Genomic DNA, 57135 nt, shown 5'->3' on the forward strand with positions numbered 1-57135 from the left:
GCCCGGATCTGGAAGAGCACGTTGCGAACCAGGTCATCGGCCATGTCGCCGCGCTTGGATTGTGCCACGATCCGCGTCTGCGTCTCCGTCATGTCGGACAGCTTCATATAGGCGATGCCGCTGGCCACGGCTGACAGCGCGATGACGACGCCAAAGGCGCCTGCCAGTTTAGCCTTGATCGTCATTCTCATGCGAAACTCCAATGCAACTCAACTCTCAAGCACAACTACCGAGCGACGCTCACGTCACTCGAGGATACGTTCCAGGTCCGGAATGATGACGAACTCATCGTTCCACTTGGAGATGAAGCGGATAAACTCCGGCCGCCAATGCAACCCGAGGCGCGGCGTCGGCTGGTTATTCTTTCCGGAGATCTCAGTGACTTCGTAGACCTTGTCGGCCATGAGGCCGAACGTGACCGCATCGCCGCCGATTTCGATTTCCACCACGACGATACGCGTGTCGGCGGTGGCGACTTGCCTCGGCATGCCGAAGCGCAGCCTGAGGTCCGCCAGAGGAATCACGTTGCCGCGCACATTGATCAGCGCCGGAAGGAAGGTCCGGGCGCCCGCAACTCTCGTCACCGGCACGGGGTCGATGATCTCGCGCACCATCTCGGTTTCGATCGCGAAGATCTCGCTGCCCAGTCCGATCATGAGGACCTGCAAGGACTCGCCCGACTGCAGGATATGCCTGCTGCCGTGGCCCTGCTGTTGAATCGGCTGCGTCATGCGGCCTCCGATGCCGGACTGTTTTCGGCGCGTACCTGGCCGAGCGAAACGAGCTGCGCGACGTCGAGAATAAGCGCCGCGGAGCCATCACCGAGGATGGTGGCGCCGGAGAACATCGTGACGTCGGCGTGGAGCTTGGAGAGGGACTTGATCACCGTCTGATGGCTGCCGATGATCTGGTCGACCACCAGGCCGATGCGCATATCCCCCATCGTGGTGATGATGACCTTCTGATGCGGGTCGGCCTCTCCTTCCGCCTCGAAGAGATCGCGCAGCCTCAGGAACGGGACGAGGTCGCCTCGTATGCTGAGGAAGCTGCGGCCCCGCGAACGGGCTTCGTCCGCAGCGGTCAGCTCGACGCATTCCTCGACCGCCGAGAGCGGAATGATGTAGCGCCCTTCGCCAACACGGATCAGCAGACCCTCGATGATCGCAAGCGTCAGCGGCAGCCGGAGCGTCACCGTGCTTCCGTAGCCGGGCACGGTCGCGAGATCGATCGTGCCCCGCATGGCCTCGATCGTGCGCTTGACCACATCCATACCGACACCGCGGCCCGACAGCGCAGAGATCGTCCGGGCGGTGGAGAAGCCGGGATGGAACAGGAACTGGTGGATCTCGTGTTCGCTCAAGGGCGCTCCGGCCGCGACCAGCCCCTGCTCCTCGGCCTTGGCGCGGATACGAGCCGCGTCGAGCCCGGCGCCATCATCCTGCACCGTGACGAGCACCTGCGCCCCGACATAGCGGGCGGCGAGCTCGATGCGCCCCGTCGTCGATTTGGTGGTGCCGGCGCGGGCCTCGGGCGCTTCGATGCCATGGTCGATCGCATTGCGGATGAGGTGGACCAGGGGATCGGCAAGTCGCTCGATCATGGTTTTGTCGAGCTCGGTATCCTCGCCGACCGTGACGAAATCGACCGGCTTGCCGAGATCGCGCGAGAGGTCATGCACGAGGCGGCGGAAGCGGCCGAAGAGCGAGCCCATCGGCACCATGCGCACCCCCATGGTGGAATCGCGCAGGCCGGACGCCAACCGTTCGATTTCCTCGGCGATCGATTTGATCGCGAGATCGGTCCCGGAATGCGCGAGCTGGCTGAGCCTCGCCTGCGCAATGACGAGTTCGCCCACGCGATCCATCAGTTCATCAAGGCGCTCAGCCTGAACGCGAACGGTCGAAGTCTTGTCCTCGCTGCGACGGATGCTCTCGCTCCGCTCGCCGGTTGCACGCTCTGTCAGGGCGGGCTGCAACTCATTCACCGGGGCCGCAGTGGCAGTAACCACCACAGCCACCGCCTCGCTCTCCACCGTCGTGGGACGCTTCGCATCCACGGGCCCAGCCAGGCTGAGCGGCGCGATGCCGAGCTTCATCTCATCGCGGACGAACATGAAAACATCCTCGATGTCCTCGCGCGAACAGCTGCCCTGAAGCTCGACCGTCCATGCGATCATGCATGTCTCCGGATCGAGCGCTCCGAGTTCCGGCACGGCGTCGAGATACGCAACGACCCTGCATGAGCCCAGCGCGCGGAGGTCGTCGAGCAGGACCAGCGGATTGGTACCGTTGCGCAGTATATCCGGCTCGAAGGCGATCTCGATCAGCCAGCCTGCGCCGTCTGCGGCGGTCACGGCAGAAGCCTCGTTGAGGGCGGCACAGGTGGGCGATGCTGTGCCTCCCGTCGCGCCGGTGGCGATCAGGGCCTGGAGCTCTTCGACGATCGCCTCGCCAATGATCGGATCGGTCGAGTCAGGATCGTCGATCAGCGCGCGGATATAATCCTTGGCAGCCAGAGAGACGGTGATGATGTCAGGTTCCGCCGAGATCTTGCCCTTGCGGATCAGGTCGAAGGCGGTTTCGAAATCATGGGTGAAGGCGGCGACCCGGTCGAAACCGAACATCGCCCCCGACCCCTTGATGGTATGCAGCGCCCGGAAAGCCGCGTCGATCAGATCGCTGTCCTGCGGCGTCTGACCGAGATCGAGCAGCGCCGCCTCCAGACTGTCGAGCAGGTCGCTGGCCTCCTGCCGGAATGTTTCGGTCGGATCGAGTTCCATCATGCCCGCACCAGCTTGGCGACGACCGCAAGCAATTGCTCCGGCTTGAATGGCTTGGTGATCCAGCCGGTCGCGCCCGCGGCCTTCGCCTGCTGCTTGACGCCGTCATCGGACTCGGTCGTGAGGAAGACGATCGGGACGCCAGTGAAGGTGGGGAGCGCGCGCAAGCCCCGGATCATCTCCAGGCCGTTCATCACCGGCATGTTCAGGTCGGTGATGACGAGGTCGAAGCGCTCCGCCTTTGCCTTGGCCAAGCCTTCGGAGCCATCGCCCGCCTCCACGACCTTATGGCCGGAGGGTGCGAGCACAAGCTTGATCATCTGCCGCACGCTCGGAGAATCGTCGACAGTCAGAATTGACGCCATGCCACTCAAGCCTTGTTGATGAGGACGCAGTCACCGAGCTGCGCGGGTGAGATGCCTGCGCGCGCCAGCGCGGCGTTCAAGATGTCAGAAGGGGCCCGCAGACTGATGCGCTTGCCTGCAGCTCGCGCCGTCCGGGCGGCTGAAACCAGAAGCTGAAGCCCGGCGAGATCGATCACCGCAAGGGCCGAACAATCGATCTCGACCTGCGCCTCCGCCTGGACAGCAGAGGTCATCTGATCGAACAGGTGACGCACCATTCGTAGCGAGCAATCCTCCGGAAGCATTAACGTCAGCACGAATTGAACCTTTTACATCCGAAATTACGTTTCTTGCGACCATCAAGATCTGAGTTCCGCTACCGCACGAAATCCTGCTCTTCATCAGCAGAGTTACATACAAACAAGCGAGATGGTTTAGGTCTGAAACGTTTGATGAGACCCAGCTTTACCTTCAATTCTGATCGATATATTAACCGCGAATCAGATGTTGCGCTGTTTGTCAGGCCGTTGCGCCCGGCGAATCCGGATTGCGCAATCTGTCTTCTCGCTTCGCCTACTGTAAAAATTCGGCAGCGGATTCAGGCAATCCGATTGGCCTAGGGACTTTCAGATGGGTCGACACCTGCGATCGCTGGCACTGCCATGCAGCCAAGGGCGCGGCAGCACGCTTGCTGCCGACGGCTGCCTGCGCGCCGGGCCGAGGTCGAGAGTGGCGCGATGACGCGACACCATCACCGCGCGCCAGCGCGGCGCCAGACGCTGCATCATTTCGTCACCCATGACCCTCATGAAGCCATGGAGCATTTTGCAGCTTGCGGAGTGGGCATCACGATCTCGCCGCTGAACAGATCTTCGGGACGAATTGAGATCAGCGTGCTCAACCAGGCGTCGGACGGGATTGTCTTCACCCGTACGAGTTTCGAGGATCCGGTCGAAATCCAGTCTCGGCAGAGCCCAGGGGGGTATCAGCTTCTGCTGGCGCTCAAAGGGTCGACGAGCATCGACCTCGGGGATCGCGTCATTCGCTGCGAAAGGCTGCAGGCCGCGATTTTCGACGTGGGCGAGACCAAGGCGCTGCATCGTTCAGCCCATTCGGAAAACTATTCCGTTCTCATCGACAGGAATCTGCTGACCAACCGCCTGTTCGAGCTGACCGGGGCACCGGTGATGCGCAAGCTCAGCTTCGAGCCCGAGCTCGATCTGGAGCAGCCCTCGGTCGACGCTCTTCGGCGCTTCCTGATGGGGCTCGACCTTTCGATGCTGGTACGATTGCTGCAGGATGCCCCGCATGGCGCAAGGCGCCTGAGCGCCTTGCTGGCAGACCTCATCCTGGAAGTACTGCCCCACAATCACGCCAAGGCGCTGGAACGAGGCTCGCATGTCATCGCGCCAAAGCACGTCAAGCGGACCGTAGAATTCATCCGGGACAATGCCCGCAGGCCGATCACGCCCGAGGAGCTTGCAGCGGTCGCCGGCGTCAGCTTGCGGGCTCTGCAATATGGCTTTCAAAAGTTCCTGCAGATGCCGATCTCCGAGTACGAACGCTCCGTGCGACTGGAGGGTGTCAGACGCGAGATCGAAGGCAATCCCGGCGAAGGCGTCGGCGAAATTGCCCGGCGTTGGCGCTTCTCCAATTTCACGCGCTTCAATATCCAGTTCGAAGCGGCCTTTGGCTTGAGCGCGGTCGCACTGCGCACCCAGCTCAACCAGTTGCCGCAACCAAGGGCGTCCGCGAGCTAGAATTGGAGGCAACAACCAAATCAGTACGCCTGATAGCGTCCTTCGGCCTTGGGGCGCCTGGCGAGGGAGCTGGCCCGGGGGCCACTGGACACGAACAGGGCAACTGCGACCCTATGACCAGCGCCACGGCGGCGATCACCCTGGCATGTCGTCCAAGCGAGGGGACATCCCATCGCCGTCGATCGCGCGGTGGCTTGGCTTAATTCAGGCCGCTCCGTCCGCCTCCCATAGCGCGGGAGGACCTTCCTCTCCTGAACGGGTTCCCCGCCGCGCGAAGCTCCCCGACCGCTGCCGTCCGGAACGTGGATCAGGCGCCGCGTTCCAGTTCCGCTGCCGCGAAGGCGACGTGGTAGAGGACGCGCGTGGGGACGATGTCCTCGCGCGAACTGCCGTCAAGACCGAGACGGTTCGCCCAGAGCAGTGCGCCATTGCCGAAGAACAGCTCCCGCATATCCATGAAGTGACGTTCCGCGCGCTTCGCCGCGTCGCTGTCGCCGAAATGGCGCGCCCACGCGATCTCGGCTTTCACATATTCGGTCTGCGGCCAAAGCAGACGATCGAGAGACAGAGGGTCACCGGTCGCGTTCATCGCCTCAATGACTCCCGTCCGGCTATCCGCGAAGACCCGAACGCCATGCTGCATCGCCGACGCGTAGAGACGCTCGACGGGGGCAAGTACCCGCGTATCGGCGGAGAGAGCTTGGTATTCGAGCAGGAGCCAGACCCATTCGAAATGGTGACCCGGCTCGCGCCAGTCGCCCCTTTCCCCCGGGCAGGGCGCCAAGTCCTCCGTCATGAACTCGATCAGCGAACCGGTGCGCGCGTCGAAGAAATGCGCCAGGAAGAGGTCGACGACCCCGCGCGCCCGCATAAGCCACTCGGCTTCGCCGGTGACCCGATGGGCTGCGAGCAGCGCCTCGAGCAGGTGCATATGCGGGTTCTGGCGACGCGGCGCAGTTGAGGGCTCGAGGCTCTCGCGATATCCGCCGGCCGGATGAACCATCCGATCGTCCAGAAAGGCGATGGTCTCGCGCAGGACGGAACGATAGCCGGCATCGCCGGTCACGTGCTCCATCCAGGCGGATGCGAAGGCCACGAAGGCATGATCGTAGAAATCGCGGGTCCCACCTTCGGGCCCGGTGCTCTGCCGGAAGCCGCCATCGGCCGAGCGCAACTCGTCGACGATCACGGCGAAGGCAGCTTTCGCGGCGGTCAGTGCCCAGTTGCCCCGCGCACCGAGCCGGTGCGCGACCGCAAAGCTGTAGGCCAGGCGAGCCTGGACCAGCAGCGTCCGCGGCTGCCCGGCCAAGGGCTCGCCGGATGCCGACAGCCCGCTCACGAAACCGCCACCGGGATGACGGGCAACCCGCGCCCAGCCAGGCAGCAGTTCCTCGATCAGCCAACGCCCGGCGTGGCCTCTGGGAGAAGCGAAATCAGGCATTCCGGCTGCCGCAGGATTCATCGTCACGCCTTCAGGCCACGCCATGTGTCGCGAGCAGGTGCCGCATCCGTGTGGCCGCCTTCTCGGGATCGATCAGGACCCCGGCCTGATCAGCCAGTCTGAAGACCCGCGAGAGATGCAGGATCGAGCGCGTGCTCTCCTGCCCGCCCAGCATGGTGAAATGGTCCTGATGGCCATTGAGCCAGGCGATGAAGACAACACCCGTCTTGTAGAAGCGTGTCGGGGCCGTGAAGATTTCGCGGCTGAGCGGAACGGTCTCTGCCAGCGTCTGGCGGAAGCGCTCCTGCTCGCCGCATGCAAGATTCCCCAGCGCCGCGTTCACAGCCGGCGCAATCGGGTTGAAGATGCCAAGCAGCGCATCGGAGTGCCCCTGCTCGTCTCCCTCGATCAGCTCGGCGTAGTTGAAGTCATCCCCGGTGAACATGCGCACACCGGCCGGCAGACGGCGGCGCATCAGGATCTCCTTGTCCTTGTCGAGCAGCGAGATCTTGATGCCGGCGACCTTGTCGGAATGCGCTGCGATGATGTCGAGCACCGTGACCATGGTGGTCTCGAACTCCGCCCCGCCCCAATACCCTGCCAGAGCGGGATCGAACATGTCGCCCAACCAGTGCAGGACGACCGGCTCGCGCACCTGCGACAGGATGCGGCCATAGACGCGGGCGTAATCGGCCGGCCCGCGTGCGGCAGCAGCCAGCGCGCGCGACGCCATCAGGATGATGCGCCCACCGAGCGCTTCGACCGCCTCGCACTGGGTCTCATAGGCCCGCAGCACGTCATCGACCGTGACGCCCGGGCCCGGCTCCAGATGGTCGGTTCCGACGCCCGAAGCGATCAGCGCCCCCGTGAAATCCCGGCTCGCCTCGACGCTGCGGCGGATGAGCTCCAATGCCGAGGGCCAGCCGAGCCCCATGCCGCGCTGCGCCGTATCCATCGCTTCGGCGACACCAAGACCAAGCGACCAGAGATGCCGGCGGAAGCCGATGGTGCGCTCCCAGTCGATCGCTGCGTCGAGCCAGGGATCGTGCTCGGCCAGAGCATCCACCACGACATGGGGTGCAGCATAGGCGATGCGCGTGAAGGGGCCCTCATGCCGCTCGAAGGCGCGCGCCGGCGACAGGGCGAAGGCTTCGCTGCGCCCAGGCGCGACGGGAAGGACAAGGTTTGGCATTGAGGACCTCGGCGCTGTCACAGGCGGTGGAGATGGAGCCCGCCATCGACATGGAAGGCGTCGCCCGTGCTGAAGGGGAGTGCGCCGGCCGCAAGGGAAGCGACGGTGCGAGCGACGTCCTCCCCCTCGCCCCAGCGGGCAACCGGTGTCAGGCCGTCCGCGATCATCGCGTCATAGCGGGCGGAGACGGGCGCGGTCATTGGCGTACGGATCACGCCGGGCCGGATCTCGTGGCACATGATGCCATGTTCGGCGAGCCGCAAGGCAAAGAGCTTGACCATCATCGAGGCGCCAGCCTTGGAGATGCAGTATGCGCCGCGCTCCGGTGAAGCCAGAACCGCGCTCGCGGAGGTGATGGTGATGATGCTGCGCGGACTCTCCGGTGATCCAGCCTCGCCCGCCATGCGCCGGGCGATCGCCTGCGTCAGCAGGAATGTGCCGCGCAGATTGATCCCCAGCACATGATCGAACTCGTCGGCGCCGCCTTCGAGAAGGTCGCCGCGCTGGCGCATCGGCACGCCGGCATTGTTGACATGGCAATGCAGCGGGCCAAGCGCCCCGGCCATGCTTTCGCCGATCCGCGCAGCGTCTGAGCCGATATCACCGGCGACCAGCGCATGGCGACGACCGCACGCGACCACAGCCGCCGCGGTCTCGACCAATGCCTCTTCGCTGAGATCGTTCAGGACGAGATCGAAGCCGGCCCTGGCCAGCGCGATGGCGATGGCCTGCCCGATGCCGCGGCCTGCTCCCGTGACGCTGGCGATGGCCATGTCTCAGAGCCCCTGCCAGATCGGAGCCCGCTTCTCGCGAAATGAAGCCAGCCCCTCGTGCGCATCCTGCGTCGCCGACGCGATCGCTCCTCCCAGCGCCTCGAGCGCACGCGACGGCGCATCGTTCTCGTGCACCGAGAGCGCGAGTTTTGCAGCCGCGACCGCGACCGGTGCGCGCGCCGCGATCAGTTCCGCCAGTCGCGAAGCCTCGGCGCGCGCCCCCTCGCCTTCGAAGACGCCGGTGACGAGGCCCCAGTTTTCCGCCCTCGCCGCATCGATCCGCTCTCCGGAGAAGATCATCTGCTTGGCGCGGGACAGTCCGACCGCGCGCGGCAGGCGCCCGGTTCCACCCCAGCCGGGCAGCGTCCCGATCGAAACCTCGGGCATCGCGAACATCGCCTGATGCGACGCAATCCTGATGTCGCAGCAGAGGGCGAGTTCGAGGCCACCGCCAAAGCAGGCTCCCTCAACGACCGCAAGCGTCGGCACGCGCAGCGCAGCAAGACGGCCAAAGGCGGAGTGACCGGGGACGATCCAGCGCTGCCACATCTCGACAGGCGTCAGGCCCGACCAGGCGTTGATATCGGCCCCTGCGCAGAAGGCCTTGCCCTCCGCCAGCAGCACCGCACAGCGAATGGCGGGATCGGCCTCGATGGCGTCGCAGGCGCGGATCAGCCCGTCGAGCATCGCCGGCGTCAAGGCATTGAGCTTGGCCGCGCGCCGCAAGGTGATGCTGGCGATAGGGGCGCTGACGTCGAATGAAAGCTCTTCGCTCATGACCTGGCTCCAAGGACGAGGCCCATCGGGGCCGGATCGAACAGGCGGGGATCCATCGGCCTGAGATCGGCGGCGACCTTCAGCGGAATATCCGCCTGCTCCAGAACATCGCGCTTCAGGTCGATGCCATTGGCGATCTCGATCACCTCCGGCCCCTCGTCGGTGAGGCGCAACACGCAGCGTTCGGTGACGTAGAGCACGTCCGTACCGACACTCCGGCTGCGACGACCGCTGAAGGTGACATGCTCGGCCTCCGGCACGAACTTCCTGAGCTTGCCCTCGCGCTTGATGGTCAAACCGCCATCGGCAATCGCAACATCCAGCCCACCGGTGGTGAAGGTTCCGCTGAAGACAACGCGCTTGGCGTGAGCCGTGATGTCGACGAACCCGCCGGCACCAGCCGTGAGATAGGGCCTCGAGCCCAGCCGCGAGACATTGACGTCGCCCGCTGCGGAAACCTGGAGGAAGGAGAGCAGCGCGCAGTCGAAGCCGCCGCCCTGGAAATAGGTGAACTGTTGGGGCGAAGGCAGGATCGCATCGGCATTGGCCGCACATCCGAAGGCAAAGCCCGTCAGCGGCATGCCGCCGACCGCGCCCTGCTCGATAGCCCAGGTTACGCTGTCGGCCTGTCCTTCGGCGAGCAGCACGCGCGGGACGACGGCCGAGACGCCGAAGCCGAGGTTCACTGCCCAGCCCGAGCGCAGCACCATTGCCGCGCGTCGGGCGATCACGGTCTCGATGCCGAACTCGGGCAGCTCGAAGGCCGAAGCCGGCACGCGGATCTCGCCGCTGATCGCGGGATCATAGTCGATCCCGGTGGTCTGGCGCTGGTCGGGATCGACGACCACGTGGTCGACAAGATGCCCCGGCACCACGACCTGGCGCGTGGGCAGCGAACCGGTTGCCACGACACGCTTCACCTGGGCGATGACGAGGCCGCCATGGTTGCGGACAGCCATTGCCTGGTCAAGCGCGCCGAGCGGTGCGCCCTCATGCTCCATGCTGATATTGCCGCGTTCATCCGCCGTCGTACCGCGGATGATTGCGACCTTCGGCACGATATTCGGGAAGTGCAGCCATTCCTCGCCGCCGAACTCGACGACACTCACCACCGGCGGGCGGGCGCGCGCCGCGTCGTTCATCGCGCAGCCATGGCGGCGCGGGTCGACGAATGTGTCGAGACCGACCTTGGTGAGAACACCGGCTCGGCGTGCCGCGACATCGCGATGCATGTCGAAGAGAATCCCGGATGGAACGTTCCAGGCGGCAATCTCGTTGCTGCCGATCATCGACCAGATCCGCGGGGACGGTAGCGAGGACGGGCCGGACGGGTACGAACCTGCCAGGATCGCGCTGAGCAGGCCTGGCTGCGCGAGGTGGTCGATGCCGTCGATGCCGTACATGTCGCCGGCGGCGATCGGGTGCAGCGTCGTCAGATTGCGCGGATGACCTTCCGCCTTGAAGCGCTCACCGATGGCCTTGAGCACGGCGTCGGGGCAGTTCAACCCGGACGAGGACGAGACGGTGACAACAGCGTCGTCGGGGATCAGGCGGGCCGCGGCCTGCGCGGTGATGACAGAATTAGACATGGCGATGTCCAGGGAGGGAGGGGGCGCCCGTCGTGTTCCGGACGATGAGGCGGGCGGGTTGAAGACAGGCCTTCGGCGGCGCGTTCGGATCGTCGAGACGCTCGAGCACGAGCTCGGCCGCCTTGCGTCCGAGATTGCGCGGCTCGATCGCGACCGTGGTCAGGGCGGGCGTCCGCAGGGCCGCCTCCATGATGTCGTCGAACCCGGTGATCGACAGCTCACGACCAGGTGTCATGCCGCGCTGCGCCAGCGCCAGCGTCGCGCCGATCGCCACCAGGTCATTGAAGCAGACGAGGGCCGTCGGCTGCGGACCTAGCGCCAGAGCGGTCTCCGCAGCGGCTACGCCGCCTGCCAGAGTCGGCGGACAGGCGATGGAGATCGGTGGCGGCAGGCCCGCCTCATCGGTCGCCTGCTTCAGGCCGGCGAAACGTTCGCGCTGGACCGAGGTTTCGTCATTATGTCCGGCAAAGGCGATGCGCCTGTGACCGAGGCCGAGCAAATGACGACCAATGGCCTGTGTGCCTGCAGCATTCTCGGCGCCGGAATAGTCAGAGATCAATCCGTCGACATGGCGCAACGCCTGGACCAGCGGCAGATCAGACGGAATCTGGGCTCTCAGCTCCGACGCATCGCTGCCCGTGGACGGACAGAGGATCAGCCCGTCGAGCCGATGTTCGCGCATCCGGGTGAGGATTCGCGATTGCCGTCCGCAATCCTCGCGCGTGTCGGCGATCAGGACGAGCGCGCCCTCCGCCTCCAGACTCTCGGACACGCCAGCGGCCAGTTCCGAATAGAAGGGGTTGGCGAGATCGAAGACGATCAGCCCGATCGTGCCCGAACGAGCACCCCGCATCGCGGCGGCGGCACGATCATAAATGTAACCCAGCTGGGACGCGGCACGCTGGACCCGCTCGCGCGCCTCGGCCGAAACCGGGGCGCCGCGCAACGCGAGCGAAGCGGTCGACTTCGACACGCCCGCCTGTTCCGCGACTTCGATCAGCGTCGGCCGGGACATCGCTAGAGGACGGCTCCGAGGAATTGCTGCAGCTCCGGAGTTTTCGGCGCACCGAAAAACTCCTCCGGCGGCCCCTGCTCGTGAATGCGTCCCTGATGGAAATAGACCACCCGGCTCGCCGCTTTCCTCGCGAAGGCCATTTCGTGCGTCACAAGCAACATGGTCATGCCGGACCGCGACAGGCCCTCCATGACCTTGAGCACCTCGCCCGTCAGCTCCGGGTCGAGCGCCGATGTGACTTCGTCAAAGAGCATAACCTTCGGACGCATGGCCAGACTGCGGGCGATTGCGACACGCTGCTGCTGCCCGCCCGAGAGTTGCTCCGGGAAGGCATCGTACTTCTCGGCAAGGCCGACCTCGGCGAGCACAGAACGCGCGATATCCGAAGCCTCGGCCTTGCCGATCTTCTTCACCAGCCTGGGCGCAAGCTCGATGTTCTTGCCGACCGTCAGATGCGGAAAGAGATTGTAGGACTGGAACACCATGCCGACATCCTGGCGCAGCGCGCGCAGGGCTTCCTCACCGGGAGCAAGCGCGTGACCGGCAACGGTGATCTGCCCTGCATCCGGTGCCTCCAACCCGTTCAGGCAACGCAGGAAGGTACTCTTGCCCGAACCACTGCGGCCGATCACCGCGATCAGCTCCCCTTCGGAAACGCTCAGCGAGACACCGTCGAGGACGGTGAGCGACCCGAACGACTTGCGAACGTCCTCAGCTACGACGACCGGCATGGAGCCTCCTCTCGAGCCGCTGGCTCATCACGCTCAGCGGCCAGCACATGGCGAAGTAAAGAAGTGCGACAGAGCCGAAGACCCAGAAGGGCTGGAATGTCACGTTGTTCATGAGGGTACCGGCCCGCGTCAGCTCGACAAAGCCGATGATCGACGCCACCGAGGTGTTCTTCATGATCTGCACCATGAAGCCGACCGTCGGCGGCACTGCCAACCTGACGGCTTGCGGCAGCACGACATAGATCATGCGCTGTGCCGGTTTCAGCGCGAGCGAGGACGCCGCCTCCCATTGCTGGCGCGGCACGGCCTCGATGCAGCCTCGCCAGATGTCGCCCAGGAAGGCGCTGGCATAGACCGTCATCCCGAGCGCCGCCGCCACGAGAGGCGGAAAGCGCAAACCGAGGAACGGCAGGCCGTAGAAGACGAGGAAGAGCACGATCAGCACCGGCGTGCCCTGCACCACGCTGATCCAGCCCGCAGCGATGTTCCTGAGCATGGCGTTGCGCGACACCCGCATCAGTGCGACGACCATGCCGATCGCGCCGCCGCCCATGAAGGCCAGCAGCGAGAGCAGCACGGTCCAGCGCGCCGCCTCGACGAGAAAGGTGAATTCGGCAGGACCGAATAAGCGGATCATCGGCGCACCGCCACCGCGCGCCGGCGCGGAAACAGGAAACGGCCGGCAAGGTCGAAGCTCAGGCGGAACAGCATCGTGAGGCCGAGATAGAAGCCGGCGAGGATGATGTAGACCTCCATCGAGCGGTAGGTGCGGCTGTCGATCAGCGCCCCTGCGGAGGACAGTTCCTCCACGGAAATCTGGGAGAGAATCGAGGAGGCAAGCATGGTGAGGACGAACTGGCTCGACAGCGCCGGCCAGACCCGCTCCAGGGCCGGCAGAAGCACGACGTGGAGCAAGATATCGCGGCGTCTCAGTCCAAGCGCCGCGCCGGCCTCGATCTGCGAGCGATGCGTCGCCTCGATTCCGGCGCGGATGATCTCTGCCGAATAGGCGCCGAGATTGAGGGTCAGCGCGATCAACCCGGCCTGAATCGCCGTGATCTGGATCCCCAGGCCGGGAAGCCCGAAGAAGACGAGGAAGAGCTGGACGATGAAGGGCGTGTTGCGCATGCCCTCGACATATCCGGCCGCAAGAGCGCGCAGGATCCGGCTGCGAGCGCTGCGCGCGACCGCGCACAGGACGCCGATGACCACGCCGAGCACGATTGCGACAGCAGATATCCAGACGGTCTGCAGAAGGCCGCTCAGGAGCGTGTCGAATTGCGCCCAAACGTCGGAGAAGACGAGGCTTGGCATAATGCTGACATTTCGATCGCAGGAGAAGACGAGGCCGGTGCGCCGCCAGGGCGCACCGGTGCGCTAGCTCAGAAGACCGGAAGCTCCGGCAGAGGCGCGTTCAGCCACTTCTTGGAGATTTCGTCGAGCTCTCCAGAGTTCTTCATGAACCAGATCGTGTTGTTGAGCCACTGATGCAGCTCCATCTGGTCCTTGCGTACCGCCATCGAGTTGGGCTGCAGCGCGAAGGCAAACTTGAGCTCGGCGTTGGCACCCTTGTTCTGACCCAGAATCTGATTGACCGTGGTGTCCGGAAGAGCTGCGGCATCGACCTGGCGGCTGAACACCGCCTGGGCGCAGATCGCATCGTCATCGAAACGCACGATGTTCGTACCCGGCATCGCCATACGCGTCAGGGTGGTGTCCTGCGGGCTGCCGCGCGGAACCGCGACGCGCTTGCCGGCGAGATCAGCGAGGGACTTGGCCGCCAGATCGTTCGAGCCCATGATCGACATGCGGAAGGCGCTGTAAGGCATCGGGAAGACGATGGTCTTGGCGCGCTCAGGCGTCGGTCCGAGCGTCGCGACCAGCAGATCCACGCGCTTGGCCTGCAAGGCAGGAATGCGGGCTGGCGGCGCCAGCGCGGTGATCTCCGCCTTCACGCCCATATATTTGGCAATGAGATTGGCGACATCGACATCATAGCCCGATGCTTCGCCGCGCTCATTGACGATGCCGAAGGGCGGCACGCCCGACACGACGCCGATGGCAATGCTGCCGCGCTTGGTGAATTCTTCTGGCGTCGAGGCGCTGGCTGTCGTCGTGCTTGCAGTGACCGCAGCAGCGGCGGCCGTCCCCAGGGCAAGCGCGCCCAAAGCGGCGCGGCGTGACGGATTATGCTCGTCCATGCACTTTCTCCATGTCGCGTTTCCGTGAGCCGGGCTTCTAGAACGTTCCAGCTTCGATCTGGAACGTTCCATATGGCAAATTCGCTGTCAAGCCCGTGACCACTTTTAGCCGGCGCACCGCTCTCGCTGGCCAGCGAGAACGGCCGAAAATCGCTTCGGATGCGGAGAGCCTGGACGCAACTGGGCGTGGCGAGCGATGCAGATGTCTGATTTTGGTGCCCGGCGTCACTACCCCTGCAGCAGCCTCGCCGAAGTGCGTGCCAGCCGGCTCCTGGTTGGTCGGGCCGATGCTGGACAAGCACTCCAACAACCGATTGCGTGCCCTTGCCGTGCAATTTTCCCGCACAGCGGTGCAATCCTGTGAACAAACAAGAATTCGCGCTATACAATCCAAGTGAGAAATCTAACCCTTGAAACGCGGCGTGTTGAGGCAGCCTGCGAGCGGGGGAATATGGCATGGCGTGGCCTGACGTCGCTGATCTCCCGTACTGGATTCATCATGTTCTGGTCACGATCGACGACGTAAATCTGCGCCGCAAGCTCGACGCCATGGATGCGTGGCTCAGTCTGCGCGAAATTCCCTATCGCGTTGTCGCCCTGCCCAGGGACAAGACGACGATACGACTCTGCTTCCTGGAAGAAGAATCTGCCCATGCGTTTCGGGAGTTTGCCGGAGGGCTGAGCGTGTCGTCCGATGAGATCACGCTCGCACAGGCGGCGGATCCGGCCAATGATGATTTCTATTGCGTGCTTGAGCACCAGTTGGCGGATTGAAGCCAGCATGGCGCTTGTCCTCCCCGGTCGGGAGCGTTCCAAGGTTCCGTGATCGCGAAGGCCTGAGGTCGACCGCCAAACGTGAGGCCCCTCCGGATAACCAGCGCCCGAGAGCTGTCGCGGCGCTCGGATTCGATCAGCGGACCCGCTTGCCTTCAAGCGCGTCGACGATTGCCTGATATCCGCGTGTGCGGGCATGCTGCAGCGGCGTAACACCGTCCCGATCGGCGATCCCGGGATTGGCGCCGGCGGCGACCAAAGCCCGCACGGTCGCGACATGCCTTGGGCCGCCATTGCCGAGCACCACCGCCTCCATCAGCGCCGTCCAGCCAAGATTGTTGACGTGATCGAGGGGCGCCCTCGCCTTGATCAGCTCTTTCACGATGCCTTCATGCCCAAGATGGGCGGCGGCGATCAGCGCAGTGCCGTCATAGCGGCTGGTGACAAGCGTCGCAGCCGCTCCAGCAGCAAGCAGAGCCTTCAAGGTCGGTACGTCGTCACTGACTGCGACGATGGTTACGGCGTCATAACGCTGCTGATCGAGGAGCGCAGGGTTCGCTCCCGCTGCGATCAGAACACGGGCCGCACCCCCCTGCCCGCGAAAGGCCGAGACATGAAGCGGCGTGCGGCCGTTGCCGTCCCGGGCGTTCAGATCAGCGCCAGCCGCTGCGAGGCGGCCGATCTGGTTGACATCGCCGGACGCGGCGGCGGCGTGGAGGCCCTGGTAGGCAGACAACTCCGCGTTGGTCGGCGGCGTCTGCGCCCGCACTTGGCCGGACAGGATGCCGCCAGCGAGGATCACGGCGGCGAACAGCGTTCTCGACATCGACCCACTCCAGCAATCCCAAGGGCGGCCGAACCGTCGGCCGCCTTCATTCACGCGCCTGGATCATCGGGCCGGATATCGTATCCGGCCCGATGATCTAACCTTTTGTGTTTGCATCGGCTTTGCCCCGAAAACCGCAATCCACTTTTCGGGCCGATGGCCTAGCCTTCGCATCGGCTGCCCCGAAAACCGCAATCCACTTTTCGGGCCGATGGCCTAGCCTTCGCATCGGCTGTCCCGAAAACCGCAATCCACTTTTCGGGCCGATGCTTTAAGACCGTCTCAGCGCAGCTTCGCCTTCACCTTCTCGATGCCGGCATTGGCGCATTCCTCGTCAAGATGCCCGCCCGGGGCTCCCCCGACTCCGACCGCACCGACGACCTCATCGCCAACCTTGACCGGCACGCCGCCGCCGAGCAGCAGGAAGCCTTCGATCGATCCGAGATGGCGGGCAGCCGGGTTCTTCTCGGCGCCTTCGGCGATCGCCGAGGTGGCGTTGCGGGCAGAGGCGGAGGTGAAGGCCTTGGCGCGGCTGGCCTCAACGGTATGCGGTCCGGCCCGATCGGCGCGAAGCATGGCGCGCACGAGCCCGGCGCGATCGACGACTGTTGCCGTCACATTGAAATTCTTGGCCGCGCACGCCTCGACAGTGGCCTGGGCGAGTTCCTGGGCGATGGCCAGCGGCATGTTCCGCTCCTGGAGAACCTGAGCCCCGGCGGCGACGGGGGCAAGCGCAAGGGCTGAGGCGGCGGCAAGGCGGATCAAGGACATGACTTCTCCGGTGCTGAGCGTTATCGAACCCTGTGCTCGACGGAAGAAGGTTAGCCCAAGGCCGCGGCAAAGATTATCGGTGCGGTGCCGGAGCCATCTCCGTAATCATACGGAGGCGGTCCGAGGGCCAGGCCCTTAAAGCGCGGCCCGGACCATGGCGGCCACCGAAGTTGCGCCGAGCTTTTCGCCGATATTGGCACGATGGGTCTCGACTGTGCGCGGCGAGAGGTCGAGCGTGCGTGCGATCTCCTTGGTCGAGCGGCCCTGCGCGACCAGATCGAGGATCTCGCGCTCGCGCGGGGTCAAGCGGGCGAGCAGCGCGGCCCGCTCGGTTCGCTCTGCCTGATCTCGTCCGAGGTCGTCGAACTGCGCGAAACCTGCCTCGATCGCCTCGAGCAGAACCTGCTCGTCGACCGGCTTGGTCAGAAAATCGACGGCTCCTGCCTTGAATGCCCGCCGGCAGGCGCTGACATCGCCGTGGCCGGTGATCACAACCGTCGGCATGCACCCTGCCTCAGTGGCCATCCGCTCGAGCAGCTGCAGGCCCGACACTCCCGGCATGCGGATATCGACGACCAGGCATCCATCCTGCCGCGGATCCAGACGATCAAGAAAAGCCTGCGCGCTCGAAAACGGCTTCGCTGCGAACCCCATGGTCTTCAACAGCAGGGTCAGCGCGTCCCTCACATCGCTATCGTCATCGACCAGATAGACCGTGCGTGCCGCCGTCTTCATTCTGCAGCAACCTTGCGTTCCGCGATCAAGGCGGGGAGACGGATCGTGAAGACGGCCCCGCTCGCCGCTCCGTTGCGGACTTCGATGCGTCCGGCCGCGCTTTCGACCAAACGCTCGCATAATGGCAGGCCAAGGCCCATGCCACCGCTCTTGGTGGTAAAGAACGGTTCGAAGAGGCGCGCCATATCCGCGTCCGCGATGCCGCTCCCCTGATCCGCGACCGAAATCTCGGCCTCCCCTGCAACCTCCCGGACTGTGATCGTGATCACGCGCCGCTCCTCCGGCACGGCATTGAGCGCCTCGGAGGCGTTTCGAACGAGATTATGCACGACCTGTTCGATCGAAACGCGATCCACAACCGCCCACGGCGGGATGGGGCTTAGTTGCAGCTGCAGAGTGATCGCGCGCTCCTGCAGGTCGCGCTGGACCAGCTCGACGACATTGCGGGTAATCTGGTTGAGATCGGCAGGCTGCCGGAACGGGTCGCGTCGTGAGACATAAGCCCTCAGCCGCTCCAGTATCTCGCCTGCCCTCCGCGCATGACGGACATTGGCTTCAAGCACGCTCACGAGTTCGTCGGGGGCCTTCCCTCCCGACCGGGCCAAGCGAAGGCCCGCCTGGCTCTGACTGAGGATTGCCGTCAGGGGCTGGGTTATCTCATGGGCGATGCCGGACGCCATTTCACCGACTGTATTGACCCGCATCGCATGGGCCAGCCGGGCCTCGTGCTGGTGCAGGCGCATGGCCTCTCTCGCCCCCGCCGTCCTTCGTCTCTCGCGCAGGATCACCAGCAGCAGGAAGACCCCGAGTCCCGTCGCGGCCAGAGCGACGAAAGCGGTGCGCCGCGGGAGGAGGTCCGCCAGAACCGGCTGCCCGGATAAATGCAGGACGAGCGGCTGTGACCGACTGCCGAGAGCCCTTTCGTAGGAGAGACGGGGGATCACTCCCTGTTCAGGAAGGGCTGCCCCGGTCTGCACGAGGATTGTTCCGGCGGCATCCCGAAGCACCAGAGCGATCTCGTGGGGCAGGCCGCCCTCGGGTTCGACCAGGAGCTTGCCGTCGATCACCAGGACGAGCGCACGGGTTTCGGAAGCACTGTCTGGAAGGCGCTTGACCAGCGCATAGAATGGCGCCCCCGTCCGGCTGGCAACCGTTCCCGCCTGGCCCGGCACGAGTTCGCGGAGCTTCTCCGCAAGCGCCGCCATGTCGAAATCCCGGAGATCAGATGGCGAGCTTCCGGAATCCATCTCGGATGCCCGTGCGAAGCCGATCAGGGCAACAGCAGCGATACGCGGGTAGAAGCGCTGCATGGCCTCCACAACAGCCTGGAAGGTTGCGGATGATGCGTCCGAGCTTGCGAGGACAGCCGCGAGGCTGGTGAGATGGGCGTCGTGCTGATCGACACGCTGGGACAACACGCGATGCAGTGTGCCGCCGTCGCGCTCCACCCCATCCCGCACCCGGGCGAATTCGGCAGCCGCCGCCAGGGCAAGGGCGACGAGCGCCAGCGGCAACCACAATCCGACAAAGGCAAGGAAACGTTGCTTCACGAGGGGCGCCTAATTTGGGTCAACCTATCGCGCAAGCCCTCTGCCGTCACCGTCGCGCTCGCTGCGGGCACCGCCCCCTACCCGATACGACCGGCTTATCCAACGCCCCGTTTCCGGCATCAGGCGAGATGCCGGACCAGCGCGAGGCTGCTTGCAGCCTCGCGCATGGGTCGGTTTCAGAGACGACCGTTCCGGTGATCCACTCTGCGGCCACCCCGGATATGACCCGACGGGTCATCCATGCCGCGTGCGCGACGCACGTCGCCGATCGGATCATCCGCCCCGCGCCCACGCCGAGCCTGATCGACTGCATCGTTTGGCTGGCCAGCTTGCGCACGCGCCTGGTCGCGTGCAGCGTCGGCCTGCGCGCGGGCCTGGTCACGAATTGCATCAGCTAGCGCGCGGGCCTGATCGCGAACTGCATCAGCTTGGGCGCGTGCCTGATCGCGGGCTGCATCTGCCTCGCGCTTTGGCACGCCCTGAGCGCGTGCCAGGTCACGAGCAGCATCCGCCTGCGCGCGGGCTTGGTCGCGAATCGCATCCGCCTGCGCGCGGGCCTGATCGCGGACAGCGTTCGCCTGGGCGCGCGCCTGGTCGCGAACGGCATCCGCCTGCGCGCGAGCCGGATCACGGGGTTCATTCGCCTGGCGATCGCGCCTGACATCACCGACCGCATCGTCGGCGCCACGCCCATGCCGAGCATGGCCGACACCATCATCGCCGCTGCGGCCACGGCCATCGGCAGCGCTGCTGCCGGCGCTCGACGAACTGCCAGGACCGCCGCCGCTGTCGCCGCCGTGGCCACTGCCACCGCTACCGCCGCTGGAGCCGGAGCCGGAACCGCTTCCACCGCCGCCCCCGCCGCCACTTCCGCCTCCGCCGGAGCCACCGCTGCCCCCGCCGGAACCTCCGCCTCCAGAGCCACCGCCCCCGCCGCCGTCGCGCGCCAGGATGATGCGGGCTGCGTCGTCATTCGATGGCGCACCCTTGGTGTAATTGTCAGTTGCATCTTGAGGGAACGCAGCGTCGAGAGCATTCTGGGCCGGGAGCGAGCTGTCGTCACGGATGGCGGCGCTGACGCCCTGCGAGCCGGTGGCCGCCACCAGCATGGTGGTTGCCAGCATAAGTGATCGCAATGTCATGATCGTATCTCCTTGCCATAGCCACCGCCGATCATTCTCTCATTGGTGACGAAGAGGAGTCTGCGCGCCCTCGAGCCTCGCCAGCCTGACACGGCATGTCAGGAAACTGTCAGCTTCGGTGGCGTAGCTTCGGAAATTACCATGCGACAGTCACGCACCATCGCGCTCCGGCGTGCGCTCCCGGCCCTTGTGGTCGCGTTTGCGCTCGTCACGACGAGCCTTGCCTCGGTTGCGCCCGTCCTTGCCAATGAGGGCGGCGGGGGAGGCGGCGGCGGCTCCGGTAGCGGAGGCTCCGGTGGCGGAGGTGGAAGTGGAGGCGACGGCGGAGGGTCATCGGGCGGGAGCGGCGGCGGGTCGTCGGGCGGAAGCGGCTCCAGTGGTGGCTCCGGCTCCAGTGGTGGCTCAGGATCCAGCGGCGGTTCCGGCGGGGGAGGGGGGGCCGGGGACAGTGGTAGCAATTCCGGCAGTGGCAGTGGATCCGCGGGGAATCAGAGCTCCGGAGACAATCAGCGCGGTCGGTCGGGCCGCAGTGGTAGCAGCGGTCATCAATGGGGCAACACGAGCGCCGATTTCGCACGTCAGGCCACCCAGGGGGGGCAGGTCGTTTCACTCGGCGCCGTGCTGTCGGTCGTGCGCGCGGCCGTTCCCGGTGATGTGCTCGAGGTCGACCTGCGCCTCGCCCCCACGGGCGAATGGCGCTATGAATTATTGGTTCTCGACGGCACAGGCCGCTACCGCGAAGTCGTAGTCGATGCCCGGCGCAACCGGATCCTCCAAACGCGGAGGCGATGATGAGAATTCTCGTCGTGGAGGACGAACGGCGCATCGCCGACGACGTCGCCGCGGCGCTTGCCGATGCGGGTTATGTTCCGGAGGTCGTCCATGACGGAGAGGCCGCCTGGTTTCGCGCCGAGACGGACGATTTCGATGCGCTCGTGCTCGACCTTGGCCTGCCGAAGCTCGATGGGCTCTCGGTTGTCCGCAAGCTGCGGGCAGCCTCGGTCAGGACCCCCATTTTGATCCTTACCGCGCGCGGCGCCTGGATGGAGCGCGTCGAAGGAATCGACGCCGGCGCCGACGACTATCTGCCCAAGCCATTTCAGGCCGAGGAACTGGTCGCCCGTGTTGGCGCGCTCATTCGCAGGGCCGGCGGCCACCTGACGCCTCAACTGGTCTATCGTGACCTCAACATCGACACGCGCCGCAGAACGGTTGCTGTTGGGGGGCGCAATGTCGAGTTGTCGCCGTTGGAATACCGGCTGCTGCGCTATCTCGTGCATAATCAGGGACGGGTCGTGTCGCAAAGCGAACTGATCGACCATGTCTATGGCGGCGATCATGAACCGGACAGCAACGCCGTCGAAGTGCTGGTCGGGCGTTTGCGCCGGAAGGTCGGGGCCGAGACGATCGGCACCCGTCGTGGTCATGGCTACATCATCGGGAGCTGAGTCGATGAGCTCGGGCTCGATCCGCAAGCGCATTCTGACGATCGCAGCCTTGACGATTGCCGTGACGCTCGCGGCCGCTGGCGCGGCCCTCATCCTGGTGTTCGAACAGCATGTCCTGAAGCGTATCGCGATCGAGCTTGAGATCCGCTCCAGTGAACTGGCCAAGGCGTTCGAGCTCGATACGGACGGCAACCCGCTGATCAACCACGATCTCGCCGATGCGCGCTATCAGCTGCCCTATGGCGGCGCCTACTGGCAGATCAGCGAGGGGGAGGTGCAGCATCTGCGCTCGCGCTCGCTCTGGGACCAGATTCTGGATACGAGTACGGTCAAAGTGGAGGACAGGAGCAAGGGCGCATTCGAGATCGACGGGCCGAACAAATCCGAGCTCTATGTGCTCGAGCGCGCGGTGAAGCTCGACGGCGCCAATGGCCCACGGACATTCCAGCTGGCCGTCGCGCTTGACCATGCCGACATTGGCGAGCTGCGCCATGCCTTCTCCCTCGATGTCGCCAAGATCCTGTTCCTGCTCGCATTGTTGCTGATCGGCGGGGCCTGGTTGCAGATGCGGTTCGGCTTGCGACCTCTCCACCAGCTGCGCGCGAGCCTCACCGCCGTGCGCGAAGGCAGGACGTCGCGCCTGACGGGGACCCTTCCGGAGGAGATCAAGCCGCTGGTCGATGATCTGAACAGGTTGCTCGATCGCCAGGATGAGCTCGTGCGCAAGGCGCGTGACAGGGCGGGCCTACTGGCACATGGACTGAAAACGCCGCTCACGATTCTGTCGAGCGAGGTTGCACGCCTGGAGAGGTCCGGGCAGCACGCGCATGCGACCATCCTGCGTGAACAATGCGAAGCGATCAGCGCGCATGTCGAGCGCGAGCTTGCACGAGCACGGACTCACGGTGCGATACAGGCGGTGAGCATGAGAACGCTCGTGCTGCCGATCGTCGACCGGCTGGTCGATCTGATGAGCCGCGTCGACAGCTCCAACAGCATCACCTGGAGCGTCAAGATTCCCGGAAGCGTCAGCGCTGCAATGGAAACCGACGACTTCGCCGAGGTCGTTGGCAATCTACTCGACAACGCTCGCAAATGGGCGCGCAGTGCCGTCACGGTGCAGGTCCACACCATTGACGGCGGCGGCACCGTTCTCTCGGTCACGGATGACGGACCGGGTGTGCCGGGAGACCGGCGCCAGCTGATCCTGCAACGCGGCGTCCACTTCGCTCCGGACAGTCACCATTCGTCCGGGCTGGGCCTTGCGATCGTCTCGGATACATTGGCCGAATATGGCCGGGAACTGATCATCGCCGACACTGAAACGGGCTGCACCATCTCTTTCGAAATTGAGCCGCCCCGGCGCAGCGAACGAAAGCAGGGAGATGCTGCAGTGAAGCTGAGACCTGCCAGTCATCCACTAGGTAGAATGGATCCGGGCAAGGTTGCTTCGGCCGAATGAAGCTCGAGCCGGAGCACAGTCACAGCCGCAATCGCTTCAGATATGAATGGCGTGGCCGAGCGCCTTCAGCGCCGCCTCCTGCACGGCTTCGCCGAGCGTGGGGTGAGCGTGGATCGTTCCCGCGATATCCTCGAGCGTCGCGCCCATCTCGATGGCGAGCCCAAAAGCCGCACTGAGTTCGGAGACGGACTGCCCGACCGCCTGGATACCCAGGATCACATGGGTGTTGGCCTGCGCGACGATGCGGACAAAGCCCTGCTCGCTGTGCAGCGTCATCGCACGGCCACTGGCGGCGAGCGGAAACTGCCCGATCTTGATCTCGAAGCCGGCACGGAGCGCCTCGTCCGGCGAGAGACCGGCCGAGACGATCTCCGGATCGGTGAAGCAGATCGCCGGAATACAACGCTTGTCCCACGCGCGCGGCAGGCCGGCCACGATCTCCGCCACCAGCTCACCCTGCGCCATGGCGCGGTGCGCCAGCATCGGCTCGCCGGTGACGTCACCGATCGCATGGATACCGCGCATCGAGGTCTCGCAGCGCTCACCGATGCGGATGAAGCTGCCATCCATGTCGAGCACCAGCTCCTCGAGACCGAGATCGGACAGCACCGGCTTGCGGCCAACTGTGACGAGTATCGTGTCCGCAGCGATCCGCCGTTCCTTGCCTTCCGCCGCTTCAACCAGCAGGGACTTGCCATCCGGAGCCGCGCCGCGCGCCTTCGCTCCAAGCAGAAGCTCAACGCCGAGCCTCGACAGCGATCGTTCGACCGGCGCGGTCAGCTCGGCATCGTAAAGCGGGAGAATCTTTGGCAACGCCTCGACGATCGTGACCTGCGAGCCGAGCTTGGCAAAGGCAATCCCCAGTTCGAGGCCGATATAGCCGGCCCCGACCACCGCCAGCCGCGCGGGAATCTCGGGCAGCGACAACGCCTGCGTCGACGAGATCACCGTGTCACCAAAGGGCAGGAAGGGCAGTTCGACCGGTGCCGAGCCGGTGGCGATAACGATTGTTTCGGCCCGAATCAGCTTCGGCCCCGTCTCGGTCTCGACGGCAACGGTCTTGCCGTCACGAAAGCGAGCGCGGCCATGGACGATCTTGACCTTGGACTTGCGCAAGAGCGCGGCGACGCCGTTGTTCAGGCGCTGGACGATCCCGTCCTTCCAGCCGATGGCCTGCTTGAGATCGAGCGCCGGCGCCGAGGCCGTGAGGCCGAACGGCGTCTTGCCCTGAGCAGCTGCGGCCAGCTTCTCGTATTCGTCGGCAACATGGATCAGCGCCTTGGAGGGGATGCAGCCGACATTGAGGCAGCTGCCGCCGAGCTTCGCGCTCTCGACGATCACTGTGTCGATGCCGAGCTGGCCGGCCCTGATGGCGCAGACATATCCGCCTGGGCCGGCGCCGATGACGAGCAGTTTGCAGGTGATCTCGATCATGGCGTCAGGCATCCACGAAGAGCGTTGCCGGGTTTTCCAGTAGCTCCTTGAGCCGCTGCACGAAAACGGCCGCATCCCAGCCGTCGATGACGCGATGGTCGAAGCTCGACGACAGGTTCATCATCTTGCGCGGGACGAAGCTGCTCCCATTCCACATCGGTCGGACCATCATCTTGTTTACGCCGACGATGGCGACCTCGGGATGGTTGATCACCGGCGTGGTGGCAATGCCGCCGAGCGCGCCGAGCGACGTGATGGTAATGGTGGAGCCGGTCAAGTCGTCACGGGTCGCGCTGCCTTCGCGTCCCCGGTCGGCGAGGCGGCCGAGCTCGCGGGCGCAGTCCCAGAGATCGCGAGCCTCGGCGTGTTTCACGACCGGCACGATCAGCCCGGAGGGCGTCTGGGTCGCGATGCCGATATGGATGCCGGCATGCTGGTGAACGATCCCGGCCTCGTCGTCGAACAGAGCGTTCAGGTTCGGCTGCTCGGCCAGCGCCTTGACCAGCGCCCGCATCACGAAGGGCAGGAGTGTCAGCTTCGGTCGTTCCGGCGTCGGCTTCTTGTTCAGGACGGCGCGCAGATCCTCGAGCGCGGTGACATCGACCTCCTCGACGATGGTGATGTGCGGGATGCGCGCCTTGGACAGCGCCATCTTCTCCGCAATCTTGCGGCGCAGGCCGACGATCTTGACGTCGGTGACTGCGGTCCTCCGCGCCAGCCCTGGTGCGCGTTCGGCCTCGGGCCCGCGCAGCACGAAGCTGTCGAGGTCCTCATGGGTGATGCGCCCCCCCGGGCCGGAGCCCGCGACCTGGCGCAGATCGATGCCGGCCTCGCGCGCCTTCAGTCGGACGGCCGGCGAGGCGAGCGGCTTCTCGCCAGCCTGCCGTCTCGGTGCGGCGCTCAGCGCGGGAGATGAGACAGCGCGCGGCTTGGGCGATGGAGCGGGCCTGGTCTCGGCCGGCTTTGCCGGAGCGGAGGCAGGCGCTTCGTTCTTAGGCCCAGCGGCAGGCTTCGTGGCAACGACCGGCTCGGGCGCCTCGTTCGCTTCCGCCTCGCCTGCCTCGGCCGCGCCTTCGCCTGCAACCTTCAGCCGGACCAGCGCCGAGCCGATCGCGACGGTGTCGCCGATATCGGCGCCGACCCAGACCACCTCGCCCTCGACCGGCGACGGGATCTCGACCGTCGCCTTGTCGGTCATCACGGCAGCAAGAAGATCGTCCTCGCGCACGATGTCGCCGACCTTGACGTGCCACTCGACGAGCTCGGCCTCGGCAATGCCCTCGCCGACATCCGGAAGCTTGATGACCCGTTCCGCCATCATCGGCTCTCCATGATCTCGCGCAGGGCGGCGCCGACACGCGCCGGGCCGGGGAAATAGGCCCATTCCTGGGCATGCGGATAGGGCGTGTCCCAGCCGGCGACGCGCATGACCGGCGCCTCGAGATGGTAGAAGCAATGCTCCTGCACCAGGGCGGTGAGCTCTGCGCCGAAGCCCGAGGTCAGCGTCGCCTCGTGCAGGACGATGCAACGGCCGGTCTTGCGCACGGAGGCCACGATCGTGTCGAGATCGAGCGGCAGCAGGCTGCGCAGGTCGATGACCTCGGCGTCGATGCCGGTCTCTTCGGCCGCCGCCTCGGCGACATGAACCATGGTGCCATAGGCGATGATGGTGACGCTCGCGCCCGCGCGCCGGATCGCGGCCTTGCCGAGCGGCAACGCGAAATGGCCGTCCGGCACCTCGCTCAGCTCGTGTTTGGACCAGGGCGTCACCGGGCGATCGTGATGACCGTCGAACGGGCCGTTATAGAGCCGCTTGGGTTCGAGGAAGATGACCGGATCGGGATCCTCGATCGCTGCGATCAACAGGCCCTTGGCGTCATGCGGATTGGAAGGCACCACGGTCTTCAGCCCGGAGACATGGGTGAAGAGCGCTTCCGGACTCTGACTATGCGTCTGGCCGCCAAAGATGCCGCCGCCGGTCGGCATGCGGATCACCAACGGGCAGGTGAAATCACCGGCCGAGCGATAGCGCAGCCTGGCCGCCTCCGAGACGATCTGGTCGTAGGCCGGATACATGTAGTCGGCGAACTGGATCTCGACGCAGGGGCGCAGGCCATAGGCCGCCATGCCGACCGCGGTGCCGACGATGCCGAGCTCGTTGATGGGAGCGTCGAAGCAGCGGTTCACCCCGTATTTCTGCTGCAGGCCATGGGTGCATCGGAACACCCCCCCGAAGAAGCCGACATCCTCGCCATAGACCACGACATTCTCGTCGCGACCCATCGAGACATCGAGCGCCGAACGGATCGCCTCGATCATCGTCATCCGAGCCATCGCGTCAGACTCCGATCTGCTGACGCTGCCGGCGCAGATGCGGAGGCAGTTCGGCATAGACATCCTCGAAGATGTCGCGTGCCGAGGGCTTGCCGCCGGCATGCAAGGTGCCGTGGCGTTCGGCCTCCTTCTGCGCGGCGATCACGGTTGCGAGAATCTCGGCCTCGGCCTGTTTGTGCCGCTCTTCCGACCAGGCCCCCAGTGCGATCAGATGCTGTTTCAGCCGGACCAGCGGGTCGCCGAGCGGCCAGCCTTCCGATTCATGCTTGGGGCGATAGGCGGAGGGGTCATCCGAGGTGGAATGGGCGCCGGCACGATAGGTGACGTATTCGACCAGCGTGGGCCCAAGATTGCGCCTGGCTCGCTCGATCGCCCATTGCGCGACCGCATAGGTCGCAAGGTAGTCATTGCCGTCGACGCGCAGGGCCGGAATGCCGAAGCCGAGGCCGCGCGCCGCGAAAGTGCCGGAACCGCCGCGGGCAATGCCCTGGAAGGTCGAGATCGCCCACTGATTGTTGACGACGTTGAGGACGACCGGGGCCTTGTAGGTCGAGGCGAAGACCAGGGCGGCGTGGAAATCGGATTCCGCCGTCGAGCCGTCCCCGACCCAGGCAGCGGCGATCCTGTGATCGCCCTTGATCGCCGAGGCCATTGCCCACCCCACCGCCTGGACGAACTGGGTGGCGAGATTGCCGGAGATCGAGAAGAAGCCGTGCGCTTTCGACGAGTACATGACCGGAAGCTGGCGACCTTTGATCGGGTCGCGCTCGTTCGAGTAGATCTGGCACATCATGTCGACGAGCGGATAATCATGCGCGATGAGGAGCCCGGCCTGACGATAGGTTGGGAAATTCATGTCCTCCGGGCCAAGCGCAATGCGGAAGGCGCAACTCACCGCCTCCTCGCCGGTGTGCTGCATGTAGAACGAGGTCTTGCCCTGGCGCTGCGCCATCTGCATGCGGGCGTCGAAGGCGCGCAACGTCATCATGTGGCGCATGCCCCGCATCAGCGCCTCCCTATCGAGATCTGGCACCCATGGGCCCACGGCCTGGCCCTCCCGGTCGAGCACGCGGATGATCGAATACGCGAGATCGCGAATCTCCTTGGGGTCGATATCGACCGGGGGCCGGCGGACCGAGCCCGCTTTCGGGATGACCACGTTGGAGAAATCCGGCCTGCCGCCGGGGCGGCTGGCGGGTTCCGGGACATGAAAGCGCAACGGCTGATCGGTCATGCCCGCACTCCGGCAAGGGCGCCCTGCCGACACGCATGCAGCGAGCCGACATAGAATGAACCCGGCTCGTCGCCGAACTCGAAAGCCTCAACAGCTGCGAGCGCCGGGTGGCGGGCAAGGCGGAAGCCGATCTCCGCACAATCCGAGACGCCCTCGGTCTCGATGACCATGCGGATCGCGGTTCGTCCGTCATCTTGCCGGGAGCTCGACAGTTCGACAAGGGCGAAGCCGAAGCGCTGGGCATCGACCAGAAGCCTGACCAGCCCGTCATAGGCGTCGCTGGTCGACGCTGTAACCACCATTCGCCGTTGCGTTCGCCCGGTCATCGTGCCTTCCCCCGTCGCAGCAACGACGGTAATCCGGCAAACGGAAAGAGATTTCCCGAAGGTGCTCGACCTTTGCAGATATCTCGGTCAATTCTTCTGCAATTCTCTTCAACTGCGGAAGATTCATCCGATGTCCGGCAAGACCAGGCGCAGCGACGCTCTCGATCCTATCGACCGGCGGATTCTGTCCGCTCTGCGGGCCGATGGCCGCCTGACCACGACCGCATTGGCCGAGAAGGTCGGGCTCTCGCACTCGCCCTGCTGGACGCGGGTCCGGCGGCTGGAGGAAAGCGGCGCAATCGAGCGCTATGTGGCAGTGCTGGATCACGCGGCGCTGGGGCTCAACAACACCGTCTTCGTCGAGATCACGCTCGACAAGCACGACGACAAGGTGCTCGACACGTTCGGGGACGCGCTGGCGCGCATTCCCGAAGTGGTCGAGGCTCATCTCGTCACTGGCGAATACGACTATCTCGTCAAGGTCGTGGTCAGCGGCACCGACCACTACGAGCGTTTCCTCCGGGAGACGCTGTACCGGATCCCCGGAATCCGCCAGTCACGCACGACCTTTGGTCTCAGGACGCTGAAGCGGGCGATCTCGGTCGATCCGCTGCAATTGCCGTGACCCGCCATGCCCCTGGCCCGTTCAGTGCCGCTGGCTCAGCGTAACGACATTGTCCTGCAGGCGCCGGACGATCAACCGCGTCACCGAGAGCGCCATTTTCGGGAACTCCGTCAGCAGGGCGACGAAAACCTCCTTGCGCAAGCGGAGCGCCGTTAGCGGCGTGGTCGCGATGACCGTTGCCGAACGGGGATCATCGGTCACGATCCCCATTTCACCGAACAGGCTGTTGGCGTTCATGGTCGAGATGCGGACAGGCGGTCCCGACGTCTCGGACAAGACGTCGGCCGAGCCCGTGATCAGCAGATATGCGGCGTCCGACTCGTCGCCCTGGCGAAAGATGACATCCCCCGCCGCGAACTCGACCCGCTCGCCGGTGAAGGCCAGCAACCGCAGGCGTACCGTATCGACATCGGCAAAGATCGGCACGGAACGCAGGGCACGCAGCTCGATGCTGCCAGCGTCCAGCTGATCGCTCCCAAACGCCTCGTCGGACTGAGCTTGCGTTTGAACCGCCGCGTCGGTGGAACTGACGGAGTTGGTTCCATGGAATTCAAGGCTGGCGTCGAAGCGACCCAGTTCCGCAATCTGCCGGCCGACAACGAGAACGGTCCGCCCCTTCATGAAGGTCGTGATCCGCGCGAACAGCCTGGCAGCCTCGGCCTGACCGAAAGACACCAACGCGTCGTTCAGGATCAGGATCTGCGGGCGCTTGATCAGGCAACGCGCCAGAGCGACGGCCGCCCTCGCCGCCGGGAACAGGAACTGCCCGCCATAGCCGGCCTGTTGCTCAAGCCCCCAACGATAGACATCTCGCTCAAGGCCCAGCTCGATCAGGCTCTCACGGATGGCCTCGAGTGCGCGCTCCGCATCGGCGGCACTGCTGCTGGCAACGCAGCCGAACAGCAAGTTGTCGCGCAGGGGCGCCGCCGGGCAATAGCGGGCCGGATCGTAGAAGGCGATGGCATCCGCCATCGCCGGGCTGGCCTGCGCGCGGAAAGCGCGCCGCGCCGCGAGAATGCGGACCTCGTCCGCCTCGCCCAGCAGCCCCAGGCGATGCCGCGGCTCCGCATAGAGAAATGCCAGCGCGATCAACCGGGAGCGATCGACCTCCCGGAGCGTGCCGGCCTCGGCCCGCCCGAGAATGACCTGATATTCCGGGAACTGGTCAGCGGAGATGAAGGAGAACTGCTCGAACAGGACGTGATCGGGTGGAAGATCGCGAAAGATCTCAAGCATGGTCGCTGCGATACGCCGCCCTATCTGGGTCAGGAGCGTGGTCAACCCTTGCGCGTCCAGAATGGAACGGACCAGCTTGTGACTGGCCAGGCGTTCCCCGGCGAGCCCGGGATCGGTGACGACACCGAAGAGGATATTCTCGCCGATGGTGGCATTCCGTGTGTATCGCTCGGGATCGTAGGGCTCCACGGCATCACCCGCCCCGCGTCCAATCAGCCTGGAGCGAATTCTCCCGCGGATCTCGGCGACCTTGTTGACGATCTCGGTCGGGTCGTCCGCACTGAGTTGGCGCTGAAGGCCGAAGCGAAATACCGTTTCGGCAAGCCCGACCACACCCAGCACCTCGACCAGAAGCAGTTCGAGCTCGGGCCTGCTCGCGACGCCGGCGCCATTGAAATCGAGCAACCAAGGCGGCGCCCCCGCCTGAGCCGGAACAGGGCGGCGCAGGCCGTAGAGTATGTTGTCGCGCAGGGAAGCATCGAGAATGACGGGTTCGCTTCCGAGATAGGCCAGCGTCCGCCCTCTCCGTTCGGAGGACAACGAAGCCAGAGGAATTCCGGCCAACGTCACCGCGCCGTCGAACGGCCCCATGCTGCCCCCGAGCACACAAGCGAACGCAGCCGCCCCCTCCCCCGCCTTGTCGATCAGGGCGAAATTCCCCCCCAAAGGCAGGGCGAATGAAACACGCTCGAGCAGCCGGTCGCCGGCCGGCCCAAGAACCGTCAGCCCCTTGGCCGCGATCATGCCTTCACCAAGCACGATCCCCTCTCCCGGGGATGGGGCGAGCGGCAGTTCAGGCGCCGGGGCATCGTCCAGCGAGAACTGCTGGGTGACCTGCTGAAACCGCGCCTCGACGTCGAGGCGCTGCTGATCCCAGTCGATCAGTTCCTTTACTGGCGTCGGCAGGTCACGATAAGCGGCGATGACCGCGACGAGCTGGCCGATGTCGAGCCGGCCGGTCAGAGCAAAATACCCCCCAATCGTATAGAACAGGAATGGCGTCAGCTGGGCCAACAGGTTGTTCAGGAACTTGACCGCGAATTTGCGCCCATAGAGCTGGTAGCGGATGCCGAACAGCCTCTCGAGGCGCGCCGCGACGAGTTCCTTCTCGACCGCAGAGGTCCCGTGGCCAGCGACCTCGTCAAGCGACTCGACGACCTCGCCGATCTTGCCGGCAAGAGCCCGCGACTCGAGCTGGCGCTGCTGCCCGAGCCGTATCTGCTCACGCCGCATCCGGGGAATGATAACGGCCTGCACGAGAACGATGCCTGCCGCGATCGAACCCAGCGCCAGGTTCTGCAGCAGAATGAAGATGAGTGCGGTCAGGGCCTGACCACCGAGCAGAACCGGCTGGATGAAGGCATCACCGACGAAGCCGCCGATCGGCTCGACCTCGTCCTTGATCACAGTCGCGGCCTCGGACGGTTTGAGCCGGCGGCGCGCCTCGGGCGTGAAACTCAATAACGTCGCAAAAAGGTCGGCGCGCAGGCGCTGCAGCAGCCGTTCACCCAAGGCCCCCTTGCGCATGTTGATGACGTATTTGAAGCCACCATTAATGAGGACCAGCAGCAGGAACAGAACGGACAGGGCAAACAGATAGCCGATGCGGTCGAGCGTAAGGCCGCTCAGAAGTTCACGGCTGCCGCCGAGCCAGGCAGGAAGGGAGAGCGAAAACCGGAAGAGCCGTGCAGTCTCCGACCCACCAGAAAAGGCGCGGCCCTGAATGGCGTCCGTGATGATGTATTTCGGCAGCTCAAGCGAAAGATAATAGAAGGGGAAAGACAGCAGCACGACCGCGATGATCTGGAGCTGCTGGCGCCGGCTGTTTCGCCAGATATACGCAAACAGCCCTGTTGTTGACGCGCTCGCGTCAATTGGCGCCTGACGCGCGGCCTGCGCTGCCGCCTGTCCTGGCGGCGAGCGCAGGCGCCGTGCAGCCTGTAGGGAGGAACCATCCGCCATGGAGCGCAACTGGCCTGTGATGTGAGCGCCGCGCTCCAGCGTACCGCAATTTTCTGGTGTTGCGGACAATAGGTTCCCTGCGCCTGCGCATCAGTTCAGCGTATCCGTCTGCCCCCAGGGACGCGGCATATGACGGTTCAGCGGGCCCCACTGAGCGGCCTCGGCCTGGGTCAGCCCGATATCGTTCAACGTATGCGCATCCATGGCAACGTTCTGCGACTGACCCCGCTGCGCGCCAAAGGCCAGCGCCAATGACGTGACCAGCGCGCGGCTCACGCGCGTGACCCTGCCAAGGAACGGGCACTCGCCCGCCGTCGTGACCGTCTCGGGCTCGTGCAGTGGGTCGAGGGAGGTTGTCCTGAAAGGCGTGGAATGGGCGTTGGCGGTGTGGTGCACGGCTAAACTCCCGTTCGGAGCGACACACACAGCGATTGCGGGCTGCAGCCGCTGCGGCCTACGGGCGGGGTTTTCTGCCGTTCTCATGCTATCTTCTGTGAAACAGCTCACACAGGCGCCAGCTCTTCGCAGCGATGGAGAGAACAGGGGGGACTGACGAATGCGTAGCGCGCCTCATCTGGTCGTTCGGCTTCTATCGGTGAACCCGTTCTTCGCGGGGCTTGCTCACGATGCCCTGGCCAAGATCGCAGCAATTTGCCTGCCAAGGCACCTGGCAGCGCACGAGGTCCTGTTCCTGAAAGGCGACCCTGGCGATGGCCTCTACGCCATCCGCCATGGCCGGATCCGCATTGGCACCACGGACGATGCCGGCCAGCAGATGACGATGAATCTGTTGGGCGGCGGCGACGTCTTCGGGGAGATCGCCCTCCTCGATGGTCGCGCCCGCAGCGCCGATGCCATTGCGTTGGAAGACACGGAAATGTTCTTCGTGCCGCGGCGCGATTTCCTGAATCTGCTCGACAACGAACCCCTGATTGCAATCCGGCTGATCGAACTGCTCTGCGAGCGTCTGCGCGGTATGAGCGAGCGCATGGAGGACACAGCCTTCCTGCCAGCCGCGTCACGGCTGGCGCGACGCATCGATGTGCTCATCACCGACTATGGCAGCGAGCTGCATATTTCCCAGGAGGAACTGGCGGCGCTGACCGGCGTCACCCGCGAAACCGTGAACCGCCAGCTGCAGCGCTGGAAGCAGGTCGGCATTCTCTCCCTTGGGCGAGGCCGCCTCGTGATCCATAATGTCGACAGCTTCCGGCGGTTGGCGAAGACCGGAGCGATCTGAATACCGAGCATGAGAGGCTTGCCATGCGCTTCCTCCGTTTCTCGATTGCCGCTTGCGCCATCTGCGCATTGATCCCGCCCGCCGCCGCACAACAGCCTACGGGCTGCACCCCGTCAGCGCGGACCGATCCGCCGAGAACCGTGTTTCAGTGCAGCGGTGGCCTGGTCATCGAGGCGGAGGCCGCCACCCGCTTCCAGATCCAATCGCCGCAGCCCGGCCGCGCGATCCAGTCAATCGCATTGGACGGCAAGGGCCTGCTGGTTGACCTGCCCCGTCGTCGCGGCCCCCTCCAGATCCTGACGCCCCACGCCATCGCCTCTGTCCGCGGCACGATCTATGCCGTCGACGTAACGGCCTCGACGACATCGGTGTTCGTCGCCGAAGGACGCGTCCGAGTCACGCGCCGCGATGGCACGGACCCCGTCGAGCTCAGCCCCGGCGATGGTGTTGACGTCTCCCAGGGAAAGCGGCTCGACGTGCGCCGCTGGCCCCGCGAGCGCGCCGCAGGGCTGCTTGCTCGGTTCGGGCGGTGACCTCGACGCGCGGCGTCCGCCTGCCCGCGTCGTTCAGCATTCTCTGCCTCGTGCTCGCCGCGCTCTGGTCCGGATTTCTGGGGCGAATGCATCTCGCGGGCGAGCGCAGTCCTCTCGATCGCGTCGAGGCGGCGCTCGCCGACATGCGCCTGCTTGTTACGGGCCGACGCTCAGCCCCCGGCGAAATCGTCATCATCGCCATCGACGACGAAACTGTGGCGCAGCAACGGGGCTACCCGCTCCAGCGCTCCGCTCTGGCGCGGCTGATCCTCGCCATTGGAACTGCCGGCCCACGTGCCCTTGCACTCGACCTGCTGCTCGTCGACGCGGCCTCGCCCGAGACAGATGAGGCGCTTGCCCAGGCTCTCGAACGAACGCCCTCACTTGTCGCCGCTGCCGGCCGCTTCGACCGGGATGAGGAAGGGCGCTCGCAAATCCCGGCAGCGAGACAGATGCTCTGGCCCCTGTCGCCGTTCGAGCGGTTCGCAGCCGTCGGTCTCGTCAATATTTCAGCCGATCCAAGCGGCACGCCGCGGCATGCGCCGCTGCTCTTCCAGACCGACCGTGGCGTCATGCCCTCATTCGTCCTGAACGCAGCGGCGCGCTTCAAGGGCAAGGATCCGGTGTTCGGCGTCGATACGGTGCGCCTGGCAGACAGCACAGTGAAGCTCGACCTCGGCTTCCATCTTCCGCTCCGGTTCTACGGCCCGCGCGGCAGCTTCGAAACGATCAGTGCAAGCGGCCTGCTTGCGGGCACCGTGCCTACAGAGCGCCTGAAGGACCGTATCGTCATCGTCGGCGTCACCGCCACAGCGATCGGCGACACCTTCAGCACGGCCTTCGATCCCGTGACGCCGGGGGTGGAGGTGCTGGCGACCGGCATCGCTCACCTGATCGGCGGCACCGGGCTGGTCCGGGATCACGGAGTGAGGCTGCTCGACGCAGGCGTGGCACTCGCGCTGGCCACCGGCGCCGTCCTCTTCATCGTCTCTGCTCCGCTCGGCATCGGTCTTGGCGCGGCGGTCTTCGGTCTCGGCGCCTGGCTGCTGGCCACCATGGCGCTCTTCGTCGAAGGCTATTGGCTCAGCTCGGCGCTGCCGCTGGCGTCGGTCATTCCACCTGCCGTGTTCGCAATGGTCCTCAGGCAGGCATGGGATCGCCGCCAGGCAACGGACATCGCCCGTTCGGAAGCCGCCTTGCGCCAGTTTCAGCCGCCATTGCTCGCAGATCGCATTGCACGAGACCCGGGGTTCCTACGCGAACCGGTGCAACAGACGGTCGCAATCCTGTTCGTGGACCTCTCGGGCTTCACGCGGCTGAGCGAGCGGGCCGGCCTCTCGCGGACACGTGAATTTCTCAAAGCGTTTCACACGCTCATCGAGAACGAGGTGACCGCGCATGACGGGCTCGTCATCTCCTTCATGGGCGATGGCGCGATGATCGCGTTCGGGATTCCAGATCCGCGCGCCGATGATGCCGGTCGCGCCTTTTCCACGGCCTGGGCACTGCTCAGGGATATGCGCGAGTGGACCACCGACGAAGAGGTTGCGATTGGCCGTCCGGATCTTCGAGTCGGCGTCCATATCGGCCCGGTCATCGTCTCCCGCCTCGGGCACGAAGCGCATCAGCACATCACGGCGACCGGGGACAGCGTCAATGTCGCGAGCCGCTTGATGGAAATCGCGAAGGAGCAAGGCGCGGCGCTTGCCGTTTCAGCAGAGCTCCTCGCCGCATCCGGCGATATCCGGAAGCGCCACCGCGAACCCGACAGCATTCGCACGGTCGGGATTCGTGGCAGGCGCCAGCGCATGTCCGTCGCGCTGTGGCGCGCCTGACAGCATCTGTGATCCAGATCACAGAATGCATCCGCCATTCCGGGAAGGGTGCGCGACCGTCGCACACAGGGGAACGGCCATGGCCAAGTACAGGGCGATACTTCCACGGATCCTGACGCAGGAATTCCTCACCGACGGCGGACTGGAGACGACACTCGCCTTTCGTGATGGGCTTGAACTGCCGTTCTTCGCGGCCTTCCCGCTCGTCCGCAGCGAGGAAGGCCGAGCCCGCCTCAAGGCCTATTTCCAGCCCTATCTCACCCTCGCCGCGGAGTATGGAAAGGGCTTCATTCTGGATACGCCGACCTGGCGCGCCAACCCCGATTGGGGCCGCAAGCTGGACTACTCGCGCGCCATGCTCGAGGAGGTTCAGAGAGCCTCGGTTCAACTGGTGATGGAGCTGCGCCCTCACTACGAAACCAGCGATTCAAGGATCGTGATCAACGGCGTGATCGGGCCGCGTGGGGACGGTTACCGGATCGACACGCGCATGAGCGCGCGGCAGGCACAGCTTTACCACCAGGATCAGGTCAAGACATTCGCCCGCACCGAAGCGGACATGGTGAGCGCCATCACGATGACCTACAGCAACGAGGCAATCGGCATCGCGGCCGCTGCGCAGGCTCACCGTATGCCCGCCGTCATCTCCTTCACCGTCGAAACGGATGGCAGGCTCCCGAGCGGAGAAACCTTGGGCCATGCGATCGAGCGTGTCGATGAGGCGACCGAGGCCTATCCCCTCTACTACATGATCAACTGTGCGCATCCCCTGCATTTCGAGCGGGTGATCTCCGGCAGTGCGCCCTGGCTCGACAGGATCGGAGGCTTGAGGGCGAACGCCTCGACCTTGAGCCACACCGAACTCGACATGGCGACCGAACTCGATGCCGGCGATCCGCTCGACCTCGCCCATCGCTATCGCAGCCTGCGCAAGCAACTCAAGAATGCGCGTGTCCTCGGAGGCTGCTGCGGCACAGACCTGCGCCATGTCAGGGCGATCTGCTACGCCTGTCTGTAGTGTGACGGGAGATCGAGCCGTTGCGGCGGCTGCTCGTGCCGTGCCATCGGCCTATGACGCCAGCTGGCCGGCGACGCGGGACAGGTCTGCCGCGGCGGCCGTCTCCCGCAAGGCGCGCGACACAGCCCCCGACAGATCGCCAAAGCGCGCGAGAGCGTCCAGACGCGCGTCGACCTCGGAATCACGTCCCTGCGGGCTGAGGTGGTCCCGTAGCGAAGCCAGGCATCGGTGCTCCAGCACGGGAGAGTTCAGTCGCCTTGCCTTCTCCACCGCCGAGCGCAACGCCGCCTCCGCATCCTGCCGCTGCGCCCGCGCGCCCCTTGCCATGATGCTGGCCTGGATCCGATCCAGCTCCGGTTCCAGCCACAGCGAACCGCTCCGCGACTTCAACGCAATCGCCCGGTCGCAGGAGGCTTGTGCCTCCGCCAGTTGCCCGAGTCGAAGCTGCGCTTCGGCCAGATTGGCGAGATAGCCAGAAAGGGACAGCACATAGCCCACATGTTCGAATGCTGCGATCGCCTTCTGCATGGTTGCTGCGCCGCGCGCGAGATCGCCCTTCTGACAAAGCCCCCAGCCCAGAAACGCCGCGCCATGGGCCCGGAAGCCTGCGAGCCCATGCTGCTCTGACAAGGCCACCAGCCGCCCGGCCTCCTGCATCAGCTCTTTGGTTGCGTTCGAGAGCCCGAAGACCCAGCCTCCGACATAGGACATCGGAATCGCCGCGGAATGAGGGTGCCGCAAGGCGTCCGCGGAACGAAGCGCATCGATGCCTATGCGCAGGGAATCGTCGACATTGCCAAGGCAGAAATGGGCGAGGCTGAGCAGCGATCTGGTGTGAATCTCGGTGTTCTGGCCGAACATGAATGTGCTGGCCTCGTCGCGATCGCGCTCTCCGAAGAGCAGGGAGCGTTCGAGGTGCTCGATCGCCTCGTCGGCCTTGCCCTGGCCGAGCCGCACCATGCCAATCAGACGGTGCCCGATGGCTCGGCCGGAACCATAGTCCGCGCGCTCGGATCGATCGAGGAAGTTCTCGGCCAGCGAGGCGGCTTCAGGCACATCGCCGCTGCAATTGGCGAAGGTGAACTTTCCGAACAGAAACGGAAACATCAATGCGGACGGCTCGTCTTCGGTGCAAAGCGCCAGCCCGCGCTCGCAGCATTGCAGCAAGCCTGCCGATGTCGGCCCTTGCGCGGCGGTGATGGAACCGACCAGCGCCGCCTGAAGGCCGCGCTCGAGCGTGGTCCGCACCATCTCGTCCGGCAGTTTTTCGAGCAGGGACAAGCCGTGACGAATATGCCCGATGGCCTCGATATGGGCGGAACGCTGTCCGGCACTCGCCCCAGCCCTGAGCCAGGCCTGGACGGCCTCCTGGTAGCGGGCTGCCTCGGTGAGATGGTGCGCAGTGACCTCGGGCAAGGGGATATCGACGCCGTCCCCCTGGTCCAGCAGGCCCAGGATGCGGTCATGGATCGCGCGCCGTTCGGCGGCGAGCATCGATTCATGGGCCATGCGCTGAAGCAATGAATGCCGGAACTCATAGCGGATTTCCCCACCTATGCGCTTTGGCAGGAGAAGCTCGGCATCGACCAGCGCCTCGACCGGCTCCATCACCTCCCCGATGCCCTTCTCCAGGACATGGGCGAGGAAGATCGGGGTGAAGGAACGGCCAATACAGGCTGCAGCCTGCACGACGGGGCGCGCGCCCGGGCGTCGATCGAGCCGCTCGGACATCAGTTCCGCGAGGAGAAGCGGAACATTCGACGGCTTGCGGATGGGATGAGGCGTCTGGATGTGTTCGTCGATCAGAGAGAGCACGAACTGCTCGACAAAGAGCGGAACGCCTTCGGCTGCAGCAACCGCCTGGGCGATCTTCTCGGGAGGTAGTTCCTCCGAACCCGGAATCGCTTGCGCCAGCGCGAGACTCTGCTCACCCGACAGCGGCCCCAGCGACACGACTTCGTCCGGCTCCGGCAACCCGTCGGCGCGCGGGAACGGTCGTGCGGTCGCCACCACCATCAACGCCTCATCGTTACCTGCGGCCAGAAGCTCCCGCAAAAGCTCGGCCGAGGACGGGTCGAGCCAATGTGCGTCCTCGATCACCACAAGGGTCGGCTGTCGGCGGGCCGTGCGCACGATGACCGAGATGACGAACTCATACTGCTTACGTTTGAACAGCGTCGGGGCCGGGGCAAACTGCTCCCGGATTCCGGTCGCAGCCAAGCCGATCAGGCTTGCCAGTATTTCATTGTTCTCCGGCGTGTTGAGGCCGATTTCGTCAAGGACGGCGCCGATCTTCGCGCCGCGGAGCTTGTTGTCGTCCTCGAACTTGAGACCGGCCCGTGCCCAGAGGAAGCTCGCAACGGGGTAGAGCGGCGTGCTCGCGAACAGCTCATGGCAATAGGTCATGTAGATCGCTGCGCCGGACAGCGCGGGATGACCACAGATCTCCGTGATGACCTTCGTCTTTCCGACGCCGGCTTCCGCGGTCACGAGAACGAACTGTGCCCGCCTGTCGCTCGTCGCGCCGGTCCAGCGCGCAAGGATGCGCTGCAGATGGCTTTCCCGGCCGGCAACGATGGGGATGCGGCTCGAGACGCCAACTCGGCGCCGCGCCGTTCCCAGCCGCTCCCGGGCAATCTCGAAGACTTCGATCTCACGGGAAAGGCCGCGGATGGGTCTTGCCCCGAGGGCTTTGACGTCGAACAGACCGGCGGTGAGGTCGGTGACCTCCCGGGTCGCCACGACTGTCCCAGGCGCTGCCTCGGCCTGCAGTCGCGCTGCGAGATTGATGGCTTCGCCCACTGCACCCAGTTCGCTGGAGCCGCTGCTGACGCGGGCAGGTGCCATCACGACGAGGCCTGTGTGAACGCCGATGCGCGCCGCGATTTCGGGAACGGTGCCATCCTCGACGGCCGTGTTCAGCGTCTTGATCCGCCCCATCAGCTCGAGGGAGGCACGAACGGCCCGTTCTGCGTCGTTCTCGCGGGCCGTGGGATAGCCGAAGAAGATGAGGACACCGTCGCCCGTGAAACTCGCGACGAAGCCGCCATAGCGCTCCATCGTCGCCAGGGTCAGTTGTTGGTAGCGGCGTTGAACGAGACGCAGTTCCTCCGGATCAAGCTGCTCCGACAACTGGGTGTAGCCGACGAGATCGACGAAGACGATCGTGACGTAGCGCCTCTCGGACACGTGTTTTCGAGGCTCGGCTTCGCTCATCGTCATCGCACAGCCTCCTGTATCGCTAATGTCGGCGCTCGGTTACTGTCTCGTCAGTTTGAATATGACCGCATATCGTCGTAGAGTGAAGGCATTACCTAGCTGTCTCTTGTTTTTCAGCCAGTATACGGGGGCGATCGTTCATGCCTGCCTCAAGAATATCGCGTCTCTTCCCACCAATATCCGTTGGAGCCAGTTTCGACGCACCACAAAAGATCAAAACGATCGTCATTTGCGCCCATCTTCGGCCTGGCCGCGACAAACGGCGCTCGACGCATTTCATGCAACCTATCGCAGGCCTGCATATTGCTGCACTGATCGATGCAGAGCGATTTGATGTCGTGCTTTATCATGAAGACTGGCACGGCCCGTTCGACCCTGCACACTGCAGCAAGTACGACCTCGTATTCCTCACAGGGCTTCAGCCCGACTTCGATCGTCTGCGGCAGCTCTCCTATCATTTCAGGCGCAGCGGAGCGACGGTCGTCGCCGGCGGGAGCGTGTGCACGCTTTTTCCGGAATTCGCCCGGCAGTTCTTCGATGTCGTCTGCGCCGGCGGCGTCGATTGCGTCAGGGATGTCACCTCGGATTATCTGGCCGGTTCACTGCGCCCAATCTACCGCTCTCCGATTGCGCAGATTTCAGATTACACGGTCGATTACAGTCTTTTGCGCAAGAGCGGAATCAATCCGACCACGCATCTTGCCGAGACCTCCCGCGGATGCAGCTTCAAGTGCAGCTTTTGCGTTATCCCCTCGGAAGTGGGGGTGCATGTGAGCCATGGGCTGGCCAGCTTCAAGGCGTCGCTAGAAAGCGCGCTGGCATCGAGCCCCCGCTTCAGTATGCGCAGCTGGTATCCGATGGTCATGCTGCTCGACAACAATTTCTCGGACGACCGGGCCCATATGCTGGCTGTCTGCGAGCTCCTGCGCGACCACCCCAAGGTGCGGGGCTGGGGGGCGCTGGTCACCCAGAACGTCGTGCAGGATCGCGCGCTCATCGAGACCTTCGCCGCCTCCAAATGCGTCGGGCTGTTCGTCGGGATTGAATCGCTCGATGCGGGTTTCCTGCGCCGCTACAACAAGACCCAGAACCTCGGCCGGCGCCAGAATGTCATCGATGATGTCGCCTTTGCCGAGGGGCACGGCATTGCCGTCGGTTACGGCTATCTCTTCGATCCTCGCTACCAGACGGCAGCCGAGATGCAGCAGGCCATGGAAGCCATCGCCGAAAACCCGCTGATGCCGATGCCGACCTATCTCAGCGTCGTTGCTCCTCTCGCGGGAACACAACTCTTCTGGGAAGATCTGGAAAGCGGGCGCCTTGCTCCCAATCTTCGCTTCCGTGACCTGGACGGCGAGACAATCTGCTACGCGCAGCTTGCCGAACCGGCCCAGCCGATCGTCGCCTTTCTCGAGCGGATCTTCCGACGACCCTGGACCGTGGTCGGGCGCATGCGCATCCTGCTCAAGACCTTGCGGAGGCTTCGTCACAGCCGTTCGTTCAATCCGATGCGATGGTACATCATCGCATCGGCGAGCTTTCATTGCTTTACCTGGTCAAAATCCTCGCCAGCGCGGCCGCGCACCTATCTGGCCGGGAGCGACACGCTCGACCCGCAATATGGCGAACACCCAGATGATCTTACGGTCGAGGATCGCGTCCGCTATTTCGAGCCGATCGCGCTGACCGACGGCGACGGGAAGCCGAGCCTGTGGCTCATCCCTTATGCCGAAGCCCGCAGGAAGCCCAAGGCGACGGCACGATCTCTGCCGGTTTCGTCCCCCTCGGACGCAGGGATCGTCGCCATGCGGCCGGAGAAATAGCGCAGTATTCCCCAGGCTCACCTGCCTTTCGGCGTTGGGCCGGCTTTGCCCTTCGGAGCTGGAGAGCGCGGTCGCGGAACCTTGGAAGGGCCTCCCTCTCCCGGAGGCTCCCCGCCCTTCGGCATCGTCCCAAGCTTCTGGCTGGCGCTCTTGGGCGCATCGACATAGGCCCTGCCGATGAGCCCCTGCAGCTCAGGCAGACTGTATTTGGCGAGATACGCGAGCGTCGCAGTCCGGAGCTTCGTGCTGTCTCCGACGGCCTCCGCCTGGGCAGCCTGAAGACCGTCCAGAAACCTGTTGAGCTCGTCCCGGGAGGCTCGCAACGGAGGCGGCGGCGGAGACTTTGGCTTGCGTGTTCTCACGGCCATGACCGCACCTCGCCGAACTACTGCATGATGTTGAGAATCTGTGCGCGGATCTGCGGGCTCAGCATCAGATCCATATGCTCGAAGCCGTCCCGGTCGATGTCTCCGGTCACGGTCCGCACATTGGCCGCCAGTGTCGAGACCAGACGCGCGGACCAGGCCGGGATCACGCCGTCTCCCGGGCAATAGGAGTGATCCACGATGGGTGACGGATCGGAGTTCGGATCGAAGGCGGGGTCGATCCAGTCCCATGTCTGCTCGTGGGTCGTCTCGTTGACGGTCCTGCCATTGCGCTGCTGAATGCCACGGATGTTGTAGAACTTGCTGTTCGTGGCCGCCCCGAGCGGCAGCGCCACCTTCTCATAGATCGATTTGCCCCGGTCCAGGGCGACATGGCTGAAGCCCCAGTTCTCGGGATAGCGCACCTGGGTTCCGTTCTTCTGGGGATTGTATGGATCGGCGAGCGAGCCGGTATCGTGATCCCTGACCGGATATCGCGACAGGGGAAATTTCGGATCAGAGGCCAGCGCCGCCTGATCACGCTGGAAGGTCGCCTGGTCCAGGTAGAGAAGCGTGTATGGCCCCGGCAGCGACGAGATCAACTGGGTCAGATTTCTCGGATCATAGGACCATGAGAGCCTGTCCAGATCGGGGTCGCCCTTGAAGTAGCGATTCAGTTGCCCGGCATAACCATAAAACGGCGACCCGACGCTGATCGCTCGCCTGACCGCTGCGACATGCGAGCCGCCCTGGTTCAGGACCAGCTTCACGACCATGCCGCCGAAGCTGTGCCCGATCAGCGTCACATCGGCGAAGGGATCGGTGCCGCATTCGGTACGGACCCGCTGGCGGAACTTCGGCACGAAACTCTTCAGGAAGAAGCGCGCCACAAGCTCGGGATCACGCCGCCAGTCCCAGCCAAAGACGAACCAGTCGAACCTCCTGGATGTGCACCAGCTCAGAAAATCATCGTAGGGGACCAGCATCGGAGGAAACCGGACGCAGCCATCGGCGATCACGAAATGCCGGCCCGCGTCGTCATCGCCCTTCATCTTGAGGAGTAGCGCCCCACCGGTCAGGATCGGGCAATCGAGCCAGATCAGGTTGTAGAAATAGGGCGTATTGCCTTGGGACGTGGTCGCCCATTTGATGCTGGACCCCATGCCTCCCGGGAACAGGATGACCGTCTTGCGCCGCGCCGGTCTGTGCTGCCTGTAGCGCGCGATGAACTGTGAAATCTGCTCGTCGAGCTGCGCGAGCTGTTCCTTGTCACGGTCAGCGGCGTAGCTCATATCGCCTCCGGTCGAGAACGCTCTCACATTCACGGGCAAGGCAGGCTGGCCAGTCCGAGCGACAGGCCGGACCGGATGGGGCAACAACGATGCGACCATCGAAAGCCGCAGCCGCAACGACAGCATCTCTCAAACGACTGAGGCAGGCAATGCTGGACTGACGCTGCGGGATGCTGCCCTCAAATCCGGACCACGAACTCAAGGCTGAACCAAGAAGGGGAACAGCGCCCGCCGCTCTGGTGCGTTCCGGCAGGAGGACATGATCGACCGTGCTTGCGCGCCCTCTCCGGCGCTCGCCATCGGCAAGTCCCGCCCGCGAGCCGTGGCGGGGATACGCCCGCACGGCCGGATCGCATCGGTCACAACGTCACCGCCCGCAGCCGCGCGGCATTGGCGATCACGCTGACCGAGGACAAGGCCATCGCCGCAGCAGCGATGATCGGCGACAACAGCAAGCCGAAGATCGGATAGAGCACGCCTGCCGCCACCGGAACGCCGAACGCGTTGTAGACGAAGGCGAAGAACAGGTTCTGCCGGATGTTCCGCATCGTGGCCTCAGACAGACGCCGGGCGCGCACAATCCCGGTCATGTCACCCTGGAGCAATGTGACGCCGGCGCTCTCGATGGCGACGTCGGTCCCGGAACCCATCGCGATGCCGACATCGGCGGCAGCCAGGGCCGGCGCGTCATTGACGCCGTCGCCTGCCATTGCGACCACGCGCCCTTCCCGCTTGAGCTTCGCCACCACGGCGCTCTTGTCCTCGGGGAGAACCTCGGCCTCGACCTCGGCGATGCCGAGCCGGCGGGCAACGGCTTGCGCCGTGGTGCGGTTGTCGCCGGTGAGCATGACGACACGGATGCCTTCAGCCCGCAGCGCCGACAGAGCCTGCGGCGTCGACGCCTTGACCGGGTCGGCAATGGCGATCACGCCTGCCGGCTTGCCATCGGCGCCCATGAAGATCGCCGTCGCACCATCCCTGCGCAGTTCGTCCGCGATCTGGACGAGGCTCGACACATCGACGCCGTGCTCGGCCAGGAAGCGATCATTGCCGAGCACGATCCGCCGCCCCTCGACCGTTCCCAGCGCTCCCTTGCCGGTCGGTGAATCGAAGTCCGCCACCGGCGCCGTCGTAACGCCTTTGGCTTCGGCGGACGTAACGATCGCAACCGCCAGGGGGTGCTCGCTCGGCCGCTCCACGCTGGCGGCAAGGCGCAGGATGTCGGCCTCGGAAAATCCCGGTGCCGGCCGGATCGCCGTAACCGCCGGCCGCCCCTCGGTGAGCGTACCGGTCTTGTCGACGACGAGCGTGTCGATTTTCTCCATCTGCTCAAGCGCCTCGGCGTTCTTGATCAGCACGCCAGCCCGGGCACCCCGCCCGACACCGACCATGATCGACATCGGCGTCGCAAGGCCGAGAGCACAGGGACAGGCAATGATCAGGACCGAGACCGCGGCCACCAGTCCGAAGGCCAGGCGCGGCTCCGGCCCCCAGATGGCCCAGGCGGCAAAGGCGAGCATGGCAATGGCGATGACGGCCGGCACGAAGTAGCCCGACACCTGATCGGCCAGGCGCTGGATCGGCGCGCGGCTGCGCTGGGCCTCCGAGACCAGCAGGACGATCCGCGCCAGCATGGTGTCGCGCCCGATCTTCTGCGCCTCGATGACGAGACCGCCGGACTGATTCATCGTGCCGCCGATCACGGCGTCGCCGACGGTCTTGGTCACGGGCATGGATTCGCCAGTCACCATCGATTCGTCGACCGCACTCCGGCCGTCGACCACTGCGCCGTCCACGGGCACTTTCTCGCCAGGCCGAACCCGCAGGCGATCCCCCAATTGCACCGTATCGAGCTGGACTTCCTCCTCGGAGCCGTCGGCATTCAGACGCCGAGCCGTCTTCGGGGCGAGATCGAGAAGCGCGCGAATGGCGCCGCCCGTGCTTTCCCGCGCGCGCAGCTCGAGCACCTGCCCGAGCAAGACCAGCACCGTGATGACGGCCGCCGCCTCGAAATAGACCGCGACCGAGCCGTCATGCCCGCGGAAGGCCGGCGGGAAGATCCCGGGCATCAGCGTCGCCACCACGCTGTAGACCCAGGCAACGCCTGTTCCCATCGCAATCAGGGTGAACATGTTGAGGTTGCGGCTGGCCAGCGAATGCCAGCCGCGCTCGAAGAACGGCCAGCCAGCCCAAAGCACCACCGGCGTCGCCAAGGCGAGCTGGATCCAGTTGGAGAGGTGACGCGGAATCATGTGGTCGAGGTCGAGCAGATGTCCGCCCATTTCCAGGATCGCAACCGGGAGGGCGAGAACGAGGCCGATCCAGAAGCGCCGGCTCATGTCGATCAGCTCGGCATTGGGCTGCGCTTCGGCCGTCACCAGGACCGGCTCCAGTGCCATGCCGCAGATCGGGCAGGAACCTGGTCCGACCTGTCTGATCTCGGGGTGCATCGGACAGGTATAGGTCGCGCCATCCGGCGGGATATCCGCCGCTGTAGCTGCCTTTGGATCGGCGTAACGTGCTGGGTCAGCCTCGAATTTCGACTGACAGCCCGAGGAGCAGAAATAATAGGGCCGGCCCCCGTGCTGCGCGCGGTGTGTCGTTTCGTGCGGATCGACCGCCATCCCGCAGACAGGGTCTTTGGCCTGCCCCTCGTTCGTCTTCCCGGTGACATGGTGCCCGGCATGAGCACCATGTCCGCGGTGGCCATGGTGCTCGGCATGGCCCGCATGGGTCTCGTGGCCACCGTGAGACGTCTCTTTCGGGGCATTCGCCATGATGTTCCCTTGCACAATCCGGCCGCGATGGCGGCGGGATTGTGCAACCTTCCATTGTGGGAAGGTCAAGCAGGCCCGTCACCGCTCCGCAGCATGCGCTTCGCAGAATTCCGCCAGGCTCCGGTAGGTCCAGGCCGGACGCGGCATATCCTTCGGCGACAGCGTCGCGCCGCCGCCCTCCTTGTCATGGCGGCGGTCGATCCAGGCGCTGCTGATCCCCATCGCACTGGCCGGCACGTGGTCGTGAAACAGGCTCTGCGCCACGTGGAGAATCTTGCCCTTCTCCTCGCCGACATGGGCCAGTATGTACTCGAAATTGGCGAGCGACGGCTTGTAGGAGCCGATATCCTGCGCGGTGAAGCGGAGGTCGAACTCCGTGCCGAGCAGGGCCGCGCTGCGGCCAAGGCTCGCGCGATCGACATTGGAGAGCACGACCAGGCGATAGTGCCGGGCCAGATATTGCAGAGCCTCACGACTATCGGCGAAGGCCGGCCAGCTCCCGACCGAAGCACCAAACTCCCGCGCCGCCTGCTGATCGGGCGACGTGCTGAAATGCCTGGCGAGGTCGCCATGCACGCGCTCCAGAATCTCGGGATAGAGCAGCCGCGGCTGCTCAGCCTCCCACTGGCTTTCGAGCCGGGCAAACTCGGCGAGCAGGTTGTCGTCACGGACGGCAATCCCCCTGGCTTTCAGCCAAGGCTGCAGTTGCGCCAGCAGACCGGTCTCCCAGTCGATCAGGGTGCCGTAGACATCGAAGGTCAGGGTGGTGAAATCGCGCAGCTTCATGGCCGTCTCCATCATCTCTCTGGCGATGGTCATAGACCTGCGGCGATTCCCGCTCTTGTCCCGATCTCCAAATCTTTGGGCTCACTATCCACGTCGCAAGGCCGCGGGTGTGGTCGAGCGCCGATGGCGCAGACTTCGCGTCAGTGCACTTTGATCGCTGAACCCGACGGCGAGCGCGATCTCGGCGAGCGGGCGCCGGGTTTCGCGGATCAGCCGCTCGGCTTCCCGCAGGCGCAGATCGGCCAGATAGCGCCCCGGCGGCATGCCGATCCAGCGCTGGAACAGCGCGTGCAAGCCGCTGACCGACACGCCCGCGGCAACGGCGAGTTGCTGGACCGTCAGCGTCGCATCATAGCCATCGCCGAGCAGCGAGACCGCACGCTCGAGCGCTGGCGGCCAACGCAGCCGATCGCCAGCCCGTTCCGCGACCGCCTCGAGCAACATGCCGCCGAGCCGGTCGAGCAGGTCTGATCGGCGCGATGGCGCTGCCGCATCATGGGCGATGTAATGCGCGAGATGCCGCAACCCGGCGTCCAGTGCGTGAAATGGTTGGGCCTCCGCCTGTTGGACGAGGCGGTCCGGCAAACCAAAGAAGCCCGCTCCAGTCGGAACATCGAGCACGACGAAACGGCCATGCTGCGGGGTGGTGAAGCGGTGGGGGGCCTGCGAGGCGACAATCACGAAGCGGCTGTCATCGACGATGCCATCCTGCCCCGCGATGCGCATCTGCATGGTGCCATCGACGGGCACGACAATCTGATGCCAGTCATGAGCGTGCTCCGTCTCATGCGGCGGATAGGATCGTAGCGACAGGACCGGGCGCATCCGCAGCCTCCCCACTCGAAGTTCCGTGCCCGAAGTTTGGCTCCCCGGGCAGCGCCGGCATGAGCAGGGCAAGGTGGGCGGAGAAAGGCAGCTTCGCAACCGCCATTCGACGGAAGGCCGAGGCAAATGGGCCAGTCCCGGGGCGCGCCTCCCGGCCTTCTCAGGTCAATTCATGGACCTTGCCACGGCAATCGCCCATAACAGAATCGAAAGTCCACCTGAGTGGATGATGAGATCGCCCGATGCTCAATCTCAACGACCTCCATCTCTTCGTCCAGGCCGTCGACAGCGGCGGCTTCGCTTCGGCCTCGCGCCGCCTCGGCATGCCCAAATCGACGATCAGCAAGCGCGTCGCGGAGCTTGAAGCCAGTCTCGCCACACGGTTGATTCACCGGACATCGCGCAGCTTCGCGCTGACTGAACTCGGGCGCGACTTCTACGAGCATGCGCGTGCCGCGCTGATCGAGGCGGACGCTGCCGAGAGCATCGTCCGCCGGCGCCAGGCCGAGCCCAGCGGCACGGTGCGGGTCACGACTTCGGTTCCAACCGCGCAGCTCTACCTGGCGGAGCGCCTGCCCGCGCTTGTGGCAGCCTATCCGAAGCTGACGGTGCAGCTTCATGCCACCGATCGCTTCGTCGATCTGGCCCAGGAGGGTTTTGACATTGCAGTGCGCAGCCATTTCGCGCCGCTGCCGGATTCAGGGCTCGTGCAATTGCAGGTCGCCACAGAGACCATCATCCTGGTGGCGTCTCCGGGCTATCTCAGCCAGCGGAGTACACCCACCGTACCGGGCGATCTGAGTGAGCATGACGGGCTCCTGGTCGACTCGTCCGCCAAGATCTGGCGGCTGCGCGACAGCGGAGGCAAGGAGGTGCTCGCCACGCCCTTCGGGCGCTTCATCGCCGACGAAACGCAGATATTGCTCGGAGCCGCCAAGGCCGGGCTCGGGATCGCGTGCCTGCCGGAGGTCGCCTGCGGAAGAGCCATCGATGCCGGCGAAATCATGCGTGTCTTGCCGGACTGGACAGCCGGCACGGTCACGACCTCGATCCTGACGACACATCGGCGCGGGCAGCTCCCTGGCGTCCGAGCCGTCGTCGCGTTCCTGGCAAAGGGGCTGCGCGCCTAGCCCTGGACATGCCGACAGCAGAATAATCCGGCCGTCAGGAATAGTTTTCCCAAGCGAAGCGTCGGTCGCGATGTTATTCATCTCCGGCATTCGCCCCGAATCAGCCCGCCTGACGAAAATAGTTCGATGAGGATCGTCGCCCCGGCCGCCAGGTCTTCGCTGCCGCAGCTCCGTGAAGAGCCGCTCGCCGACGGATGGACAGGTTGGTGACGGAGAAAAGCCAGACGGGATCTATCGCTGCCCTCGGCGCGATCGTCACCGGCGCCCTGATCCTGCAGATCGCAAGCACGATCATCCATACGGTCGTACCGCTGCGCCTGGCGGTCGAAAAACAGCCCCCTCTCCTCATCGGCATCGTCGGATCCGCCTATTCGCTCGGCTTCCTGCTCGGCTGTTTCGCCATCCCCACGCTGATCCGGCGTATCGGCCATATCCGCGGCTTTGCGGTCTTTGCCGCGGTGCAATCGGTGCTTGCCCTGAGCTTTCCGATCATGCCGGTGGAATGGTGGGGCGTCTCGCGCTTCATCATGGGCGTGGCCGCGGCCGGGCACGGCATCTGCATCGAAAGCTGGATCAGCGGGCAGGCACCCTCGAGCCATCGCGGCCGGATCTTCGGCGCCTACCAGATCCTCAATCGTCTCGCGCTGATCGGCTCGCAGATCGGGATCGGCTATGTCGCAATCGAATCCCACGACATCTTCCTGATCGCGAGCGCCGCCTTTTCGCTGGCGCTCATCCCGGTCGGGCTGACACGCACGAGGGCGCCAGAATCGCACGAGCTCGTCTCGGTCAAGCTGAAGACGCTCTGGCTTCAGGCCCCGGCCGCCGTCGTCGGCTGCCTCTATGTCGGATTGATGGGTGGGGTGCTGACCAATGTCGCCCCGGCCTATGGCATCCTGATCGGCCTCGACCAGCAATCGGCCATCCTGCTGACCGCCTCGATCCAGATCGGCGCACTGATCCTGCAATGGCCGATCAGCCTGATGGCGGACCGGATCGACAGCCGCATCATCATGCTGGGTGCAGCGACGATCGTGACGTTGGCTGCTGCCGCGCTCGGCGCCGTGCTTTTCGCCAATGCCCCGCACGCCAAGCTCTGGTCCTACACGCTTTTCGCGCTGATCGGTGGTTGCAGCGTTGCGCTTTACACCGTTGCGGTGACCCATGCCTATCTCAGGCTGGGACAGGATCAGGCGGTCGGTCTTTCTGCCGGGCTGCTCTTCCTGTGGGGGACCGGCGCGGCCATCGGCCCGATCGTCGCCACCGGCTTCATGCAAGTGTTCGGGCCGCAAGCGCTGCTGGCCTATCTCGGCCTGCTTTCCGCCAGCCTTGTCAGTTATCTCGCAGTGCGCCTGTTGAAAAAACCGGCGGCGGCAAGTCTCGGCTCCGAGCGCAGCGCGCGGCCACCGTCCATGCCGGATATCGGGCCACGACCGCGATAGGAAGTCCTTGCAGAGTGGCCCGCCCGTGTCAGGCGGGCCCTGTTCATATCATGTCCGCCGAACGCGTTCAGCGCGCCGGCGGTGTCAGGCTCAGTAGCCGAGCGCCATGCCATCCTTGCGCTGATCGGAGCCGCCGAGCAGGACGCCCCGCGCCTCGTCGATCCAGATGGCCTGGCAGCCCCCAGTCGGCTCCGGCAGCACCGAGACATCGTGGCCACGGGCGGCGAGATCGGCCCGGATCTCGGGGCCGATCGTCGACTCGACCGTGAGCTTGCCCTCGGCGACGAAGCTGCGCGGACGGTCGGCCGCCTGCTGCGGGTCGTCGCCACGATCGAGCATCGAGGACAGGACATGAGCGTGGCCGGTCGCCTGATACTGCCCGCCCATCACGCCATAGGTCATCTGCGTGCGGCCATCCTTGGTCAGCAGCGCCGGGATGATGGTGTGGAGCGGGCGCTTGCGTGGCGCGATGGCGTTGGGATGCCCCTCGATCAACCGGAAGCCGGCGCCACGGTTCTGCAGCATCACGCCGGATTCAGGCGCATAGATGCCGCTGCCGAAGGCCCAGAACAGCGAATTGATGAAGGAGACCGCGTTGCGATCGCGATCGACTACGGTGAGATAGACCGTGTCGCGATGCACCGGCATGTCGTCGTCGACGGCCGGTTGCGCCCGCTTCATGTCGATCCGGTCACGCAGGCGGCCGATGAAGGCATCCGACAGCACCTGCTGCACATCGACAGGCGCAAAGGCCGGATCGGCAACGATCAGGTCACGCTGATGATAGGCTGCCTTCGTCGCTTCCGCGAGCAGATGGATACGATCGGCCTCGCTGACGCGCCCTTCCGCGAGATCGAAGCCCTCGAGGATGCGGGCGATGATCAGAGCGGTCAGCCCCTGCCCGTTCGGCGGGCATTCATGCAGGCGATAGCCGCGATATTCGGCCGAGATCGGCTCGACATAGTCGGAGGTCTGGCCGGCAAAATCATCCGCGACATGCAAAGCGCCGTTGCGGTTGAGGACAGAGACGATTTCGTCCGCCACTTGCCCGCGATAGAAGGCGTCGCGTCCTTGCTGGCCGAGCCGGCGCAGTGTCCGCCCGAGCGCGGGATGGGTCATGCGATCGCCGACCCGGGGGGCTTGGCCACCGGGCAAGTAGACAGCCGCCGCCCCCTCATATTTTCGCAGGCGATTGGCGTAGATCGCCCAGTCATGGGCGACGCGCGGCGTCAGCAGGAAACCATCCTCCGCCGCCTTGATGGCAGGTTGCAGCACTTCCTCCAGGCTGAGGCGGCCATGGTCAGCCGAGAGCCGGCACCAGGCATCGGCCGCGCCGGGAACCGTCACGGCATGGGGTGAATTATCGGCGATCGACGTCATGCCCTGCTCACGGAACCAGGCCAGCGTCGCCGCCGCAGGCGCACGCCCGGAGCCATTGAGCGCGATCGGTGCCTTGCCGGGCTGGGCATAGATCGCGAAACAGTCGCCGCCGATGCCGGTCATGTGAGGGTCGATGACACCCTGCATCGCGACGGCAGCGATCGCCGCATCGATCGCGTTGCCGCCGGCCTTCAGGACACCGAGTGCCGCCAATGTGGCCGCTGGATGGGAGGTTGCCGCCATCCCGTTCTCTGCCACCGCCAGCGAACGCCCCGGCCTTGTGAAATCCCGCGTCCCGAACATGGTCGTCTCTTCCCTTTGTCGTCAGCTCAAACCGGCTGCTGCTGCGCGGTCGCATAGCATGATCGCGTCGCGATGTGTCCTGAGGATCGACGCAGGGCAGGCAGGATCGAGCGGCCCCTTGACCGCTCGGGCCACAGCCGTCGCCTTCCCCGCTCCGGTTGCGATCAGGATGATCCGGCGCGCCTCCAGAATCGTCCCGATCCCCATGGTGATGCCGAACTCCGGCAGCGTCTCGCCTCCGGCGAATGGGCCCTGGTTTGCTACCTGAGTCGATGCCGCGAGCGAGACCAGCCGCGTGCGCGAGGCGAAATCCGAGCCGGGTTCGTTGAAGGCGATATGGCCGTTGGAGCCGATGCCGAGCAGTTGCAGGTCGATGCCGCCGGCGGCTGCGATAGCGGCTTCAAAGGCTGCCGCCTCGCGAGCGAGATCGGACGCGTTGCCGTCTGGCATGAAGATGCGGGAGCGATCGACATCGACCTTGTCGAACAGTGTCTCGTTCATGAAACGCGGGAACGAGGCCGGGTGCTGCATCGGCACGCCGACATAGTCGTCGAGGTTGAAGCTCGTGCTCCCGGCAAAGGAGACCCGCCCGTCGCGATAGGCCTGAACGAGTTCGCCGTAGACGGGGCGCATCGTCTTGCCCGTTGCGAGGCCAAGCACACTCGAGGGCCGTGACGAGAGCTCCGCCACGATTCTGTTCGCAGCCTCCGCGGCGACGGCGGCGGCATCGTCGAGCACGACGAGGCCGGGGGCAGTGACATGGACGTTCATGCTGTCTCGGTCGCCTTCCCGGCGGGGAGAGCGAAGTCGCTCTGGAGGCTGGTCAGGCCGAACAGGCTGTCATGGATTCGTGACAGCGCCGTGCCGACGGCCCCGACGAGGGTCGCGCGGCTGCCGAGCGCGCTCGGCTCGATCCGCAGGGCTCCTCCCAGATGCCGGGCGACGAGCGCGCGCAGCCGCGAGATCAGTTCGTCGCGCACGCCAATGCTGCCACCAAGCACGATCAGTTCAGGATCGACCACGGCGCGGATCGCCATCATGCCCTGGACCATGACACGCGCCGTCTCGTCGAGCGTCGCGATGGCGGCCTCCTCGCCCTGCGCGAGCTGCGCGAAGACACCGCGCACATCCTCGGCCATGCGGCCGCCGAAGCCGCGGTAGCGCTGCAGGATGGCTACGCTGCCGATCGCGGTCTCGAAGGGGCCATGGAACTGGCCGCGCGAGTCGAAGGGATCACCACCAACCGGCAGAAAGGCGATCTCGCCGGCAGCCCCGCTCGCTCCGCGGGCAAGGCGCCCGTCCAGAACCAGACCCATGCCGATGCCGGTGCCCATGGCAATGAAGGCGAAGTTGCGGACATCCTTGCAGCAGCCCTGCCATTGCTCGCCCATCGCTGCGAGATTGACGTCATTCTCGATCACCACGGCACAGCCGAGGCGGCGCTCGAGCTCGTCTGCCACCCGGATACGGTCGAAGCCCGGAATGTTGGGGGCAATCTCGATCTTGCCCGAGCGCGGATCGACCACGCCCGGGCTGCCCATGGCGGCGCAGCGCAGCCCGCCCGGAGCGAGCCCGGCCTTGCGCGCCAGCCGCTCAGCCAGCGCACCGATCTGCTCGACCACCGCAAGGCCGCCACGCGAATCCGTCGGCTCCATCTCCTCCGCGACGATCGTACCCACCACATTGGCAAGAGCGGCGTGGATCTTGGTGCCCCCAAGATCCACGCCGAGCACGAAGGCGGCGTCCTGCTGGATCTCGTAGGTCACAGCACTTCGTCCCACCGCGCCCTGCGTCTGCCCGCGCACACGCAGCCAGCCGCCATCTTCCAGCGCTCGCACCACCTCGGAGGTCGTCTGCTTCGACAGACCGGTGATGCGCGCCAGCTCGGCACGCGAAATCGGGCCGCGATGCAGCACCGCCTCAATCACCGAGCGCACCGACATCTGGCGCGCAACCGGAGTGGAGTAAGCCTCGGGGCGAGGCGGATCATCCGTCAATTCGTCAACCATGCGAACTAATAACGGATCGTTCTTGCCAGTTGTCAATCTCGCACATGCAAAATACGCCTAAATCCTCTCGCCAAGCGGCATTGTTCGTCAAGTATCTTTACAAACTCATGAGTGCGTGCATGCATTCCTGTCAGCATCACGCTCAGGACGGCGCCACCTCGGCTACGGCCGGTGACGAGACAGCTCGGGAGGCTGGATCATGCGAATGACAAGACCACTGGTTTTTGCCGCCGCGCTCACAGCAAGTCTGGCAGGGGCTGCATTCGCCGCTTCGGCCCAGGGCACCAATCTGCGCGTGGGCATCCAGGATGACCCCGATGCGCTCGACCCGGCGACGAGCGGGACCTATGCCGGCCGCTTCGTGTTCGCGGCGATGTGCGACAAGCTCGTCGACATTGCGCCTGATCTGACGATCGCACCGCAGCTCGCCCAGAGCTGGGAATGGGCGCCGGACCAGAAGGCGATCACCTTCAAGCTCCGCCCAGGCGTGAAATTCCACGACGGCACCGCCTTCGATGCCGAGGCCGTGAAATTCAACATCGAGCGCATGCTGACGATAAAGGATTCTCGGCGGAAGGCCGAGCTTTCCGCGGTGGCCGGCGTCGAGGTCTTGGCCCCCGATCAGGTGCGCCTGACGCTCAAGGAGCCTTTCGCCCCCCTGCTCTCCGTGCTCAGCGACCGCGCCGGCATGATGGTTTCGCCTGCAGCCGGCGCGAAGGAGGATTTCGCCAATGCGCCCGTCTGCGCCGGCCCCTACAAGTTCGTCGAGCGCAAGGCGCGCGACCTGATCAAGCTGACAAAGTTTGCGGATTACTGGGACGCCGCCAATTACGGCTATGACAGCGTGGCCTATTATTACGTGCCGGATTCGACGGTTCGCCTGTCACGCGTGCGAGCCGGCGATCTCGATCTCGTCGAGCGCATCGCACCGACCGATCTCAAGACCGTGCGCGACGACAAGAACCTCAAGCTGCACGGCGCACCCGGCCTCGCCGTCTCGCATCTGATGGTCAATCTCGGCGCGGGCGACAAGGCCAACGGCCCCCTCGCCAAGGATGCTCGGCTCCGCAAGGCCTTCGAGCTCTCGCTCGACCGCGCCATCATCAACCGCGTCGCATTCAACGGTGAGTATACCGCCGACAACCAGATGATCCCACCTTCCGACCCGTTCTATTCGAAGGCGCATCCGGTTCCAGCCCGTGACGTCGCCGCGGCCAAGGCCCTGATGGCACAGGCCGGCGCGACCAGCGTGCCTGTCGAGATCACCTTCGAGAACGCCCTGACGGATGCGCGCGTCGCGCAGATCGTGCAGTCCATGGCCAAGGAGGCCGGCTTCGACGTCAAGCTGCTGCCGCTCGAGACGGCGAGCGCGATCCAGCGCTATCTCGCGGGCAATTTCGAGGTCTATATCGGCAACTGGAGCGGGCGAGGTGACCCGGACCCGACCCTCTATGCCTTCTTCTCCTGCGCTGGCGGGCAGAATTTCAATAAATACTGCAACCGCGATCTCGAAGCCGTCCTGAACACCGCCCGAGCCGAGGGGGACACCAGCAAGCGCAAGGCGCTCTACGAGAAGGCCACCGGCATCTATCTCGCCGACCTGCCCAGCATCCCGCTCTATCATCCGAACTGGTTCTTCGCGGCGCGCGCCAATGTCGGCGGCCTCAGCGTGTACCCTGATGGGCTGCTGCGGCTGAAGGGCGTCAAGCCGGCGCCGTGAGGCACATGCGGACGGCCGGAAGGCGCGCGGAATGATCAGCTTCCTGGCGGGGCGCCTGGCCGTCGCAGTGCCGACGCTGCTGCTGGTCTCGATCATGGTGTTCGGGCTGCAGAAGCTGCTGCCCGGCGATCCCGCGCTCGCGCTCGCCGGCGAGGATCGCAGCCCGGAGATCATCGCCTTCCTGCGCGCCAAGTACCAGTTCGACCAGCCGCTGCCGGTGCAGTACTGGAGCTGGCTGAGCGCCTTCGTGCAGGGCGATTTCGGTCTCTCGATCCGGACCCGGCTGCCGATCGGCACGATGATCGCCGAGAAGCTGCCGGTCACCATCGAACTCGCGACGCTCTCGATGCTGATGGCGGTCGCGATTGGCATCCCGGCCGGAATTATCGCCGCCCTGTGGCGCGGCTCGGCGCTCGACCACACCGTCAGCCTGTTCGGCCTCGCCGGCCTCTCGATCCCAAGCTTCTGGCTCGGGATCATGCTGATCCTGCTGTTCTCAGTCTCGCTCGGCTGGCTGCCGTCGGGCGGCTATGTCCCCTTCTTCGAGGATCCGCTCGGCAACCTGAAGACGATGGCCATGCCGAGCCTCGTGCTCGGTGCCGCCTCCGGCGCCATCATCATGCGCCATACCCGCAGCTCGATGTTGACCGTACTGAAGCAGGATTTCGTCCGCACAGCACGCGCCAAGGGCCTGAGCGAGCACGTCGTCGTGGTCCGCCATGCGCTCCGTAACGGGTTGATCCCGGTCGTCACCCTCGGCACCCTGCAATTCGGGCAGCTCCTTTCGGGCGCCGTGCTGACGGAACAGGTCTTCGGCATTCCTGGCTTCGGCAAGATGATCGTCGACGGCGTGTTCAGCCGCGACTACGCCGTGGTCCAGGCCGTGGTGATGTGTGCCGCCGGTTTCTTCCTGCTGATGAGCCTTCTCGCCGACATCGCCTATGCGGCGCTCAATCCGAAGCTGCGCGGATGAGCCA

At 65.1% G+C, this 57135-nt stretch carries 51 protein-coding genes (2 of these 51 only partly in view); 17 read left to right on the forward strand and 34 right to left on the reverse strand.

What is annotated here, in order from left to right; genetic code table 11:
* The 5 genes in view from FG93_RS03175 to FG93_RS30995 are tightly spaced (at most 54 nt apart) and all read right to left on the reverse strand, a layout consistent with a single transcriptional unit that may run on beyond the window.
* A protein-coding gene (locus FG93_RS03175) for a methyl-accepting chemotaxis protein (protein ID WP_043231552.1) crosses the window boundary here: on the reverse strand, positions 1-191 show its 5' portion. Its footprint begins 2011 nt before the window's first position; 191 of the gene's 2202 nt are visible here — the first part of the coding sequence; it begins with the start codon at positions 189-191; the stop codon falls past the left edge of the window.
* A 54-nt stretch (positions 192-245) separates the two neighbouring features.
* A complete protein-coding gene (locus tag FG93_RS03180) occupies positions 246-731 on the reverse strand; it encodes a chemotaxis protein CheW (protein ID WP_052513300.1) in 486 nt (161 codons plus the stop codon).
* Positions 728-2782 (reverse strand): chemotaxis protein CheA, encoded by a 2055-nt coding sequence (locus tag FG93_RS03185; protein ID WP_043231554.1) that lies wholly within the window; start codon positions 2780-2782, stop codon positions 728-730. Before FG93_RS03185 ends, FG93_RS03180 begins: the two co-directional genes overlap by 4 nt.
* Positions 2779-3144: a response regulator gene (locus tag FG93_RS03190; RefSeq protein WP_043231556.1), complete on the reverse strand. Its 366-nt coding sequence runs from the start codon at positions 3142-3144 to the stop codon at positions 2779-2781. Before FG93_RS03190 ends, FG93_RS03185 begins: the two co-directional genes overlap by 4 nt.
* A gap of 5 nt (positions 3145-3149) precedes the next feature.
* Entirely contained in the window at positions 3150-3428 is a 279-nt protein-coding gene (locus FG93_RS30995) for an STAS domain-containing protein (RefSeq protein WP_081881266.1), read from the reverse strand.
* 432 nt (positions 3429-3860) lie between these two features.
* On the opposite strand from FG93_RS30995, the gene FG93_RS03205 reads away from it, so the two are divergent.
* Positions 3861-4883: an AraC family transcriptional regulator gene (locus tag FG93_RS03205; protein ID WP_161783761.1), complete on the forward strand. Its 1023-nt coding sequence runs from the start codon at positions 3861-3863 to the stop codon at positions 4881-4883.
* A 307-nt stretch (positions 4884-5190) separates the two neighbouring features.
* Here the strand turns inward: FG93_RS03205 and FG93_RS31000 are convergent, their stop codons facing one another.
* The 10 genes from FG93_RS31000 to FG93_RS03255 all read right to left on the reverse strand — a co-directional run bounded on the left by FG93_RS31000 (position 5191) and on the right by FG93_RS03255 (position 14602).
* A complete protein-coding gene (locus tag FG93_RS31000) occupies positions 5191-6324 on the reverse strand; it encodes an AGE family epimerase/isomerase (protein WP_161783762.1) in 1134 nt (377 codons plus the stop codon).
* 31 nt (positions 6325-6355) lie between these two features.
* The gene (locus FG93_RS03215; RefSeq protein ID WP_043231562.1) at positions 6356-7516 is read right to left on the reverse strand and encodes a dihydrodipicolinate synthase family protein; all 1161 of its coding nucleotides are present in this window, start codon (positions 7514-7516) and stop codon (positions 6356-6358) included.
* A 17-nt stretch (positions 7517-7533) separates the two neighbouring features.
* Positions 7534-8289, reverse strand: a complete 756-nt coding sequence (locus FG93_RS33250) for a 3-ketoacyl-ACP reductase (RefSeq protein WP_043231564.1) — start codon at positions 8287-8289, stop codon at positions 7534-7536.
* Positions 8290-8292: 3 nt separating this feature from the next.
* The gene (locus FG93_RS33255) at positions 8293-9066 is read right to left on the reverse strand and encodes an enoyl-CoA hydratase/isomerase family protein (RefSeq protein WP_043231565.1); all 774 of its coding nucleotides are present in this window, start codon (positions 9064-9066) and stop codon (positions 8293-8295) included.
* Positions 9063-10655, reverse strand: a complete 1593-nt coding sequence (locus FG93_RS03230) for an acyl CoA:acetate/3-ketoacid CoA transferase (protein ID WP_043231566.1) — start codon at positions 10653-10655, stop codon at positions 9063-9065. The genes FG93_RS33255 and FG93_RS03230 overlap by 4 nt, the downstream gene beginning before the upstream one ends.
* Positions 10648-11670: a LacI family DNA-binding transcriptional regulator gene (locus FG93_RS03235; RefSeq protein WP_043231568.1), complete on the reverse strand. Its 1023-nt coding sequence runs from the start codon at positions 11668-11670 to the stop codon at positions 10648-10650. Before FG93_RS03235 ends, FG93_RS03230 begins: the two co-directional genes overlap by 8 nt.
* A 2-nt stretch (positions 11671-11672) precedes the next feature.
* The gene (locus FG93_RS03240) at positions 11673-12401 is read right to left on the reverse strand and encodes an amino acid ABC transporter ATP-binding protein (RefSeq protein ID WP_043231570.1); all 729 of its coding nucleotides are present in this window, start codon (positions 12399-12401) and stop codon (positions 11673-11675) included.
* Positions 12382-13038 (reverse strand): amino acid ABC transporter permease, encoded by a 657-nt coding sequence (locus FG93_RS03245; protein WP_043231571.1) that lies wholly within the window; start codon positions 13036-13038, stop codon positions 12382-12384. The genes FG93_RS03240 and FG93_RS03245 overlap by 20 nt, the downstream gene beginning before the upstream one ends.
* Positions 13035-13715, reverse strand: coding sequence for an amino acid ABC transporter permease (locus tag FG93_RS03250; RefSeq protein ID WP_043231573.1), 681 nt, complete (start codon positions 13713-13715; stop codon positions 13035-13037). The genes FG93_RS03245 and FG93_RS03250 overlap by 4 nt, the downstream gene beginning before the upstream one ends.
* Before the next feature lie 68 nt (positions 13716-13783).
* A complete protein-coding gene (locus FG93_RS03255) occupies positions 13784-14602 on the reverse strand; it encodes a transporter substrate-binding domain-containing protein (RefSeq protein ID WP_043231575.1) in 819 nt (272 codons plus the stop codon).
* Between the two features lie 456 nt (positions 14603-15058).
* Between FG93_RS03255 and FG93_RS03260 the strand changes: the two genes are divergently transcribed.
* Entirely contained in the window at positions 15059-15376 is a 318-nt protein-coding gene (locus tag FG93_RS03260) for a hypothetical protein (RefSeq protein ID WP_043231578.1), read from the forward strand.
* Positions 15377-15512: 136 nt separating this feature from the next.
* Here the strand turns inward: FG93_RS03260 and FG93_RS03265 are convergent, their stop codons facing one another.
* From FG93_RS03265 to FG93_RS03280, 4 genes are all read right to left on the reverse strand, one after another.
* A complete protein-coding gene (locus tag FG93_RS03265) occupies positions 15513-16202 on the reverse strand; it encodes an ankyrin repeat domain-containing protein (protein WP_043231579.1) in 690 nt (229 codons plus the stop codon).
* A gap of 282 nt (positions 16203-16484) precedes the next feature.
* On the reverse strand, positions 16485-16973 hold the full coding sequence (locus FG93_RS03270; protein ID WP_043231581.1) for a heme-binding protein: 489 nt from the start codon (positions 16971-16973) through the stop codon (positions 16485-16487).
* A 135-nt stretch (positions 16974-17108) separates the two neighbouring features.
* Complete coding sequence (locus FG93_RS03275) at positions 17109-17708, reverse strand: response regulator transcription factor (RefSeq protein WP_043231583.1); 600 nt, start codon at positions 17706-17708, stop codon at positions 17109-17111.
* Positions 17705-19258 (reverse strand): sensor histidine kinase, encoded by a 1554-nt coding sequence (locus FG93_RS03280; RefSeq protein ID WP_152579274.1) that lies wholly within the window; start codon positions 19256-19258, stop codon positions 17705-17707. Before FG93_RS03280 ends, FG93_RS03275 begins: the two co-directional genes overlap by 4 nt.
* A 128-nt stretch (positions 19259-19386) precedes the next feature.
* On the opposite strand from FG93_RS03280, the gene FG93_RS32235 reads away from it, so the two are divergent.
* The 4 genes from FG93_RS32235 to FG93_RS03305 all read left to right on the forward strand — a co-directional run bounded on the left by FG93_RS32235 (position 19387) and on the right by FG93_RS03305 (position 23310).
* The gene (locus FG93_RS32235) at positions 19387-19656 is read left to right on the forward strand and encodes a hypothetical protein (RefSeq protein WP_052513303.1); all 270 of its coding nucleotides are present in this window, start codon (positions 19387-19389) and stop codon (positions 19654-19656) included.
* A gap of 30 nt (positions 19657-19686) precedes the next feature.
* Positions 19687-20388, forward strand: coding sequence for a hypothetical protein (locus FG93_RS32785; RefSeq protein ID WP_161783763.1), 702 nt, complete (start codon positions 19687-19689; stop codon positions 20386-20388).
* A gap of 803 nt (positions 20389-21191) precedes the next feature.
* Positions 21192-21848 (forward strand): response regulator transcription factor, encoded by a 657-nt coding sequence (locus FG93_RS03300; protein ID WP_043231942.1) that lies wholly within the window; start codon positions 21192-21194, stop codon positions 21846-21848.
* Positions 21849-21852: 4 nt separating this feature from the next.
* Positions 21853-23310 (forward strand): ATP-binding protein, encoded by a 1458-nt coding sequence (locus FG93_RS03305; RefSeq protein ID WP_043231587.1) that lies wholly within the window; start codon positions 21853-21855, stop codon positions 23308-23310.
* Between the two features lie 36 nt (positions 23311-23346).
* Here the strand turns inward: FG93_RS03305 and lpdA are convergent, their stop codons facing one another.
* Genes lpdA through FG93_RS03330 form a run of 5 tightly spaced genes read right to left on the reverse strand, consistent with a single transcriptional unit; the run spans position 23347 to position 28638 of the window.
* Positions 23347-24744, reverse strand: a complete 1398-nt coding sequence (gene lpdA / locus FG93_RS03310; RefSeq protein ID WP_043231945.1) for a dihydrolipoyl dehydrogenase — start codon at positions 24742-24744, stop codon at positions 23347-23349.
* 4 nt (positions 24745-24748) lie between these two features.
* Positions 24749-26062 carry a dihydrolipoamide acetyltransferase family protein gene (locus tag FG93_RS03315; RefSeq protein WP_043231589.1) on the reverse strand — a complete coding sequence of 438 codons (1314 nt, stop codon included), beginning with the start codon at positions 26060-26062 and terminating at the stop codon, positions 24749-24751.
* Complete coding sequence (locus tag FG93_RS03320) at positions 26062-27078, reverse strand: alpha-ketoacid dehydrogenase subunit beta (protein WP_043231592.1); 1017 nt, start codon at positions 27076-27078, stop codon at positions 26062-26064. Before FG93_RS03320 ends, FG93_RS03315 begins: the two co-directional genes overlap by 1 nt.
* A gap of 4 nt (positions 27079-27082) precedes the next feature.
* Positions 27083-28312 carry a 3-methyl-2-oxobutanoate dehydrogenase (2-methylpropanoyl-transferring) subunit alpha gene (locus FG93_RS03325; protein ID WP_043231594.1) on the reverse strand — a complete coding sequence of 410 codons (1230 nt, stop codon included), beginning with the start codon at positions 28310-28312 and terminating at the stop codon, positions 27083-27085.
* Positions 28309-28638 carry a hypothetical protein gene (locus FG93_RS03330; protein WP_152579277.1) on the reverse strand — a complete coding sequence of 110 codons (330 nt, stop codon included), beginning with the start codon at positions 28636-28638 and terminating at the stop codon, positions 28309-28311. The genes FG93_RS03325 and FG93_RS03330 overlap by 4 nt, the downstream gene beginning before the upstream one ends.
* A gap of 130 nt (positions 28639-28768) precedes the next feature.
* On the opposite strand from FG93_RS03330, the gene FG93_RS03335 reads away from it, so the two are divergent.
* Positions 28769-29263 (forward strand): Lrp/AsnC family transcriptional regulator, encoded by a 495-nt coding sequence (locus FG93_RS03335; protein ID WP_043231596.1) that lies wholly within the window; start codon positions 28769-28771, stop codon positions 29261-29263.
* A 21-nt stretch (positions 29264-29284) separates the two neighbouring features.
* On the opposite strand, the gene FG93_RS03340 is transcribed toward FG93_RS03335, so the two are convergent.
* Together FG93_RS03340 and FG93_RS03345 are read right to left on the reverse strand one after the other, a co-directional pair.
* A complete protein-coding gene (locus tag FG93_RS03340) occupies positions 29285-32290 on the reverse strand; it encodes a cyclic nucleotide-binding domain-containing protein (protein ID WP_161783764.1) in 3006 nt (1001 codons plus the stop codon).
* 261 nt (positions 32291-32551) lie between these two features.
* Positions 32552-32857: a hypothetical protein gene (locus FG93_RS03345; RefSeq protein ID WP_043231599.1), complete on the reverse strand. Its 306-nt coding sequence runs from the start codon at positions 32855-32857 to the stop codon at positions 32552-32554.
* Positions 32858-33017: 160 nt separating this feature from the next.
* Here FG93_RS03345 and FG93_RS03350 point away from each other — a divergent pair, with 160 nt between their 5' ends.
* The 4 genes from FG93_RS03350 to FG93_RS03365 all read left to right on the forward strand — a co-directional run bounded on the left by FG93_RS03350 (position 33018) and on the right by FG93_RS03365 (position 37087).
* Positions 33018-33701, forward strand: coding sequence for a Crp/Fnr family transcriptional regulator (locus FG93_RS03350; RefSeq protein ID WP_043231601.1), 684 nt, complete (start codon positions 33018-33020; stop codon positions 33699-33701).
* Positions 33702-33841: 140 nt separating this feature from the next.
* Positions 33842-34234 (forward strand): FecR domain-containing protein, encoded by a 393-nt coding sequence (locus FG93_RS03355; protein WP_244448475.1) that lies wholly within the window; start codon positions 33842-33844, stop codon positions 34232-34234.
* Positions 34231-36069, forward strand: coding sequence for a CHASE2 domain-containing protein (locus FG93_RS03360; RefSeq protein WP_052513307.1), 1839 nt, complete (start codon positions 34231-34233; stop codon positions 36067-36069). Before FG93_RS03355 ends, FG93_RS03360 begins: the two co-directional genes overlap by 4 nt.
* Positions 36070-36148: 79 nt before the next feature.
* Positions 36149-37087, forward strand: coding sequence for a homocysteine S-methyltransferase family protein (locus FG93_RS03365; protein ID WP_043231954.1), 939 nt, complete (start codon positions 36149-36151; stop codon positions 37085-37087).
* Positions 37088-37138: 51 nt separating this feature from the next.
* On the opposite strand, the gene FG93_RS03370 is transcribed toward FG93_RS03365, so the two are convergent.
* Positions 37139-40309: an adenylate/guanylate cyclase domain-containing protein gene (locus FG93_RS03370; RefSeq protein ID WP_043231604.1), complete on the reverse strand. Its 3171-nt coding sequence runs from the start codon at positions 40307-40309 to the stop codon at positions 37139-37141.
* A 275-nt stretch (positions 40310-40584) separates the two neighbouring features.
* On the opposite strand from FG93_RS03370, the gene FG93_RS03375 reads away from it, so the two are divergent.
* Positions 40585-42129 carry a radical SAM protein gene (locus tag FG93_RS03375; RefSeq protein ID WP_043231605.1) on the forward strand — a complete coding sequence of 515 codons (1545 nt, stop codon included), beginning with the start codon at positions 40585-40587 and terminating at the stop codon, positions 42127-42129.
* Between the two features lie 385 nt (positions 42130-42514).
* Here FG93_RS03375 and FG93_RS03385 read toward each other — a convergent pair whose 3' ends face one another.
* The 4 genes from FG93_RS03385 to FG93_RS03400 all read right to left on the reverse strand — a co-directional run bounded on the left by FG93_RS03385 (position 42515) and on the right by FG93_RS03400 (position 48174).
* Entirely contained in the window at positions 42515-43786 is a 1272-nt protein-coding gene (locus FG93_RS03385) for a triacylglycerol lipase (protein WP_152579278.1), read from the reverse strand.
* Between the two features lie 359 nt (positions 43787-44145).
* Positions 44146-46563: a heavy metal translocating P-type ATPase gene (locus tag FG93_RS03390; RefSeq protein ID WP_043231610.1), complete on the reverse strand. Its 2418-nt coding sequence runs from the start codon at positions 46561-46563 to the stop codon at positions 44146-44148.
* A gap of 78 nt (positions 46564-46641) precedes the next feature.
* Complete coding sequence (locus FG93_RS03395; protein WP_043231957.1) at positions 46642-47349, reverse strand: HAD-IA family hydrolase; 708 nt, start codon at positions 47347-47349, stop codon at positions 46642-46644.
* A gap of 84 nt (positions 47350-47433) precedes the next feature.
* Entirely contained in the window at positions 47434-48174 is a 741-nt protein-coding gene (locus tag FG93_RS03400; RefSeq protein WP_043231612.1) for an AraC family transcriptional regulator, read from the reverse strand.
* A 242-nt stretch (positions 48175-48416) separates the two neighbouring features.
* Between FG93_RS03400 and FG93_RS03405 the strand changes: the two genes are divergently transcribed.
* Both FG93_RS03405 and FG93_RS03410 read left to right on the forward strand, forming a co-directional pair.
* Positions 48417-49304 carry a LysR substrate-binding domain-containing protein gene (locus FG93_RS03405; protein WP_043231614.1) on the forward strand — a complete coding sequence of 296 codons (888 nt, stop codon included), beginning with the start codon at positions 48417-48419 and terminating at the stop codon, positions 49302-49304.
* A gap of 206 nt (positions 49305-49510) precedes the next feature.
* On the forward strand, positions 49511-50746 hold the full coding sequence (locus FG93_RS03410) for an MFS transporter (protein ID WP_161783765.1): 1236 nt from the start codon (positions 49511-49513) through the stop codon (positions 50744-50746).
* Positions 50747-50836: 90 nt separating this feature from the next.
* Here the strand turns inward: FG93_RS03410 and ggt are convergent, their stop codons facing one another.
* The 3 genes from ggt to FG93_RS03425 are packed head-to-tail and all read right to left on the reverse strand — an operon-like array spanning position 50837 to position 54438.
* Positions 50837-52429 (reverse strand): gamma-glutamyltransferase, encoded by a 1593-nt coding sequence (gene ggt / locus FG93_RS03415; protein ID WP_043231618.1) that lies wholly within the window; start codon positions 52427-52429, stop codon positions 50837-50839.
* A gap of 21 nt (positions 52430-52450) precedes the next feature.
* Positions 52451-53200 carry a glucosamine-6-phosphate deaminase gene (nagB, locus tag FG93_RS03420; protein WP_043231619.1) on the reverse strand — a complete coding sequence of 250 codons (750 nt, stop codon included), beginning with the start codon at positions 53198-53200 and terminating at the stop codon, positions 52451-52453.
* Positions 53197-54438 carry an ROK family transcriptional regulator gene (locus FG93_RS03425; RefSeq protein ID WP_052513308.1) on the reverse strand — a complete coding sequence of 414 codons (1242 nt, stop codon included), beginning with the start codon at positions 54436-54438 and terminating at the stop codon, positions 53197-53199. The genes nagB and FG93_RS03425 overlap by 4 nt, the downstream gene beginning before the upstream one ends.
* A 205-nt stretch (positions 54439-54643) precedes the next feature.
* On the opposite strand from FG93_RS03425, the gene FG93_RS03430 reads away from it, so the two are divergent.
* The 3 genes in view from FG93_RS03430 to FG93_RS03440 are tightly spaced (at most 31 nt apart) and all read left to right on the forward strand, a layout consistent with a single transcriptional unit that may run on beyond the window.
* Positions 54644-56158: an ABC transporter substrate-binding protein gene (locus FG93_RS03430; protein ID WP_152579279.1), complete on the forward strand. Its 1515-nt coding sequence runs from the start codon at positions 54644-54646 to the stop codon at positions 56156-56158.
* Between the two features lie 31 nt (positions 56159-56189).
* Positions 56190-57131 carry an ABC transporter permease gene (locus FG93_RS03435; RefSeq protein ID WP_043231624.1) on the forward strand — a complete coding sequence of 314 codons (942 nt, stop codon included), beginning with the start codon at positions 56190-56192 and terminating at the stop codon, positions 57129-57131.
* Positions 57128-57135 carry the 5' portion of an ABC transporter permease gene (locus tag FG93_RS03440; RefSeq protein WP_081881269.1) on the forward strand. It continues 859 nt past the right edge of the window, so the window shows 8 of its 867 coding nt (coding positions 1-8); it begins with the start codon at positions 57128-57130; its stop codon lies off the right edge, out of view. The genes FG93_RS03435 and FG93_RS03440 overlap by 4 nt, the downstream gene beginning before the upstream one ends.

Origin of the sequence: Allobosea sp. LC85, from assembly GCF_000735605.1 — a bacterium.
Lineage (GTDB): Bacteria > Pseudomonadota > Alphaproteobacteria > Rhizobiales > Beijerinckiaceae > Allobosea.

Excerpts from the sequence above, each read along its gene's own strand:
- FG93_RS03335 (WP_043231596.1), top strand. The coding sequence starts at position 28,769 with ATGTCCGGCAAGACCAGGCGCAGCGACGCTCTCGATCCTATCGACCGG.
- FG93_RS03230 (WP_043231566.1), bottom strand. The coding sequence starts at position 10,655 with ATGTCTAATTCTGTCATCACCGCGCAGGCCGCGGCCCGCCTGATCCCC.
- FG93_RS03320 (WP_043231592.1), bottom strand. The coding sequence starts at position 27,078 with ATGGCTCGGATGACGATGATCGAGGCGATCCGTTCGGCGCTCGATGTC.
- FG93_RS03400 (WP_043231612.1), bottom strand. The coding sequence starts at position 48,174 with ATGCGCCCGGTCCTGTCGCTACGATCCTATCCGCCGCATGAGACGGAG.
- FG93_RS03215 (WP_043231562.1), bottom strand. The coding sequence starts at position 7,516 with ATGCCAAACCTTGTCCTTCCCGTCGCGCCTGGGCGCAGCGAAGCCTTC.
- lpdA (WP_043231945.1), bottom strand. The coding sequence starts at position 24,744 with ATGATCGAGATCACCTGCAAACTGCTCGTCATCGGCGCCGGCCCAGGC.
- FG93_RS03305 (WP_043231587.1), top strand. The coding sequence starts at position 21,853 with ATGAGCTCGGGCTCGATCCGCAAGCGCATTCTGACGATCGCAGCCTTG.
- FG93_RS32235 (WP_052513303.1), top strand. The coding sequence starts at position 19,387 with ATGCCGGACCAGCGCGAGGCTGCTTGCAGCCTCGCGCATGGGTCGGTT.
- FG93_RS03245 (WP_043231571.1), bottom strand. The coding sequence starts at position 13,038 with ATGATCCGCTTATTCGGTCCTGCCGAATTCACCTTTCTCGTCGAGGCG.
- FG93_RS03185 (WP_043231554.1), bottom strand. The coding sequence starts at position 2,782 with ATGATGGAACTCGATCCGACCGAAACATTCCGGCAGGAGGCCAGCGAC.
- FG93_RS03330 (WP_152579277.1), bottom strand. The coding sequence starts at position 28,638 with ATGACCGGGCGAACGCAACGGCGAATGGTGGTTACAGCGTCGACCAGC.
- FG93_RS03275 (WP_043231583.1), bottom strand. The coding sequence starts at position 17,708 with ATGAAGACGGCGGCACGCACGGTCTATCTGGTCGATGACGATAGCGAT.
- FG93_RS03430 (WP_152579279.1), top strand. The coding sequence starts at position 54,644 with ATGACAAGACCACTGGTTTTTGCCGCCGCGCTCACAGCAAGTCTGGCA.
- FG93_RS03395 (WP_043231957.1), bottom strand. The coding sequence starts at position 47,349 with ATGAAGCTGCGCGATTTCACCACCCTGACCTTCGATGTCTACGGCACC.
- nagB (WP_043231619.1), bottom strand. The coding sequence starts at position 53,200 with ATGAACGTCCATGTCACTGCCCCCGGCCTCGTCGTGCTCGACGATGCC.
- FG93_RS03270 (WP_043231581.1), bottom strand. The coding sequence starts at position 16,973 with ATGTCCTTGATCCGCCTTGCCGCCGCCTCAGCCCTTGCGCTTGCCCCC.
- FG93_RS03405 (WP_043231614.1), top strand. The coding sequence starts at position 48,417 with ATGCTCAATCTCAACGACCTCCATCTCTTCGTCCAGGCCGTCGACAGC.
- FG93_RS03370 (WP_043231604.1), bottom strand. The coding sequence starts at position 40,309 with ATGACGATGAGCGAAGCCGAGCCTCGAAAACACGTGTCCGAGAGGCGC.
- FG93_RS03205 (WP_161783761.1), top strand. The coding sequence starts at position 3,861 with ATGACGCGACACCATCACCGCGCGCCAGCGCGGCGCCAGACGCTGCAT.
- FG93_RS03390 (WP_043231610.1), bottom strand. The coding sequence starts at position 46,563 with ATGGCGAATGCCCCGAAAGAGACGTCTCACGGTGGCCACGAGACCCAT.
- FG93_RS03375 (WP_043231605.1), top strand. The coding sequence starts at position 40,585 with ATGCAACCTATCGCAGGCCTGCATATTGCTGCACTGATCGATGCAGAG.
- FG93_RS03235 (WP_043231568.1), bottom strand. The coding sequence starts at position 11,670 with ATGTCCCGGCCGACGCTGATCGAAGTCGCGGAACAGGCGGGCGTGTCG.
- FG93_RS03240 (WP_043231570.1), bottom strand. The coding sequence starts at position 12,401 with ATGCCGGTCGTCGTAGCTGAGGACGTTCGCAAGTCGTTCGGGTCGCTC.
- FG93_RS03190 (WP_043231556.1), bottom strand. The coding sequence starts at position 3,144 with ATGGCGTCAATTCTGACTGTCGACGATTCTCCGAGCGTGCGGCAGATG.
- FG93_RS03180 (WP_052513300.1), bottom strand. The coding sequence starts at position 731 with ATGACGCAGCCGATTCAACAGCAGGGCCACGGCAGCAGGCATATCCTG.
- FG93_RS03255 (WP_043231575.1), bottom strand. The coding sequence starts at position 14,602 with ATGGACGAGCATAATCCGTCACGCCGCGCCGCTTTGGGCGCGCTTGCC.
- ggt (WP_043231618.1), bottom strand. The coding sequence starts at position 52,429 with ATGTTCGGGACGCGGGATTTCACAAGGCCGGGGCGTTCGCTGGCGGTG.
- FG93_RS03385 (WP_152579278.1), bottom strand. The coding sequence starts at position 43,786 with ATGAGCTACGCCGCTGACCGTGACAAGGAACAGCTCGCGCAGCTCGAC.
- FG93_RS03435 (WP_043231624.1), top strand. The coding sequence starts at position 56,190 with ATGATCAGCTTCCTGGCGGGGCGCCTGGCCGTCGCAGTGCCGACGCTG.
- FG93_RS03365 (WP_043231954.1), top strand. The coding sequence starts at position 36,149 with ATGGCCAAGTACAGGGCGATACTTCCACGGATCCTGACGCAGGAATTC.
- FG93_RS03315 (WP_043231589.1), bottom strand. The coding sequence starts at position 26,062 with ATGGCGGAACGGGTCATCAAGCTTCCGGATGTCGGCGAGGGCATTGCC.
- FG93_RS03325 (WP_043231594.1), bottom strand. The coding sequence starts at position 28,312 with ATGACCGATCAGCCGTTGCGCTTTCATGTCCCGGAACCCGCCAGCCGC.
- FG93_RS03260 (WP_043231578.1), top strand. The coding sequence starts at position 15,059 with ATGGCGTGGCCTGACGTCGCTGATCTCCCGTACTGGATTCATCATGTT.
- FG93_RS03425 (WP_052513308.1), bottom strand. The coding sequence starts at position 54,438 with ATGGTTGACGAATTGACGGATGATCCGCCTCGCCCCGAGGCTTACTCC.
- FG93_RS30995 (WP_081881266.1), bottom strand. The coding sequence starts at position 3,428 with ATGCTTCCGGAGGATTGCTCGCTACGAATGGTGCGTCACCTGTTCGAT.
- FG93_RS33250 (WP_043231564.1), bottom strand. The coding sequence starts at position 8,289 with ATGGCCATCGCCAGCGTCACGGGAGCAGGCCGCGGCATCGGGCAGGCC.
- FG93_RS31000 (WP_161783762.1), bottom strand. The coding sequence starts at position 6,324 with ATGCCTGATTTCGCTTCTCCCAGAGGCCACGCCGGGCGTTGGCTGATC.
- FG93_RS03350 (WP_043231601.1), top strand. The coding sequence starts at position 33,018 with ATGCGTAGCGCGCCTCATCTGGTCGTTCGGCTTCTATCGGTGAACCCG.
- FG93_RS03300 (WP_043231942.1), top strand. The coding sequence starts at position 21,192 with ATGAGAATTCTCGTCGTGGAGGACGAACGGCGCATCGCCGACGACGTC.
- FG93_RS03250 (WP_043231573.1), bottom strand. The coding sequence starts at position 13,715 with ATGCCAAGCCTCGTCTTCTCCGACGTTTGGGCGCAATTCGACACGCTC.
- FG93_RS03265 (WP_043231579.1), bottom strand. The coding sequence starts at position 16,202 with ATGTCGAGAACGCTGTTCGCCGCCGTGATCCTCGCTGGCGGCATCCTG.
- FG93_RS33255 (WP_043231565.1), bottom strand. The coding sequence starts at position 9,066 with ATGAGCGAAGAGCTTTCATTCGACGTCAGCGCCCCTATCGCCAGCATC.